This is a genomic window from Streptomyces sp. NPDC055400, assembly GCF_053644375.1.
Window position 1 is genome coordinate 316,173 of the sequence record NZ_JBSHLM010000008.1, and the last position, 56,478, is coordinate 372,650.

Here is a 56,478-nt window from a genome sequence, read left to right on the forward strand (position 1 = left end):
AACGTGGTGACCAGCTCGCTGCGGAACAGGCCGAGCGTCCAGATCCTCTTCCGCACCGGCGCCCCGTCCTTGGCGGTGGTGACGGTGGCGGCGGCCGTGGCCTCAGCCCGCGACATCGAATCCCTCTCCCGTCAGGGCCACGAACGCGTCCTCCAGCGAGGCCCGTTCGAGTCCGAAGCCGCGGACGCGGACGCCCGCGGTGACCAGTGCGGCGTTCAGCTCGGCGAGGTCGGTGCCGGGACCGGGCGGCTCGCCCGTCACCTGGTCGTCCGTCACGGTCAGGTCCGCGATGCCCCGCTCCTTCAGGACGCGCGCCGCGTCGCCGGGGTCGGGGGTCGTGACCACGAGCCGGCCGCGGGCGCCCGCCGCGAGCTCGGCGACCGGGCCCTGCGTGATGAGCCGGCCCCGCGCCATCACGGCCGCGTGCGTGCAGACCTGCTCGATCTCGTCGAGGAGGTGCGAGGAGAGGAAGACGGTCGTGCCGTCCGACGCCAGCTCCCGTACCAGGGAACGGATTTCACGCATGCCCTGCGGGTCGAGGCCGTTCGTCGGCTCGTCGAGCACGAGGAGCTTGCGGGGCTGGAGCAGCGCGGCCGCGAGCCCGAGGCGCTGCTTCATGCCGAGCGAGTACGCCTTCGCCTTCTTGCCCGCGGCGGCCGTCAGGCCCACCCGGTCGAGGGCGGTGGCGACGCGGGCGCGCCGGGTGCGGGGGTCGGCGGCCGGGTCGGCGGAGTCGTACCGGATCAGGTTGTCCCGGCCGGACAGGAACCCGTACAGGGCGGGGCCCTCGATGAGCGCGCCGACGTGCGGGAGGACCGTGCGGGTCGCGCGGGGCACGGGGTGGCCGAGGACGCTCGCCGCGCCGGACGTCGGCTCGATCAGGCCCATGAGCATGCGGATGGTGGTGGTCTTGCCCGAGCCGTTCGGCCCGAGGAAGCCGAAGACGCTGCCGGCGGGGACGGTGAGGTCGAGGCCGTCGACCGCCGGCTGGTCGCCGCCGTAGCGCTTGGTGAGGGCCCGCGTCTCGATCACGGACTCCTCGGCAGTGCTCGCCGCCATCTCGCTCCCGTCGTGCCCGTCGTGCCCGTCGGTTCTGGTGGAGTGCGGGAGTGGAGGCACCGGGACCGGCGCCTCCACTCCTGCCTGCCGACTCTCGTGCCGTGTACGGCTACTGCGCCGCGTTCGCCGCCTTCACGAGCGCGTCCTTGGTGACCGCGCCCGCGTAGACCTTGCCGTCGTCCGTGATCAGCGCGTTGACCAGGCGGGTCGAGAAGACCGTGCCCGAGCCGAACTTGCCCGTCACATGGTCGCCGAGCGCGTCCATGAACTTCTGCGCCTCCGGCGGGACGTCGCCCGAGCCCGAGCCGCCCGCCGGCAGGCCCTGCCCGCCGGGCAGCTTCAGCTCGGCGATGGACGTCCAGCCCTCACCGATGACCTTCATGTCGTTCATGCCGCCGCCCTGAGCGACCCTCAGCTCCTTGGGCATCCCCTTGGGCAGGTCCTTGGGCAGGCCCTTCGGCGCGTGGGACTTGTCCTGCGCCTTGAGGTCGTCGCCCTCGGTGACCTTGGTGCCCTTCGGCGGGGTGAAGTCGAACGTCGAAGCGGCCGGCTTGGCGAAGTCCACCTTGGTGAAGCCCGCGTCCACGACCGCCTTGCCGCCGCCCGCGGGCGTCAGCGTGAACTTCAGCGGCACACCGGTCTTCGCGTCCACCGAGACGGTGATCCCGCCGACCGTCGAACCCGCCTGCTTCGGCTTGACGAGCAGCTTGTACGCGTCACGCCCCGCGACCTGCGAGGTGCCCTCCACCGAGATCGACGTCGTCCTGCCGGACGCCTTCAGGACCTCGTCCGCGAGCTCCTTGGGCGTGGCCGGGACGCCCTTGGGCGCCTCGCCCTCGCGGTGCTTCTCGGCCCGGTCACCGCCGGCAGCGGCGTCCTTGGCGTGGTACGCCTCGTTCGACGCGCTGTCGTAGGCCCAGACCTCGTCGCCGTTGTGGATCACGCTGTACTCGGACGCGTTGTCCAGGACCGACAGCTTGTGGCGGTCGGGGCCGTCCGTCGCGACACGCAGCGTGTGCGTGCCGGAGGCGAGCTCCATCAGCTTGGACTGCGGGTCGGCGGACGAGCCCGCCTTGCCGTCCCCGCCGTCCGAGGAGCCGCCGGCGCCCGGAGTGAAGCCGCCCGCCATACCGCCCAGGGACGGGAGCCCGAGATCCGTGGAGATCTTCACCGTGCCGGACATCTGCTGTACGTCCGACTTGGCGATCTTCTCGATGAGCTGCTGTGCGCTGATCTTCGGCAGATCGGGATTGCCGGAGTCGGCCAGCGCGGGGACGAGCCCGATCGTCGCCGCGGCCACCCCCACCACCGCGACCGGGACCACATAGCGGGTCGCCTTGCGACGACCGGCGCTTTCGGATTCGTACGGTGCCATGTTGTTGCCCTACCTCCGTGTTGGGCGGCGGCCTACCGTCCTTGCTCGTCTGTCCACCCCAAGCCGCCATTCTCACCCGAACTGGTCGGGAGTGGTGCTATCAATCTGACCAAATCGGCCGGGCGGAAGCGTCAGACCCCAGGATCAACTCCGCGTACTCCCGCGGTATGACACAAGAGGGCGGCACGTCCCCCATCCCGTAGGGGACACGCCGCCGGTTCCGCGGGTCGGTCAGCGCGTGGACGGCACATGGTGCGCGGCGACACCCACCGGCGCCGAGGCACAGGGCCGCTCCGGGCCGAGCGGCAACGGCCACTGACCTCACCGGCCCGCGCGCGGCGGCCCGGTGAGGCGGGAGGGCGTCAGCCCGCCCGGTGCACCACCGCGTCGCACAGCTCCAGGAGAGCCGCCTTCGCGGCGCACTCGGGCAGCGGCGCGAGGGTCGCCCGCGCCTCCTCCGCGTACCGCACCGTGTCCTTGCGGGCCTGCTCCAGGGCGGGGTGGACGCGCAGGCGCGCGAGCGCCTCGGCGTGGCGCGCGTCGTCCGTCAGGTCGGAGTCGAGGAGCTCGCACAGGGCGCGGTCCTCGGGCAGGCCGAGCTGCTCGGCGCGCTCGCGCAGCCGGAGGACCGGCAGCGTGGGGATGCCCTCGCGCAGGTCGGTGCCGGGGGTCTTGCCGGACTCGTGCGAGTCGGAGGCGATGTCCAGGACGTCGTCGGCGAGCTGGAAGGCGACGCCGAGCCGCTCGCCGTACTGGGCGAGGACGTCCACGATGCGCTCGTCGGCGCCCGACATCATCGCGCCGAACCGCACGGCCACGGCGATCAGCGAGCCGGTCTTGCCGCCCAGCACGTCGAGGTAGTGGTCGACCGGGTCGCGGCCGTCGCGCGGTCCGGCCGTCTCCAGGATCTGCCCGGTGACGAGGCGTTCGAAGGCCTCCGCCTGGATGCGGACGGCCTCGGGCCCGAGGTCGGCCAGCATGTGCGAGGCGCGCGAGAAGAGGAAGTCGCCGGTCAGGACCGCGACGGAGTTGCCCCAGCGGGTGTTGGCGCTGTCGACGCCGCGGCGCACGTCGGCCTCGTCCATCACGTCGTCGTGGTAGAGCGTCGCCAGATGCGTGAGCTCGACGACGACGGCGGCGGGCACGACACCCGGCGCGTACGGATCGCCGAACTGCGCGGCGAGCATCGCGAGGAGGGGCCTGAAGCGCTTGCCGCCCGCACGGACGAGATGCTGCGCGGCCTCCGTGATGAAGGGGACCCCGCTCTTCGTCGCCTCGAGCAGACCCTCCTCGACAGCCGCCAACCCGGCCTGGACATCGGCTTCGAGAGCCTGGTCCCGCACGCTAAGACCGAAAGTCCCGACGACGGTCACGAGAGGTTCTCCTGTCTGCTGACGATCACATGGCGAACTCGGTCGATCATTTGGTCGATGACACGGTTTGTCGATGTGTCGCTGCCATCACTCAAGTCAGCGTATCCGGTCGCGTTTCGATCACAGTGGGGGCCTGCCCGCACAGACCAGGCCGAGCGGCCCACGAACACCCCCGGTATGTTCTTGATCAGCTCATACGACCGAGTAGACCGGGAGTCTCGCTTTTGTCCCGCACCACGGCCGAGGCCGAGCCGAACGAACCACTGACCGACCAGCCGCCGCCGGGCGACGACCACGCGTTCTTCGGCCAGCCGCGCGGCCTGCTCACCCTGTCGGGACTCGAGGTCTGGGAGCGTTTCTCGTTCCTCGGCATGCAGGCCATCCTCGTCCTCTACTTCGCGGACACGGTGGCACACGGTGGCCTGGGCATGTCCGCGGGGACGGCGGCCTCCGTATCGGCAGCGTACGGAACACTCGTCTACCTCGTCTCGGTGGGGGGCGGCTGGCTCGCCGACCGGATCCTCGGCTCGTACCGCGCGGTCCTGTACGGCGGCATCCTGATCGCCTGCGGCCACTACGCGATGGCGGTGCCGACGGCGGCCATGACCTGGGTCGGCCTCGGCCTGATCAGCGCGGGAACCGGCCTGGTCAAACCCAATGTCGCCACCATGGTCGGCAAGCTCTACCGCACCGACGACGACCGCCGCGACGCCGGCTTCGCGCTGTACTACATGGGCATCAACATCGGCGCCTTCGCGGGCCCCTTGGTCACCGGCTGGCTGGGCGACCACAAGGGCTGGCACTGGGGCTTCTCGGCCGCCGCGATCGGCATGACGTTCGGACTCATCCAGTACGTCGCCGGGCGACGTCACCTGGCCGGGCGCAAACACGCCGCCGAGTACGCGCTGCCGCCCGAAGGGATGCGACGCGCGGTCCGGATGATGATCACGGGCGCGGTCGTCGTCGCCGTACTCGCCGTGATCCTCGTCCGGGCCGGCCGGCTGACGATGGACCGCTTCGTGGACGTCCTCACGCTCGTCTCGGTCATCGCGCCGGTCGTGTACTTCGCGGTCATGTTCCGCAGCCCCCGCGTGAGCGCCGAGGAGCGCCGCAGGCTCAAGCCGTACGTCGTGCTCTTCCTGGCCTCCGTGGTCTTCAACTTCATCCTGTTCCAGGCGTACTCGACGATGATCCTGCTGGCCTCGACGAACGCCAGGACGGAGATCCTCGGCTTCCACTTCCCCGCCGGCTGGTACGCGTCCGCGCTCGGCGCCTTCGAGGTCGCGCTCGCCCCCGTGGTTGCCGGTCTGTGGGCCCGGATGGGGCCGCGTCAGCCGCATGCCTCCAACAAGATCGCGTTCGGCGTGATCCTGGGCGGTCTGTCGTTCCTTCTCATGGTCATCCCCACCTCGGGCCACAGCGGGGACACGTACAAGATGGCCGCCTGGTGGATCGTCGGCTCGTATCTGCTGCTCGGCCTCGGCGACATCCTCCTGGAGACCTCCGGCATGTCGGCGACGACGAAGCTCGCCCCGAAGGCATTCTCCAGCCAGACCATGTCGCTCTGGTTCCTGTCGCTCGCCCTCGCCAACGGCATCCAGGCACAGACCGTGAAGCTCTACGGCGAGGTCTCCAATCCCGCGTACTTCGGCGTCAACGGCGCCATCGCCGTCGTCATCGGTCTGGCCGTGATCGCGCTCGCGCCGTGGCTGCGCAGGACCATGCACCCCGTTCACTGAGGTAACCCCCATGTCAGAAACCCCGGCCATCACCATCCGCACCTCCTTCCCCTACGAGACGACCCGCGAGGACGTCCGTGTACCCCTGCCGGACGGCACCACACTGTTCGCGCGCATCTGGCGTCCGGTGACCGACGAGCCGGTGCCCGCCGTCCTCGAGTACCTTCCGTACCGCCTCAGCGACTGGACAGCGCCGCGCGACTGGCAGCGCCACCCCTGGTACGCGGGCCACGGCTATGCCTCCGTACGTGTCGACGTACGCGGGCACGGCAATTCGGAGGGCCTGCCCGGCGACGAGTACGACTCGACGGAGCTCGCGGACGGGGTCGCCGTCGTCAACTGGCTGGCCGCACAGCCCTGGTGCAGCGGCAAGGTCGGCATGTTCGGCATCTCCTGGGGCGGCTTCAACTCCCTCCAGATCGCGGCCCTCGCGCCCGAGCCGCTCAAGGCGGTCGTCACGGTCTGCTCGACGGACGACCGCTATGACAACGACGTGCACTACATGGGAGGTTCCGTCCTCGCGGTGGACATGCACGCGTGGGCGGCGACCATGCTCGCCTTCGTGTCGCGGCCGCCCGACCCCCAGTTCGTCGGCGAGGGCTGGCGCGACATGTGGCTGAAGCGCCTCGAAGCGGTCGACCCGTTCATCCACACCTGGCTCGGCCACCAGACACGCGACGCCTACTGGCAGCACGGCAGCGTCTGCGAGGACTACACCGCCGTACGCGCGGCCGTCCTCGCGGTGGGCGGCTGGCACGACCCGTACCGCGACACCGTCCTGCGCCTGGTCGAGAACCTTCCCGACCAGCAGGTACGCGGGATCATCGGCCCCTGGTCGCACCAGTACCCGGACCGCGGCCTGCCGCCGGGCCCCGCGATCGGCTTCCTCCAGGAGACCCTCCGCTGGTGGGACCACCACCTCAAGGGCGCCGACAACGGCGTCATGGAGGAGCCCAAACTGCGCTCCTGGATCAGCGACTCGCACCCGCCCGCCACCGTCTACCCGACGCTGCCCGGCCACTGGGCCGGCGATCCGTCCTGGCCCTCCCCGAACGTCGCGCCCCTCGCGTACGCCCTTCAGGGCCCGCCCGTGATCGTGAAGTCACCCCAGCAGACAGGCCTGGACGCGGGCCGCTTCTTCCCCTTCGGCAACGACGCGGATCTGCCGCCGGACCAGCGGGACGAGGACGCGAAGTCGGCGTGCTTCGAGTTCGAGGTGCCCTCGGAGCTGCACGTCCTCGGCCGGCCGCGGGTGTCGCTGCGGATCACCAGCGAGGTACCGCGCGGACAGGTCGCCGTCCGGGTGTGCGACGTGGCGCCCGACGGCGCGTCCACGCTGGTCACACGCGGCGTCCTGAACCTGTCCTCGCGCGAGGGCCGCGACAAGGCCGTCGACTGGACCCCCGGCACCACGGACGAGGTCGACTTCGAGCTGAACGGCATCGGCCACACCTTCGCGGCCGGGCACCGCATCCGCCTCGCGGTGTCGTCCGCGTACTGGCCGTGGATCTGGCCGCAGCCCGGGTCCGAGGCCGGCTTCACCCTCGACCCGACGGGCAGCACCCTCGAACTGCCGGTCAGGATGGTCGACGCCGAGAACGGCGCCGACATCGGCTTCGAACGGCCCGAACAATCCGAGCCGATGGGCGTCGTCCACCCGGCCACCCTGGACGAACAGCGCCCCGAGCGCCTCTGTGTCCGTGACGTCGCCAAGGGCGAATGGCGCCTCGAGGTCGACCCGCGCTACGGCGGCACCCGGGTCTACCCCGACGGCCTCGAATTCACCGAGGACGCCGTGGAGACGTACGTCATCCAGGAGGCGGACCCACTCAGCGCGCGCACCCGCTCCGACTGGTCGATCCGCCTGCACCGGCCCGAGCTGGCATGGGACGTGACGATCAAGACCCGCTCCGAAATCGCCTGCGACGCGACGGACTTCATCACCAGCAACGAGGTGGTGTGCCGGGACGGCGGCGAGGTGGTCTTCCACCGGACGTGGGAGCAGCGGATTCCGCGTACGGCGGGGTGAGGCGGCGGGGCGGGGCCGGCGGGCGCACGGCTAGCGTCGTGCGAAGTGGCGTTCGAGGATCACGGCGACGCCGTCCTCCTCGTTCGACAGGGTCACCTCGTCGGCCGCCGCCCTGAGTTCGGCGTGGGCGTTGGCCATGGCGACGCCGTGGCCGGCCCACGCGAACATCGGCAGGTCGTTCGGCATGTCGCCGAAGGCGATCGTGCGCTCCGGCGTCAGTCCGAGCCGTTCGGCAGCCAGCGCGAGCCCCGTCGCCTTGGTGACGCCGCACGGCTGGAGCTCCACGGTGCCGGGCCCCGACATGGTGACCGTCGCCAGATCGCCGACGACCGCCCGGGCCGCTGTCGCCAACTCGTCGTCGCTCAGGCGGGGATGACGGAGCAGCACCTTGCTGATGGGCTCGGCCCACAGCTCCTCGCGGCGCTCGATCCGCACGGCGGGGAGCGTGGGGTGCGGCATCACATAGCCCCGCTCGATGAGCGTCAGACCGTCCGTGCCGTCCTGATCGACCGCCGCGTCGACCTGGCCGACCTCGGCCTCGATCTTGCCGACGGCCTGCTCGGCGAGGTCACGGTCGAGGGTCAGGGACCACACGATGCGGTCCGTCGCCGCGTCGTACAACTGGGCGCCCTGGGCGCAGACCGCGAGGCCGGCGCCGCCGAGCTCGCCGAGCAGCGGCCGCACGCGCGGCGCGGGCCGTCCCGTCACCACGAGGTGCCGGGCCCCCGCGGCGGCCGCGGCCGCGAGGGCGTCGCGCGTCCGTTCGGAGACCGTGTCGTCGCCGCGCAGCAGCGTCCCGTCCAGGTCTGTGGCGATGAGTTGGAACGGAGCGGAGCGAAACGGAGCGGGCATGATCGAGAGAATACGGACCGCTCCGCCGGGTCACTCCGCCCGGTCACCCCCTCCGTCGGCCCGCCGTTCACCCCAGCGTCGGGGGCCTCACGCGTGGGCCGCCGCGAGATGCTTCACCAGCCGCGGCGACGCGAACTCGGTGCCGCACACGAACCTCATCACCGGCCCGAACGACGACCCGCCCAGCATGCCCGTGAAGTAGAGCCCCGGCACCGAGGACACATAGCCCGCCCCCAGCTTGGGGGTGCCCCGGCTGGCGGCGATCCGGGTCCGCAGACCCTCGCCGAGGAAGTCCATCGCGGCGAGGTCCACGCGGTAGCCGGTCGCGGCGATGACGTGGTCCGCGGTCAGCTCCTCGCGGCGCCCGCCGGGGGCCCGCACCGTGAGGGCCGCGCCCCCGTCCACCGCGGCGGACCCCACGATTCCTTCCACCTCGCGCACCCGCACCTTGTCCTCGAACCGCTCGCGCAGCCACCACGCCCCGAGCGGCCCGAGCACCCGCCGGACGAGGAAGTGCCGTGCCTGCGGCGGAAGATGGCGGTACGGGTGCGGGTAGTACGTCAGCGCGTACAGCGACCAGGCCCGGCCGAACGGCGTCTCGGGACGCAGCTTCGGCTGGCCCCACGGCGGCGCGCCGAATCGTACGGAGCCCTGGCCGCGCGCCACGATCCGCACGCTCGCCCCGGCCTCCGCGGCGAGCGCGGCGCTCTCCAGGGCGGACTGCCCGGCGCCGACGACGATGAGTTCCCTGCCGGAGAACCGGGACAGGTCGTGGTGCTGCGAGCTGTGGGAGACGGGTCCTGTGGGGGCGGGGCCGTCGGGCGCCGCCGCGGCGAGCTCGTGCGGCACGTGGTCGAGGCCCGAGAGACCGGTGGCGACGACGACCGCGCGGGCCGTGAACTGCTCGCCGGAATCCAGCTTGACCTCGAAGTTCTCGTGTCCGCGCCGGTCCACCGACACGACCCTGACCCGCTCCAGGTCGGGCACGAGCTGCTGCTGGAACCAGTCCCCGTAGGCGACGAACGTCTCGACCGGGACGATGTCCTCGTCCGTCACGAGTCGCGGGATCCCCGCGGCGTCGCAGTAGTCGACGAGGTCGTGGCCTCGCTGCGGGGCGTCGATGTTCGAGGCGGACGGCACGGACTTCAGGAGCATTCCCGCGGGCATGTGCGAGCGCCAGCTCACCATGGGGTCGCCGAAGACGCGTACCGGAATGCCGCGTGCCCTCAGATGGGCGGCGGTCGACAGGCCGTACGGGCCCGCTCCGATGACAGCTACCGGATGAATCACGAAGTCCCCTCCCCAGGGAAGAACATTTGCTTCCTACTTCGCGTTGCCACTTGGTACTTGGTACTCAGTGGTGGTCGTGCGCTATCTGGTCCTGGTCGTGCCGCTGCCCCGGCGGTTGGTCCGCCACAGCTGGTGGAGGTGGCGGGCTCCTGGGCCCACGAAGCGGGCGAGCATCGTGAACAGGGGCCGCAGGTCGTCGGTGGCGAACCAGGCGAGCTCCGTGCCCGTGGCGCGGGCGGGGGCGTGCGGGGTCGTGTAGCCGCTGCTGCGGTAGGCGATGAGAGCGGGCAGGTCGATGTTCTCCACCACGTACCGGTGGCCCGCGCGCTGTTCCCCCTCCGGGACGGCGCGGCCGGTCAGGTCGAGATGCATGGCACGGACGACGTCGATCCCGGACTCGCTCTCGAAGAGCCGGAACTGGGCGCCCATGCGCGGATTGAAGTCGAGGAGCTTGTACTGGCCGTCGCGCCGGTCGAAGCGCAGGTCGAGGTCGATGACGCCGGTGAAGCCGATCTGTTTGATGAAACGCGCGGCGAGGTCCGCGAGTTCCGGATTGTCGACGACGTACGCGTTCGCCGTCATGCCCGCGTGCGGCGGCCAGGAGCGCACCTTCACGCCGGTGAAGAGGGCCAGCGGCGTCGAGTCCGCGTCGAAGTACGCGTGCACGATCCAGTCCTCGGCCTGCTCCCTCGGCAGATACTCCTGGAGGATCACGCCGGGCTGCGGGCCCCAGTCGCGGGCGAGTTCGAGCAGGCCCTCGGGGGTCGTGATCTTCGTCGTGCCGTTCACCGCCGGCTGTTTGCGGCGGGTGAACGCCTCCCGGTTCTTGGCGACCACCGGGAAGCGGGCCGACGCGGCGAACGCCTCGATATCGGCGTACGACTCGGGGAACGAGGCCGCCGGCGACGCGACGCCGTGCTCCACGCACAGTTCGTGCAGCCCCTGCTTGCTGGCGAGGCGGCGCGGCAGGTCCCGCTCGGCGCGCGGGAACAGGAACTTCCCGCTGCCGGCCAGCTCCTCCTGGTGCTCCGCGATGAGGACAGCCGCCTCTTCGTCGGTCGGGATCAGGACCGTGGGCCTGCCGATCCGGCGCGCGATGCGCAGCAGGCCCTCGACGAGCCGCTCCGGTTCCTCGGCCCCGGTGGTCCGCCAGGGAAAGGCCCGGCGCAGATAGCGCGAGGACGCCGCGGGCGTGTAACGGTCCTCCGTGATCGCGTACATGGGCACGCCGAGGCGGCCCAGGCTGCGGATCGCTCCCACTCCTCCGTGATGCAGTGGATAGTCACCGAACTTGACGATCAGGCCCGGCACGTCCCGGTCGCATTCGAACGGCACGCTGCTGGCGCTCCTGGCCACGGGTCCCCCCACGTGTCCTGTCCCCCTTCGGACCCGGACCCACCCCGTCCGCGTCCCCCGATAGGACGCTAAGCCGGAATTGACCACTCCAGCAAGGCTTATCCGGACATTGCGAACTCTTTAGACACTGCCCCAACGCGCCGCTCCCACGTAACGTGTGGCCCACCCATATGGAAAGCGAGGCAGGTACGCATGTCCGAGCAGACCCCGCTCACCCCCCTCGACCTCCCCGAAGGCGACCCCTTCGGACCGCACAACCTCCCGTACGGGGTGTTCTCCCTGCCGGGGGAGGCCGTGGAAGCGCGCCGGGTCGGCGTGCGCCTCGGCTCGTACGTGCTGGACGCGGGCGCCGCGGCGGCCGCGCTCGGCTCGCCCTACGTCTCTCTGCTCGCCCGTCCCACCCTGAACCCGCTCATGGCGGCGGGCCGCACCGCCTGGTCGGACGTGCGCCGCGCGCTCACGGCCTGGGTCACGGTCCCGGCCCACCGCGAGACCGTGCGCCCCCTGCTGCACCCGCTCGCCGATGTCACCCTGCACCTCCCCTTCGAGGTCGCGGACTACGTCGACTTCTACGCCTCGGAGAACCATGCCCGGAACCTGGGCCGGATGTTCCGCCCGGACGAGGAGCCCCTGAAGCCCAACTGGAAGCATCTTCCGGTGGGTTACCACGGTCGCGCCGGGACCGTCGTGGTCTCGGGCACGGACGTGGTCCGCCCCTCGGGCCAGCGCAAGCCCCCGGCCGACCCGGCCCCGGTCTTCGGCCCGTCGGTGCGGCTCGACATCGAGACGGAGCTCGGCTTCGTCGTCGGGACGCCGTCCGCGCAGGGCACGCCGGTGCCGCTGTCCGCGTACCGCGACCACGTGTTCGGGCTGTGCCTCCTCAACGACTGGTCGGCGCGGGACATCCAGTCCTGGGAGACCGTGCCGCTCGGCCCGCACCTCGGCAAGTCGTTCGCCACATCGGTCTCGGCCTGGATCACCCCGCTGGACGCGCTGGACGAGGCGCGCGTGGCGCCCCCGGAGCGCACCTACCCGCTGCTGCCGTACCTGGACGACTCGGCGCCCTCCGCCGACGGCATCGCGGACGAGCCCGGCGGCTACGACCTGCACATCACCGTCACCCTCAACGGCCATGTCATCTCCGAGACCTCCTCCGCCTCCCTCTACTGGACGGCGGCGCAGATGCTGGCGCACATGACGGTGGCCGGCGCCTCCCTGCGCACGGGCGACCTGTACGGCTCCGGCACCATCAGCGGCGCCTCGGAGAACTCACGCGGCTCCCTCATCGAGATCACCTGGAACGGCCGCGACCCCATCGAACTCCCCGACGGCAAGCGGACGTTCCTCGAGAACGGCGACGTGGTCACGATGACGGCCTGGGCGCCCGGCCCGGACGACACCCGCGTGGGCCTCGGCGAGGTGACCGGGCGGATCGTGGCCGGCGCCGCGGTGTGAGAGGGCCGGGGGCGGCATCGTCAGTGGCCTGAGGGCGCCGTCACCACCGTCACCACCGTCACCACCGTCACCAGTCGATGTCCTCCGGCTCCGGCTCGCCCTCGGGCCAGCCGGGGTCCGGCTCCGGCGCCTCTCCGGCGGCGGAGTCGGCCGGGGCTGCCGGGCCGCTGGAACCGGCGCCGTCCAGGCCCGCCAGGACGCCGAGCACACCCTCGCCCCACGTGGCCAGCTTCTTCTCGCCGACGCCGCCGATCGTCCCCAACTGGGCGACGGACGTCGGGTGCTGGAGGGCGATCTCCTTGAGCGTCGCGTCGTGGAAGATGACGTACGCCGGGACCCCGTTCTCCTTCGCCTGCGCGCCGCGCCACGCGCGCAGCGCCTCGAACACGGGCTGCAGCTGCTCCGGCAGGTCCGCAGCGGGCGACTTCGCCTTGCGGTCCCGCGAGGCCGACCGGGACGTGGCGGGGCGCGGCGCCTCCTTGCGCAACCGCACCTCCCGCTGACGCCCGAGGACGCTCCCGCTCTCCTCGGTGAGCACCAGCGTCCCGTACTCGCCCTCGACCGCGATGAGCCCCTGTGCGAGCAACTGCCGTGCCACGCCCCGCCATTCGGCCTCGCTCAGGTCCTCGCCGATGCCGAAGACGGAGAGCTGGTCGTGGTCGAACTGGATGACCTTGGCCGTGCGCTTGCCCATCAGGATGTCGATGACCTGGCCCGCGCCGAACTTCTGCCTGCGCTCCCGGTCGAGACGCACCACCGTGGAGAGGATCTTCTGAGCGGCGACGGTCCCGTCCCAGGTCTCCGGCGGCGAAAGGCACGTGTCGCAGTTGCCGCAGCTTGCCGCCTGCGGCTCCTGGCCGAAGTACATGAGGAGCTGGGACCTGCGGCACTGCGCCGTCTCGCACAGCGCCAGCATCGCGTCGAGGTGGGACCCCGCCCGGCGCCGGAACGCCTCGTCCCCCTCCCCCATGTTGATCAGCTTCCGCTGCTGGACGACGTCCTGCAGCCCGTACGCCATCCAGGCCGTGGACGCGAGCCCGTCACGGCCGGCGCGGCCCGTCTCCTGGTAGTACCCCTCGACGGACTTCGGCAGGTCGAGGTGCGCGACGAACCGGACGTCGGGCTTGTCGATGCCCATGCCGAACGCGATGGTCGCGCAGACGACCAGTCCCTCCTCGCGCAGGAACCGGGACTGGTGCGCCGCGCGGGTGCCCGCGTCCAGGCCCGCGTGGTACGGGACCGCCTCGATGCCGTTGCGGCTGAGGAACTCGGCTGTCGCCTCCACCGACTTGCGCGACAGGCAGTACACGATGCCCGCGTCGCCCTCGTGCTCCTGCTTGAGGAAGCTGAGGAGCTGCTTCTTCGGGTCCGCCTTCGGCACGATCCGGTACTGGATGTTGGGCCGGTCGAAGCTCGCCACGAAGTGCTTCGCGTCCGGCATGCCAAGGCGCTGGGTGATCTCCTGGTGCGTGGCGTGCGTCGCCGTCGCCGTGAGCGCGATGCGCGGCACGTCAGGCCAGCGCCGGCCGAGGACGGAGAGCGCCAGGTAGTCGGGGCGGAAGTCGTGCCCCCACTGCGCCACACAGTGCGCCTCGTCGATCGCGAAGACGGAGATCCTGCCGCGGGAGAGCAGGTCGAGCGTGGAGTCGAGGCGCAGCCGCTCCGGCGCCAGATAGATGACGTCCAGCTCGCCCGCGAGGAACTCGGCCTCGACGGTGCGGCGCTCGTCGAAGTCCTGCGTCGAGTTCATGAACCCGGCGCGCACGCCCAGCGCGCGCAGCGCGTCCACCTGGTCCTGCATGAGGGCGATGAGGGGCGAGATCACGACGCCCGTGCCGGGCCTGACCAGGGCCGGGATCTGGTAGCACAGGGATTTCCCGCCGCCGGTCGGCATCAGGACGACGGCGTCCCCGCCGTCCACGACGTGGTCGATGATCGCTTCCTGCTCGCCGCGGAACGCGTCATATCCGAAGACGCGGTGCAGCGTCTCCAGCGCGCCGCCGCGCGTCGCCGTCGCCACGCCGGGCTCCGTCACCTCGCTCATGCCACCGATCCCATTCATCGCCCTGTCCCCCGTACGTCCATACTTTGTGGTTCGACCACTGCTGCCACGATAGGGCTCCGCACCGACAGCCCGAAAAGTTATCCACAGGCTGGGGGTGAAGTCACTTCCCGGCTGGGGGTCCGGGGGTCGTCCCCCGGGAAGCTGCAGCCCACAGGCTGGGGGTGAAGTCACCTCCCGGCCGGGGGTCCGGGGGTCGTCCCCCGGGAAGCCGCAGCCCACAGGCTGGGGGCGAAGTCACCTCCCGGCCGGGGGTCCCGGAACGCCTCCGCCCGGCATCCCCTCGCGGGGACACCGGGCGGTGACGACCGTGCGCCGCGCGGTTACCGCACGAACACGCTCGCCTGGTTCGCCAGGTCCAGGAAGTACTGCGGCGCGAGGCCCAGCACCACCGTGACCGCCACACCCACCGCGATCGTGGTCATGGTCAGCGGCGAGGGCACCGCGACCGTCGGACCGTCCGCCTTCGGCTCACTGAAGAACATGAGCACGATCACCCGGATGTAGAAGAAGGCCGCGATGGCCGACGAGATCACACCGACCACGACGAGCGCACCGGCCCCGCCCTCCGCCGCCGCCTTGAACACGGCGAACTTTCCGGCGAAACCCGACGTCAGCGGGATACCGGCGAAGGCGAGCAGGAACACCGCGAAGACGGCCGCGACCAGCGGCGAGCGGCGTCCGAGCCCCGCCCACTTCGACAGATGCGTGGCCTCGCCGCCCGCGTCCCTGACCAGCGTCACCACAGCGAACGCGCCGACGGTCACGAAGGAGTACGCGCCCAGGTAGAAGAGCACGGACGAGATGCCGTCGGGCGTGGTGGCGATGACACCGGCGAGGATGAATCCGGCGTGTGCGATCGACGAGTACGCGAGGAGCCGCTTGATGTCGGTCTGGGTGATCGCGACGATCGCGCCGCCCAGCATCGTGATGATCGCGATGGCCCACATGACCGGCCGCCAGTCCCAGCGCAGGCCGGGCAGGACGACGTAAAGGAGCCGCAGGAGGGCGCCGAAGGCGGCGACCTTCGTGGCGGCCGCCATGAAGCCGGTGACCGGTGTCGGCGCGCCCTGGTAGACGTCCGGGGTCCACATGTGGAACGGCACGGCGCCGACCTTGAACAGCAGGCCCATGACGACCATGGCGACGCCGATGAGCAGCAGCGCGTCGTTCCCCATGGTGTCGGCGAGCGCCGGGTCGATGTTCTGGATCGATCCGTCGACGACGTCGGCGATCGTGGCGTACGACACGGAGCCCGCGTACCCGTACAGGAGGGCGATGCCGAACAGGGTGAACGCCGAGGCGAACGCGCCGAGGAGGAAGTACTTGACCGCGGCCTCCTGCGACATGAGCCGCTTGCGGCGGGCCACGGCGCACAGGAGGTAGAGCGGCAGGGAGAAGACTTCCAGGGCGATGAACAGCGTCAGGAGGTCGTTCGCCGAGGGGAAGACCAGCATGCCGCCGATCGCGAAGAGCGCGAGCGGGAACACCTCGGTGGTGGTGAACCCGGCCTTCACGGCGGCCTTCTCGCTGTCGCTGCCGGGCACGGACGAGGCCTGCGCGGCGAACGAGTCGACGCGGTTGCCGTGCGCCTCCGGGTCCAGGCGGCGCTCGGCGAACGTGAAGATCGCGACGAGGCCGGTCAGCAGGATCACGCCCTGGAGGAACAGGGCCGGGCCGTCGACGGCGATCGCGCCCATGGCCGCGATGTGCGCCTTCGTGGTGCCGTACCCGCCGGCCGCGAGCCCGACCACCGCGGCGAACGCGGCGGCCAGGGCGACGACGGCGAGGAACACCTGGACGTAGTAGCGGGACTTGCGCGGCAGGAACGCCTCGACGAGGACCCCGATGACCGCCGCACCGATGACGATCAGGGTGGGCGACAATTGGCCGTACTCGATCTTCGGCGCGTCGATCTTCGAGATTTGTTCCTTGAGCGGCGACGTGGCCGCCGTTGTCCACAGGCTGTGGACGGCTGCTGCGCTCACTTGGCCGCCTCCACCGCTGGCTTCGGGTCCTTCTTGTGTACGTCGGACAGGGTCTGCTTGACCGCCGGGTTCACCAGGTCGGTGACCGGCTTCGGGTAGACGCCCAGGAAGATCAGCGCGGCGATCAGCGGGACGACCACCGCGAGTTCCCGCACGCGCAGGTCCGGCAGGGCTGAGACCTCCGGCTTCACCGGGCCCGTCATCGTCCGCTGGTAGAGGACGAGCGTGTAGAGCGCGGCGAGCACGATGCCGAAGGTCGCGATGATCCCGATCACCGGGTAGCGCGAGAACGTGCCGACCAGGACCAGGAACTCACTCACGAAGGGCGCGAGGCCCGGCAGCGAGAGGGTCGCGAGGCCGCCGATCAGGAACGTGCCGGCGAGCACCGGGGCGACCTTCTGCACGCCTCCGTAGTCCGCGATCAGGCGCGAGCCGCGCCGCGAGATCAGGAAGCCCGCCACCAGCATCAGGGCGGCCGTCGAGATCCCGTGGTTGACCATGTAGAGCGTCGCGCCCGACTGGCCCTGGCTCGTCATCGCGAAGATGCCGAGGACGATGAACCCGAAGTGCGAGATCGACGCGTACGCCACCAGGCGCTTGATGTCCCGCTGGCCGACCGCGAGCAGCGCCCCGTAGACGATGCTGATGAGGGCCAGTACGAGGATGACCGGCGTCGCCCATTTCGAGGCCTCCGGGAAGAGCTGGAGGCAGAAGCGGAGCATCGCGAACGTGCCGACCTTGTCGACCACCGCCGTGATGAGGACGGCGACCGGGGTGGTGGCCTCCCCCATCGCGTTCGGCAGCCAGGTGTGCAGCGGCCACAGCGGCGCCTTCACCGCGAAGGCGAAGAAGAAGCCGAGGAAGAGCCAGCGCTCGGTGCTGGTCGCCATGTGCAGCGAGCCGTCGGCCCGCGCGGCGGCGATCTCCTGGAGCGAGAAGTTCCCCGCCACCACGTAGAGACCGATCACGGCCGCCAGCATGATGAGGCCGCCGACGAGGTTGTAGAGCAGGAACTTCACGGCGGCGTACGAGCGTTGGGCCGCCGCGTTCTCGTCGCTGCCCGCGTGGGCACGGTCCCCGAAGCCGCCGATGAGGAAGTACATCGGGATGAGCATGGCTTCGAAGAAGATGTAGAAGAGGAAGACGTCGGTGGCCTCGAAGGAGATGATCACCATCGCCTCGACGCCGAGGATCAGGGCGAAGAAGCCCTGCGTCGGGCGCCACCTCGAACTTCCCGTCTCCTGCGGGTCGGCGTCGTGCCAGCCCGCGAGGATCACGAACGGGATCAGGAGGGCGGTGAGCGCGATGAGCGCCACCGCGATGCCGTCCACGCCCAGCTCGTACCGCACCCCGAAGTCCTTGATCCAGGAGTGGGATTCGGTGAGCTGGTAGCGGGCGCCACCGGGCTCGAAGCGCACGAGCACGACCGCGGCCAGCACCAGCGTGGCGAGCGAGACGAGCAGCGCCAGCCACTTCGCCGCCGTGCGCCGCGCGGCCGGTACGGCAGCCGTGGCGATGGCTCCCACGGCGGGGAGCACCGCCGTCGCTGTCAGCAGAGGAAAGGACATTGCTATCAGACCGCCCTCATCAGCAGGGTCGCGGCGACGATGAGTGCCGCACCGCCGAACATCGAGACGGCGTACGAGCGGGCGTAGCCGTTCTGGAGCTTGCGCAGCCGGCCGGAGAGCCCGCCGACCGAGGCCGCCGTCCCGTTGACCACGCCGTCGACCAGGGTGTGGTCGACGTAGACCAGGGAGCGGGTGAGGTGCTCGCCGCCGCGGACCAGGACCACGTGGTTGAAGTCGTCCTGGAGGAGGTCACGGCGGGCGGCCCGGGTGAGCAGCGAGCCGCGCGGGGCGGCGACGGGGACCGGGCGCCGGGCGTACTGGAGGTAGGCCAGGGCCACGCCGATCACCAGGACCACCATGGTGGCCGCGGTGACGGTCGTGGCGCTGATCGGCGCGTCCCCGTGGCTGTGCTCGGTGACCGGCTCCAGCCAGTGCAGGAAGCGGTCACCGATGCTGAAGAAGCCACCCGCGAAGACGGATCCGACTGCGAGCACGATCATCGGGATCGTCATGGACCTGGGCGACTCGTGCGGGTGCGGCTCGTGGCCCTCTGCGTCCGGCTGCCAGCGCTTCTCACCGAAGAACGTCATGATCATCACGCGCGTCATGTAGAACGCGGTGATGGCCGCGCCGAGCAGGGCCAGCGAGCCGAGGATCCAGCCCTCCGTGCCGCCCTTCGCGAACGCCGCCTCGATGATCTTGTCCTTGGAGAAGAAGCCGGACAGACCGGGGAAGCCGATGATCGCGAGGTAGCCGAGCCCGAACGTGACGAACGTGACCGGCATGTACTTCCTGAGGGCGCCGTACTTCCTCATGTCCACCTCGTCGTTCATGCCGTGCATGACCGAACCGGCGCCGAGGAAGAGGCCCGCCTTGAAGAAGCCGTGCGTCACCAGGTGCATGATCGCGAAGACGTAGCCGATGGGGCCGAGGCCCGCGGCCAGCACCATGTACCCGATCTGCGACATCGTCGAGCCGGCCAGCGCCTTCTTGATGTCGTCCTTCGCGCAACCGACGATCGCACCGAACAGGAGCGTGACCGCACCCACGATGACGACGACGAGCTGCGCGTCCGGCGACGCGTTGAACACCGCGCCGGAGCGGACGATCAGATAGACACCGGCGGTCACCATGGTCGCGGCGTGGATGAGGGCCGAGACCGGGGTCGGGCCCTCCATCGCGTCACCGAGCCAGGACTGCAGCGGCACCTGGGCGGACTTGCCGCACGCGGCGAGCAGCAGCATCAGGGCGATGCCCGTCAGCGTCGCGCCGCCGCCCTGGTGCTCCTCCGCCGCCTTCAGGACCGGCGCGAAGGCGAACGTCCCGAACGTCGTGAACATCAGCATGACGGCGATCGACAGGCCCATGTCGCCGACGCGGTTGACCAGGAAGGCCTTCTTCGCCGCGGTCGCCGCGCTGGGCTTGTGCTGCCAGAAGCCGATCAGGAGGTACGAGGCGAGGCCCACGCCCTCCCAGCCGACGTACAGGAGCAGGTAGTTGTCGGCGAGGACCAGGAGCAGCATCGCCGCGAGGAACAGGTTCAGGTAGCCGAAGAAGCGGCGGCGCCGCTCGTCGTGCTCCATGTACCCGATCGAGTAGATGTGGATCAGCGTGCCCACACCGGAGATCAGGAGCACGAACGTCATCGACAGCTGGTCCAGCTGGAAGGAGACGTCCGCCTGGAAGCCCTCGACCGGGATCCAGCTGAACAGGTGCTGGGTGAAGGTGCGGTCGTCGGCGCTCTTGCCGAGCATGTCGGTGAAGAGGACGACGCCGATGACGAAGGAGGCGGCCGAGAGCAGCGTGCCGAGCTGATGGCCCACACGGTCAAGCCGCCGTCCGCCGCACAGCAGTACGGCCGCTCCGAGCAGTGGCGCCGCTACCAGCAGCGCAATCAGGTTTTCCACTGTGCAGCGACCCCTTACAGCTTCATCAGGCTGGCGTCGTCGACCGAGGCCGAGTGGCGGGAACGGAACAGCGACACGATGATCGCGAGCCCGACCACGACCTCCGCGGCGGCGACGACCATCGTGAAGAAGGCGATGATCTGGCCGTCGAGATTGCCGTGCATCCGGGAGAACGCGACGAACGCGAGGTTGCACGCGTTGAGCATCAGCTCGACGCACATGAACAGGACGATCGCGTTCCGCCTGATGAGCACGCCGGTGGCGCCGATCGTGAACAACAGGGCGGCGAGATACAGGTAGTTGACCGGATTCACTTCGACGCCTCCTCGGTCCGCTCAAGGCGCTCGGCCGAGCGCTGCTCCAGGGCCTTCAGGTCACTGAGCGCCTCGTCCGACACGTCGCGGATCTGGCCGCGCTGGCGCAGCGTCTTGTTGACCGTGAGCTCGGACGGGGTGCCGTCGGGGAGCAGGCCCGCGATGTCGACCGCGTTGTGCCGGGCGTAGACACCCGGGGCGGGCAGCGGCGGCAGGTGCTTGCCCTCGCGCACACGCTGCTCGGCCATCTCCCGCTGCGTCCTGGCCCGTTCGGTGCGCTCGCGGTGCGTGAGCACCATGGCTCCGAGGGTGGCCGTGATCAGCAGGGCGCCGGTGATCTCGAAGGCGAAGACGTACTTCGTGAAGATGAGGGCGGCGAGCCCTTCCACGTTCCCCCCGGCGTTCGCCTTGCCCAGTCCGCTGAACTGGTGGAGCGAGGCGTTCCCGATGCCCGCGAGGAGCAGGATCCCGAAGCCGAGTCCGCAGATCGCGGCCAGCCAGCGCTGCCCCTTGATGGTCTCCTTCAAGGAGTCGGCCGCGGTGACACCGACGAGCATGACCACGAAGAGGAACAGCATCATGATCGCACCGGTGTAGACGATGATCTGGACGACGCCCAGGAAGTACGCGCCGTTGGCCAGGTAGAAGACCGCCAGGACGATCATGGTCCCGGCGAGGCACAGCGCGCTGTGCACCGCCTTCTTCATCAGGACCGTGCACAGGGCGCCGATGACGGCGACCGTGCCGAGGACCCAGAACTGGACGGCCTCACCGGTGGAGGTGCCCGCAGCAAGCGTGGCTGCGGCGGCGAGCTGGCTCATGCCTCCGCCCCCTCGGGTTCCGGCTTCTCGCCCTTGGAGACGGCGACCTGACGCACCGTGCCGGGCGCGGCCTCCGTCACCAGACCCCGGTAGTAGTCCTGCTCGTCCGTGCCGGGGAAGATCGAGTGGGGCGATTCGACCATGCCCTCCTCGAGCCCGGCGAGCAGCTGCTCCTTGGTGTAGATCAGGTTCTCGCGGCTGCTGTCGGCGAGTTCGAAGTCGTTCGTCATCGTCAGCGCGCGCGTGGGGCACGCCTCGATGCACAGGCCGCACAGGATGCAGCGGGCGTAGTTGATCTGGTAGACGCGGCCGTACCGCTCGCCCGGCGAGTAGCGCTCCTCGTCGGTGTTGTCCGCGCCCTCCACATAGATGGCGTCCGCGGGACAGGCCCACGCGCACAACTCGCAGCCGATGCACTTCTCCAGGCCGTCCGGATGACGGTTGAGCTGGTGCCGGCCGTGGAAGCGCGGGGCCGTGGTCTTGGGCTGCTCCGGGTACTGCTCCGTCAGCCGCTTCTTGAACATGGCCTTGAAGGTCACGCCGAAGCCGGCCACGGGATTCTGGAAGCCGGGCTTGGTCTGCCCGCCCTCCGTCGACTCCTCAGCCATGGGACGCCTCCTTTCCGTCACTGGGACCCTCACCGGTTCCGTCACCGGCAGTATCCGGTCCGCCACTGACAATCAACTCCCGCTCCCCGCGCGGGCGTCGGCGCGGCACGGCCGGCGGAGTCTGGCCGGGCAGCGGCGGCACCGGGAAGCCGCCTGCCATCGGGTCGAAGGCCGCGGCGCGTTCGGCCGCCTCCTGTGCCTCGCGTTCCTTGCCCCCGCGGTCCCTGAAGATGTCGACCAGGAACGAGAGCAGCAGCAGGGCGAGGACGCCCCCGCCCACGTACAGGGCGATGGAGGCGAAGTCGTAGTTCTCGTTCCGCAGGGTCCGCACGGTGGCGACGAGCATCAGCCAGACCACGGAGACCGGGATCAGGACCTTCCAGCCGAGCTTCATCAGCTGGTCGTAACGCACGCGCGGGAGCGTGCCGCGCAGCCAGATGAAGAAGAACAGCAGCAGCTGGACCTTGATGACGAACCAGAGCATCGGCCACCAGCCGTGGTTCGCGCCCTCCCAGAACGTGGACACCGGCCACGGGGCCCGCCAGCCGCCCAGGAAGAGCGTCACCGACACGGCCGAGACCGTCACCATGTTCACGTACTCGGCGAGCATGAACAGCGCGAACTTGATCGACGAGTACTCGGTGTTGAAGCCGCCGACGAGGTCGCCCTCGGACTCCGGCATGTCGAACGGCGCGCGGTTCGTCTCGCCGACCATCGTCACGATGTAGATGAGGAACGAGACCGGCAGGAGCACGATGTACCAGCGGTCGTGCTGCTGGGCCACGATCTCCGAGGTGGACATCGACCCGGAGTAGAGGAACACCGACGCGAAGGCCGCGCCCATCGCGATCTCGTACGAGATCATCTGGGCGCAGGACCGCAGACCACCCAGCAAGGGGTAGGTCGATCCGGAACTCCAACCCGCGAGCACGATCCCGTAGATGCCGACCGAGGCGACCGCGAGGATGTAGAGCAGCGCGATCGGCAGGTCGGTGAGCTGCATCGTGGTGCGGTGGCCGAAGATCGAGACCTCGTTGCCGGAGGGCCCGAAGGGGATCACGGCGATCGCCATGAACGCCGGGATGGCGGCGACGACCGGGGCCAGGATGTAGACCACCTTGTCGGCGCGCTTGACGACGACGTCTTCCTTCAGCATCAGCTTGATGCCGTCGGCGAGCGACTGGAGCATGCCCCAGGGGCCGTGCCGGTTGGGGCCGATGCGCAGCTGCATCCAGGCGACGACCTTGCGCTCCCACACGATGGAGAAGAGCACGGTCACCATCAGGAAGGCGAAGCAGAAGACCGCCTTGACCGCGACCAGCCACCAGGGATCGCGGCCGAACAGAGAGAGGTCTTCCAGAGCGAGCGGGATCATGACTGCACCTCCTTGGCCTCGTCGATGCCCGCGGGACCGATCCGGACGAGTGCGCCGGGCACGGCCCCCGTGTCGGAGGCCACGCCCCCGCCGGTGGAGTTCAGCGGAAGCCACACGACGCGGTCCGGCATCTCCGTGACCTGGAGCGGGAGTTGAGTCGTCCCCGCCGGTCCGGTGACGGCGAGTACGTCGCCGTCCTTGACGCCCGCCTCGGCGGCCGTGGCGGCCGACACACGCGCGCGTGCCGCGTGCCGCGTGCCGGCGAGCGCGTCGTCCCCCTCCTGGAGGCGGCCCTGGTCGAGCAGCAGCCGGTGGCCCGCGAGGACGGCCTCACCGGACGCGGGCCGCGGCAGCTGCGAGGCCGTCTCCAGCGAGTCCGTCGCGCGGATCCCGCTCCACCCGCCGAGGCGGTCGAGCTCCCCCCGCGCGGCCCGCAGGTCCGGCAGTCCCAGGTGTACGTCCATGGCGTCCGCGAGCATCTGGAGGACCCGCGCGTCGGCGGGCGCCACGGAGCGCGTCATCTGGTCGGGCTTGAGCGCGGCCTCGAAGAGGCGTGCCCGGCCTTCCCAGTTGAGGAACGTGCCCGCCTTCTCGGCGACCGCGGCGACCGGGAGCACAACGTCCGCGTGGTCGGTGACCTCGCTGGGACGCTGCTCCAGGGAGACGACGAACGCCACCTCGTGCAGTGCTTCACGCGCGCGTGCCGGGTCGGGCAGGTCCGCGACCTCGACACCGGCGACGACCAGGGCCCGCAGCTCGCCGCCGGCGGCGGCCTCGACGATCTGGCCCGTGTCGCGCCCGTAGCGGTGCGGGAGTTCGGACACTCCCCAGGCGGCTGCGACCTCTTCCCGTGCGCGCGGGTCGGTGGCCGGGCGTCCGCCCGGAAGCAGCGAGGGCAGCGCGCCCGCCTCGATCGCGCCGCGCTCCCCGGCCCGGCGCGGAATCCACACCAGCTGGGCGCCGGTCGCCGTGGCGGCCCGTACGACGGCGGTCAGGGCACCCGGCACGGACGCGAGCCGCTCGCCGACGACGATGACGGCACCCTCGGCACGCAGCGCCTGGGACGCCTCGGCGCCGCCGTCCTCCAGGCCGAAGCCGGAGGCGAGTGCGTCGAGCCACTCGGTCTCGGTGCCCGGAGCGGCCGGCAGCAGCGTGCCACCCGCCTTCTCCAGGCCCCTGGTCGCGAACGGGGCGAGCCCGAACGTCCGCTGGCCGTGCCCGCGCCACGCCTTGCGCAGCTTCAGGAAGACGCCGGGCGCCTCCTCCTCGGCCTCGATCCCGACGAGCAGGACGGCGGGCGCCTTCTCCAAAGACGTGTACGTGACCCCGACACCGTCGAGATCCCGCCCGCGTCCGGCGACCCGCGCCGCCAGGAAGTCGGCCTCCTCGCTGCTGTGCACGCGCGCGCGGAAGTCGATGTCGTTCGTGTCGAGCGCCACGCGCGCGAACTTGCTGTACGCGTACGCGTCCTCGACGGTGAGCCGGCCACCGGTCAGGACCCCGGCGCGTCCGCGGGCCGACGAAAGGCCCCGTGCCGCGACGTCCAGGGCCTCGGGCCAGGACGCGGGCTCCAGCACACCGTCCGCGTTCCGCACGAGCGGTGTGGTCAGCCGGTCGGGCTTCTGCGCGTAACGGAACCCGAAGCGGCCCTTGTCGCAGACCCACTCCTCGTTGACCTCGGGGTCGTTCGCGGCGAGGCGCCGCATGACCTTGCCGCGCCGGTGGTCGGTGCGGGTCGCACAGCCGCCCGCGCAGTGCTCGCACACGGACGGCGAGGACACGAGGTCGAACGGACGGGAGCGGAATCGGTACGCCGCCGAGGTCAGCGCCCCGACCGGGCAGATCTGGATCGTGTTCCCGGAGAAGTACGACTCGAAGGGGTCGCCCTCGCCGGTGCCGACCTGCTGGAGCGCGCCGCGCTCGAGCAGCTCGATCATCGGATCACCGGCGATCTGGTTGCTGAACCGCGTGCAGCGTGCGCAGAGCACACACCGCTCACGGTCGAGCAGGATCTGGGTCGAGATCGGCACCGGCTTCTCGAACGTCCGCTTCTTCCCGTCGAAACGGGAGTCCGACTGGCCGTGCGACATGGCCTGGTTCTGCAGCGGGCACTCGCCGCCCTTGTCGCAGACCGGGCAGTCCAGGGGGTGGTTGATGAGGAGCAGCTCCATCACGCCCCGCTGCGCCTTCTCGGCGACGGGCGAGCTGAGCTGGCTCTTGACCACCATGCCGTCGGTGCAGGTGATGGTGCAGGACGCCATCGGCTTGCGCTGGCCCTCGACCTCGACGATGCACTGGCGGCAGGCGCCGGCCGGGTCGAGCAGGGGGTGATCGCAGAAGCGGGGGATCTCGATGCCGAGCTGTTCGGCGGCGCGGATCACCAGCGTGCCCTTGGGCACGCTGATCCCGATGCCGTCGATCGTCAGCGAGACGAGATCTTCCGGCGGCACCGCCGCCTCACCGCCCCCGGAGGGAGCGCCTGTGGTTACCGTCATGCGTTCACCTCCGTGCGGTGGTCCGCCCAAGCGGTCGACTTGGCGGGGTCGAAGGGGCAGCCCTTGCCCGTGATGTGCTGCTCGTACTCCTCGCGGAAGTACTTGAGCGAGGAGAAGATCGGGGACGCGGCGCCGTCGCCGAGCGCGCAGAACGACTTGCCGTTGATGTTGTCGGCGATGTCGTTCAGCTTGTCGAGGTCGCTCATGGAACCGGCCCCACTTTCAATGTCCCGCAGCAACTGCACGAGCCAGTACGTCCCTTCACGGCACGGTGTGCACTTGCCGCAGGACTCGTGGGCGTAGAACTCGGTCCAGCGGGTGACCGCCCGCACGACGCAGGTCGTCTCGTCGAAGCACTGGAGCGCCTTCGTGCCGAGCATCGATCCCGCGGCGCCGACGCCCTCGTAGTCGAGGGGCACGTCGAGGTGCTCGTCGGTGAACATCGGGGTCGAACTGCCGCCGGGCGTCCAGAACTTGAGGCGGTGGCCCGGACGCATGCCGCCGCTCATGTCGAGGAGCTGGCGCAGCGTGATGCCGAGCGGCGCCTCGTACTGGCCGGGGTTGGTGACGTGCCCGCTGAGCGAGTACAGCGTGAAGCCCGGGGACTTCTCGCTGCCCATCGACTTGAACCAGTCCTTGCCGCGATTCAGGATCGCGGGAACCGACGCGATGGACTCGACGTTGTTGACAACAGTGGGGCACGCGTAGAGGCCCGCGACCGCGGGGAAGGGGGGACGGAGCCGCGGCTGGCCACGGCGGCCTTCGAGCGAGTCGAGCAGTGCGGTCTCCTCGCCACAGATGTACGCGCCCGCGCCCGCGTGCACCGTGACGTCGAGGTTCAGCCCGCTGCCCAGGACGTTCTCGCCCAGGTAGCCCGCCGCGTAGGCCTCCCGCACGGCCTCGTGAAGCCGTCGCAGTACGGGGACGACCTCGCCCCGCAGATAGATGAAGGCATGCGAAGAGCGGATCGCGTAGCACGCGATCACGATCCCCTCGATGAGGGAATGCGGGTTCGCGAAGAGGAGCGGGATATCCTTGCAGGTCCCCGGCTCCGACTCGTCGGCGTTGACAACCAGATAGTGCGGTTTGCCGTCGCCCTGCGGAATGAACTGCCACTTCATTCCGGTGGGGAAGCCCGCGCCGCCTCGGCCTCGCAGGCCCGAGTCCTTCACATAGGCGATCAGGTCGTCCGGCGACATGGCGAGCGCCTTGCGCAGACCCTCGTAGCCGTCGTGCCTCCGGTAGACGTCGAGGGACCAGGACTTGTCCTCGTCCCAGAACGCCGAAAGGACCGGCGAGAGCAGCTTCTCGGGGCTGGTGTCGTTGTTGATCTCGGCTGCCAAGGTCATCACTCCCCCTCCTCGGCGACAGGGCCCGCCGGGTGGGCCGGATCGGAGGACGACGTGTCCTGGGGCGCGTCGTGCGAGCTCAGGTGCTCGGCGGGCGACGCGTCGTGCGGTGGCGCGTCGCCGGCGTCCCGATGGGGACCTCCGTCGCGCGGATGGACCACGCGCGCGGGGGCGGCCTCGCCCCTGGCGAGACGCAGGCCGATCAGCGAGGCAGGTCCCGCGCTGCCGCTCGCCTCGACGGCGCCGGGCCGCTCGTCCGGGAAGCCGGCAAGGATCCGCTCGGTCTCCTTGTACGTGCACAGGGGGGCGCCTCGGGTGGGTTCGACGTCCGCGCCCGCGCGCAGGTCGTCGACCAGCCGCTTCGCGCTGCCCACGGTCTGGTTGTCGAAGAACTCCCAGTTGACCATCACGACGGGCGCGAAGTCGCAGGCCGCGTTGCACTCGATGTGCTCGAGGGTGACCTTGCCGTCCTCGGTCGTCCCGCCGTTGCCGACGCCCAGGTGCTCCTGGAGGGCCTCGAAGATGGCGTCGCCGCCCATCACGGCGCACAGCGTGTTCGTGCAGACCCCGACCTGGTAGTCACCGCCCGGCTTGCGCCGGTACATCGTGTAGAACGTCGCGACGGCGGTGACCTCGGCGGTCGTCAGGCCCAGCATGTCGGCGCAGAACTTCATGCCCGTGCGCGTGACATGGCCCTCCTGCGACTGCACGAGGTGCAGCAGCGGGAGGAGCGCGGAGCGGGAATCCGGGTAGCGGGCGATGATCTCGCGCGCGTCCGTCTCGAGCCGGGCTCGGACGTCGTCCGGGTAGTCGGGCGCGGGCAGTTGGGGCATGCCCAGGCTGACACCCTGGCCCTGCTCGGAAGGAGTGGTGGTCACCGGTCGACGCCTCCCATCACGGGGTCGATGGACGCGACGGCGACGATGACGTCGGCGACCTGGCCGCCCTCGCACATCGCCGCCATGGCCTGAAGGTTGGTGAAGGAGGGGTCTCGGTAGTGGACCCGGTAGGGGCGGGTGCCGCCGTCGGACACGACGTGCACCCCGAGCTCCCCCTTGGGGGATTCGACGGCGGAGTACGCCTGCCCGGCGGGGACCCGGAAGCCCTCGGTCACCAGCTTGAAGTGGTGGATCAGGGACTCCATGGAGGTGCCCATGATCTGCTTGATGTGGTCGAGCGAGTTGCCGAGGCCGTCCGGGCCGAGCGCGAGCTGCGCGGGCCAGGCGATCTTCTTGTCGCCGACCATGACCGGGCCCGGGGCGAGCCTGTCCAGGCACTGCTCGACGATGCGCAGCGACTGCCGCATCTCCTCCAGGCGGATCAGGAAGCGTCCGTAGGAGTCACAGGTGTCGGCGGTCGGGACCTCGAAGTCGTAGTTCTCGTAACCGCAGTACGGCTGCGACTTGCGCAGGTCGTGCGGGAGGCCCGCCGCGCGCAGGATCGGCCCGGTCGCGCCGAGGGCCATGCAGCCGGTGAGGTCGAGATAGCCGACGTCCTGCATACGGGCCTTGAAGATGGGGTTCCCGGTGGCGAGCTTGTCGTACTCGGGAAGGTTCTTCGACATCTTCTTCACGAACTCGCGGATCTGGTCCACCGCGCCGGGCGGCAGGTCCTGGGCGAGTCCGCCGGGCCGGATGTACGCGTGGTTCATGCGCAGGCCGGTGATGAGCTCGTAGATATCGAGAATGAGTTCACGATCACGGAAGCCGTAGATCATGATCGTCGTGGCGCCGAGCTCCATGCCGCCGGTGGCGATGGCGACCAGGTGCGAGGACATCCGGTTCAGCTCCATGAGGAGGACCCGGATGATGGTCGCGCGGTCGGGGATCTCGTCCTCGATGCCGAGGAGCTTCTCGACGGCCAGGCAGTACGCCGCCTCGTTGAAGAACGGCGTCAGATAGTCCATGCGCGTCACGAACGTGGTGCCCTGCGTCCACGTGCGGTACTCGAGGTTCTTCTCGATGCCCGTGTGCAGATAGCCGATGCCGCAGCGGGCCTCGGTGACCGTCTCGCCGTCGATCTCCAGGATCAGCCGGAGCACGCCGTGCGTGGACGGGTGCTGCGGGCCCATGTTGACGATGATGCGCTCGTCGTCGGCCTTGGCCGCGGACTGGACGACCTCGTCCCAGTCGCCGCCGGTGACCGTATATACGGTCCCCTCGGTCGTCTCGCGCGCCGAAGCGGCCGATGCCGCAGAAGAAGTAGACATCAGGAGTACGACCTCCGCTGGTCCGGAGCCGGGATCTGGGCGCCCTTGTACTCGACGGGGATGCCGCCGAGCGGGTAGTCCTTGCGCTGCGGGAAGCCCTGCCAGTCGTCCGGCATCATGATCCGCGTCAGGGCCGGGTGGCCGTCGAAGACCAGACCGAAGAAGTCGTACGTCTCGCGCTCGTGCCAGTCGTTCGTCGGATAGACGGCGACCAGCGAGGGGACGTGCGGATCCGCGTCGGGGGCGCTGACTTCGAGACGGATCAGCCGGTTGTGCGTGATCGAGCGCAGGTGGTAGACGGCGTGCAGCTCGCGGCCCTTGTCGTCCGGGTAGTGCACCCCGCTCACGCCCGTGCAGAGCTCGAAGCGCAGGGCCGGATCGTCGCGCAGCGTCTGGGCGACGCGCACCAGGTGCTCGCGTTCGATGTGGAACGTGAGCTCGTCGCGGTCGACGACGGTCTTGTCGATGGCGTTCTCGGGGACGAGGCCCTGTTCCTCCAGGGCCCCCTCCAGCTCGTCGGCCACCTCGTCGAACCAGCCGCCGTACGGCCGCGTGGCGGCGCCCGGCAGCCGTACGGAGCGGACGAGGCCGCCGTAGCCCGACGTGTCGCCGCCGTTGTTGGCGCCGAACATGCCGCGCTGGACGCGGATCTCCTCGCCCTGGTCGCCGCGCTGCCCCGGGAGGTTGGCCGCGCTGAGGTCCTTCTCGGGGTTGACCCCGTTGCTGTCCGCGTCGCTCACCGCAGCAGCCCCTTCATCTCGATCGTCGGGAGCGCCTTGAGCGCCGCTTCCTCCGCCTCGCGGGCCGCCTCCTCGGCGTTCACGCCGAGCTTGGAGGACTGGATCTTCTGATGGAGCTTGAGAATCGCGTCCATCAGCATCTCCGGCCGCGGCGGACAGCCGGGCAGGTAGATGTCCACAGGGACTACGTGATCGACGCCCTGCACGATCGCGTAGTTGTTGAACATCCCGCCCGACGAGGCGCACACGCCCATGGAAATGACCCACTTGGGGTTCGGCATCTGGTCGTAGACCTGCCGCAGGACGGGCGCCATCTTCTGGCTCACGCGCCCGGCCACGATCATCAGGTCCGCCTGCCGCGGCGAGCCGCGGAAGACCTCCATGCCGAAGCGCGCCAGGTCATAGCGGCCGGCGCCCGTCGTCATCATCTCGATGGCGCAGCACGCCAGGCCGAACGTGGCCGGGAAGACGGATGACTTGCGCACCCAGCCCGCGGCCTGCTCGACGGTGGTCAGCAGAAAGCCGCTCGGCAGCTTTTCTTCGAGTCCCATGGCTTAAGGCCCCTCAGTCCCATTCCAGGCCGCCGCGCCGCCATACGTACGCGTACGCGACGAAGACGGTGAGCACGAAGAGCAGCATCTCCACGAGCCCGAAAACACCCAGGGCGTCGAAGGTGACGGCCCAGGGGTACAGGAAGACGATCTCGATGTCGAAGACGATGAAGAGCATCGCCGTCAGGTAGTACTTGATGGGGAAGCGCCCGCCGCCGGCCGGCGTGGGGGTCGGCTCGATGCCGCACTCGTAGGCTTCAAGCTTCGCCCGGTTGTACCGCTTTGGACCGATAAGCGTGGCCATGACCACGGAGAAGATCGCAAAGCCTGCCCCGAGGGCTCCCAGTACGAGGATGGGCGCATACGCGTTCACCGCTCCTCGCTCCTCTCAGTCGGCGCTGACTGCTGGCGGATACGTGGGGCCCGCCTCCCGCCCCCCGCGAAGCCACCCCCGGTTGCACGAAGATCGCTCACATGTGAAGCAGGTCACAAGCCCAACTGCTCCGCATCCTATGCCTGCCGGTCTGTGATCTGCGACACGGGGTGCGCCAACAGCTTTGTGATCTCCACCACCTGACGAAGGATCATGAAGTCGGATGAGCGGTGATCTTCGCACGCGAAGCGCCTGAGTGATCACCAGACGTGACATCTTGGCTCGTCACCCCAGGTGACAGCGCTGGCGCACTACCAAGAGATGGCACAACCAAGCAAATTGGCGCTGGACAGAACTGGCTGATAGTGCGCGCCGTTCACACATCAGAGGGAGAGGTGTGGACGTAAGTGGACGCGGGCACGCGCTCACGAGGAGCGTCCGACCGCGAAGGCGGCCCATTTGTGACCTGCGTCACGGCGGCCGTTATCGATCGGAAACCGGGCTTGGCCATCGGTATCAACGAGTGGTAAGCCGAGGGCAATTCGGGCGTATTGCAGAAAGCCCATGATCACAGGCTTGATCAGCGCTGTCCGTATTGCCCGTTACGGCGTCAATAAAGGCCGCCACGCCCGGGATTCAAACGTTCTCACGACAACTGTGGCGCACCACACGTTTCTTGAAGGAACCATGGAGGCCCTGATAGCGGTTGTACTCATGTCCCACACCGCTCACATACCCAGCCACCGGAAGCCCCGTCGCAGCGCGTCGAAAATCGCCCTGCGCGCCGGAGTTGCCGGTGGCGTACTCAGCACCCTGGCAGTGGCCGGTGCGTCCGGCCCGGCGTTTGCCGCCGAGCCGGTGACCGAGACCATCGAGATGCCGACCATCACGGCGGACCTCTCCGCTCAGGTCGCCCAGTCCGCGGACGCCACCCAGCAGGCCGCGAACTCCTATGCGCTGCAGGCCGAGCAGGACCAGGCCGTCGCAAAGGCCGCGAAGCAGGCCAAGTCGGACCAGGCCCTCGCCGAGAAGAAGGCGGAGGCCAAGAAGAAGGCCGAGGCCGAGGCGAAGCGCAAGGCCGAGGAAGCGCGTGCGTCGCGCTCCGCCGAGCGCACGACCCTGTCCACCGCCTCCGCGAAGTCCGACGCCGTGGCCCCCGCCAGCGGCAGCGTCGCGTCCGTCATCGCCTTCCTGAAGGCGCAGCTCGGCGACGCGTACGTCATGGGCGGCACCGGCCCCAACTCCTGGGACTGCTCCGGCCTGACCCAGGCCGCGTTCGCGCAGGCCGGCATCAGCCTGCCGCGCGTCTCCCAGGACCAGTCGACGGCCGGCACCCCGGTCTCCCTCGACAACCTGCAGGTCGGCGACCTCCTCTACTGGGGCTCCGCGGGCTCGGCGTACCACGTGGGCGTCTACATCGGTAACGGCCAGTACCTGGACGCCGCGAACCCCTCCAAGGGCGTCGTCATCCAGGACCTGTCCGGCTACCCGGCGAGTGGTGCGGTCCGCCTCCTCTGAGGTTCCCCAGCCAACTCGGCCGAGGCCGCCGCTCCCCGCGTGGGAGCGGCGGCCTCAGTCGTACGCGGGTCCTTCTCACCCGCTCTCAGCCCAGATCGAAGGTGTTCGGCAGGCCCAGCCGGAAGCGGGTCTCGTCGACGCGCTTGAGCGGTTCGAGCTCGGGCGGCCGGTACAGCTCCCAGATCCGGCAGCGCTCGGCGTCCGAGCCATCCTGGTCCAGAAGGGCGTTGACGGCCCGCCGCGCGGACTCGTTTGCGCCCTCCATCGTCGCGAGGTCCACATCCGTACGGACGTAGTCACCCGCGAGGAAGAGATTCGGGACGGCCGTGCGCGCGGTGGGACGGTTGTGCCAGGTGCCGGTCGGGTGGATGAACAGCGGCTCGCGGTTGCGCGGGGACGGGCCGCCGAGACCGGTCACCGCCGGGTCCATGAACCAGGACAGCCGGTCGGAGTCCTCGACGAGGGCCCGCCCGCTGTCGTTGACTGCGTCCTTCAACTGCGCCCAGCACTCCTCCACGATCTCCTCACGTGTGCACTCCCTGGCGGTCTTCCCATACAGAATGCCGGGGACATCCCATTCTGAGACGATCGTGGAGATGCAGTCGGCTGCCCGCCCGTCGCCGTAGTCGGCGGCGAAGTCCCGGCCGTCCCAGAACTGCGCCTGCCCGATGGCGGTCACCGCCCAGGGCGAGTCGAGGCAGTTGACGTGCCCGCGCACCAGCGGGACCGGGCGTCGCACATAGAACATGATCCCGGTCATCCAGTCCGTGCGGAGCCTGTCGCAGCGGGCCAGTTGCGGATCGGCCGCCCGCAGCGCCGGGCCCCAGGTGGGGCGGGCGTGCTCGACGGGCATGGCCTGGACGTAGTGGTCGGCGGTCACGACGCGTTCGCCCCCGCCGCCGGGGTCGGTGACCCTGACACCGGTGACGCGGCCGGTCCCGTCGTCGTAGAGGATCTCCCGTACGTCGCTGGCGAACGCGAACTCGACCCCCAGGGAGGCAAGATGGGCCCGCCAGGGGTCGATCCAGGCCTCCGTCGTGGGGGCGTTCAGGACGCGGTCGATGTCGGCGTCGGGGCCGTCGAGGCCCCGGCCGAGCAGGCCCCACAGGATCAGTGCCTCGATGATGACGCGGCCGACCGTGCGGGTGGAGGCCTCCTGGGCGCGGGTGGCGACGAGGTTGCGGGTCTGGCCGATGCCGAGGAGCGTGCGGTACTCCTCGCTGAAGTCGCCGGCCCGGATGAAGTCCCACCACGGCACTGCCTCCCACTCGCCCTCGCGGCGGGCGTCGCAGCTGGTGAGATGGACGAGGAGGCGGTTCGCGAAGTAGGCGACCTCGTGCGCGGGAAGGCGGGTCCCGGTGTCCAGGGCCGCCGTGATCTCGTCGCGCAGCCAGGTCGTCGTCAGATCGCCCACACGCGGTGGGGTCGTGGCACGACGCAGGGGAAAGTGCAGGTCGGGGCGCCCCTCCTGGCGGGCGAAGAGTTCATCGGTGGCGTTGCGGAGGTTGGCACGGACACCACCGGGCTGATCCCCGTACGGGATGCGGCGCATCGTGTCGGGCAGGTTCCGGTAGAAGCCGGGGAAGAACCGGAACCCGTGCTCGCCGGGGAGCGGCGCCCGGCCGCCCGTCCCGGTCCCGGGTACGTCCATGGAGCGGGCCTTGCCGCCGAGGACGTCGTAGTACTCGTGGACCGTCACCGCGTAGCCCCGCTCAGCGAGTTCCTGGGCGGCGGAGAGGCCGGAGACACCGCCGCCGAGGACCGCCACACGGGTGCGTGCGGCGCCCTCGGCGAACGCGGGTGCGGGCCACAGGGCGGCGCCGGCCGCCGCTCCCGCGATGAGCCCTCGCCGGGTCGGTCCCTGGTGCCGTGCGGTCATCCCGTGCCCCCTGGGCTTGAGCGCCGTTCCTGACATGGATGCGTCAGACTAGGGATTCGGGGCAAAGACGTCATCGGCCGCGTACGGGCACGCACAGGACCTCTACAGGCTCCACCGGGCCTTCAGAGCCTGGGAAGGCTCTCAGCCCTGCGGCGCCAGCTCGCCCATCGGTCCCCAACCCTCGTTCGGGATATCGGCGTTGATGATCTCGGGGGTGGTGGCGATGAGCGGGCCGATGGCGTCGAGACCGGCCTTGAAGTGGTCGGAGCCCACGTGCGCGGCCCCTGCGTCCCCGTCCCGGAAGCCCTCCAGGAGGACGTACTGGTTCGGGTCCTCGACACTGCGGGACCAGTCGAAGAAGAGGTTGCCCTCCTCGGCGCGCGTGGCGCGGGTGAAATCGGCGGTGTGCTCCAGCCAGGAGTCGGCGTACTCGGGCCGGGCGGTGAACTTCACGGCGATGAAAATCATGGCTCCACCCTGCCGCAGCCCGGCGCTCCGGTCACATCAGACGTGCGGGCGACGACGTGCGTCGCCGCCCGCACACCCCGTCCCTACGCCTTCGGCGCCACCTTGCTCAGGCCGTTGATGATGCGGTCCATCGCGTCGCCGCCCGTCGGGTCGGTCAGGTTGGCGAGCATCTTCAGCGTGAACTTCATGAGCACCGGGTGCGACAGGCCGCGCTGCGTCGCGATCTTCATGACCTTCGGGTTGCCGATGAGCTTCACGAAGGCGCGGCCGAGCGTGTAGTAGCCGCCGTAGGTCTCCTTGAGGACCTTCGGGTAGCGGTGGAGGGCGAGTTCGCGCTGGGCGTCGGTCGCGCGGGCGTGCGCCTGCACGATGACGTCGGCCGCGATCTGGCCGGACTCCATGGCGTACGCGATGCCCTCGCCGTTGAACGGGTTCACCATGCCGCCCGCGTCGCCGACCAGGAGCAGACCCTTGGTGTAGTGCGGCTGGCGGTTGAAGGCCATGGGCAGGGCGGCGCCGCGGATCGGCATCGTCATGTTGTCCGGGGTGTAGCCCCAGTCCTCCGGCATCGAGGCGCACCAGGCCTTCAGTACCTCGCGCCAGTCGAGCTCCTTGAAGGCGGCGGAGGAGTCGAGGATGCCGAGGCCGACGTTCGACGTGCCGTCGCCCATTCCGAAGATCCAGCCGTAGCCGGGCAGCAGCCGGTCCTGGGCGCCACGGCGGTCCCACAGCTCCAGCCAGGACTCCAGGTAGTCGTCGTCGTGGCGCGGCGAGGTGAAGTACGTGCGGACCGCGACGCCCATCGGGCGGTCCTCCCGCCGGTGCAGGCCCATCGCGAGGGACAGGCGGGTCGAGTTGCCGTCCGCCGCGACGACGAGGGGCGCGTGGAAGGTGACTTCGCGCTTCTCCTCGCCGAGCTTGGCGTTGACGCCGGTGATGCGGCCCGTGCGGTCGTCGATGATCGGGGCGCCGACGTTGCAGCGCTCGTACAGGCGCGCGCCCGCCTTCTGTGCCTGCCGGGCGAGCTGCTCGTCGAAGTCGTCGCGCTTGCGGACAAGTCCGTAGTCCGGGTAGGAGGCGAGATCCGGCCAGTCCAGCTGGAGCCGGACGCCGCCGCCGATGATCCGCAGGCCCTTGTTGCGCAGCCAGCCCGCCTCTTCGGAGATGTCGATGCCCATCGACACGAGCTGCTTGGTGGCGCGCGGGGTGAGGCCGTCACCGCACACCTTTTCCCGGGGGAACGCGGTCTTCTCCAGAAGGAGGACGTCGAGTCCGGCCTTGGCCAGGTAGTACGCGGTCGTCGAACCGGCTGGCCCGGCCCCGACGACGATCACATCTGCGCTGTGCTCGGAGAGGGGCTCGGTCACGACGGGTTCTCCCGAAGACTCGAAATCTGCGTGCCGCGCGGCACCGGATGTGGGCAGTCTATGCAGCGGTACTGATCACCCAGCCGAAGGGCCGCCCTGTGAACCGAGCTCTGCCTGATGTACAGCTGCGCGTCCCCACCGACGAGGACGCCTTCGCCTGGCACCGCGTCTTCGACGACCCGGAGGTCATGGAGTTCCACGGCGGGGCCGCTGCGGAGCTGTCCGTGTACGAGGAGCTCACCGCCCGGCAGCGCCGGCACGACGCGGAGCACGGCTTCTGCCTGTGGACGATGACCGACCCGGACGGCGACGTCATCGGCTTCACGGGCGCGCAGCCCTGGCCGCATGCCTGGGGTCCGGCGGGCGAGATCGAGATCGGCTGGCGGCTGGGGAGGGCGCACTGGGGCCGCGGCTATGCGACGGCCGCCGCGCGGGCGACGCTGGAACGCGTACGGGCCGCGGGTGTACGGAGCGTGGTGGCGATGGTCGACTCGCGCAACGAGCGCTCGGTGGCGGTGACGCGGCGCCTGGGCATGGAACCCGCCGAAACGTTCACCGTCCCGGGTGACGCGCGCACGGGCCTCTGCTTCAGGCTCGCCTTGTAAGCCCTGCCGCTTCCGGTCGGGGGTCCGGCGGAGCTACCCTTCGGGTACCGCTGGGGGTGAAGTCTGTGCGCATTACACCCAAAACGCCCGAAGTGCGCGTACCGAAGTTCGTCGGTCTCATGGCCGTCGACGCGCGCGAGGCCGCGGCGGCGCGCGGCGTGCAGCTGGCCGCGCCCGACCGCCCCGACTTCCATCTCACCGTGGTCGACTACGTCGTACGCCAGTACCCACTGCCCGACACCGAGGTGCCCCGCGGCGCCGTCGTCACCGTCTGGTTCGACCTGGCGGAAGGCGAGGGCCACGGCGGCTCCGGGGTGAACGAGCCCCGTATGCCCGGACCGCGCGGCGGCGGACTGCAGCGCGAACTGGACGAACCGGGCGAGACGTACTCGGTGGTCGGCATGTAGCGCGCGGCACGCGGCGCCCGGCCGGGTTCAGTTCGTCAGGCGCCAGGACTCCAGACCGGTCCGGTACGTCTTCTTCAGGTCGGCCCACACGTCCTGCTGCCCCACGAGGAAGATCGTGTACTCGGTGCCGTCCTCGGCGACGTACGACTGGTCGATGCCGTGCATCGTCCGGCCGCCCTCGTCGCGGTAGGTGTACTCCCAGATCGCGCCCTGCCGCCCCTGGAAGGTGTTCCGGCGCAGGTCGATCCGCTGATAGTCCCGCTTCTTCTTGTCCTCCTTGGCGTGCTTCTCCATGTTGAGGATGTTGTCGTACGAGGTGTAGCCCGCGTTCGGGATGACGCCGATGAGGTAGTGCTCGGCGCCGGTGCTGCCCGCGTAGGTGATCTGGCTGCCGTTCTCGACGCCCTCGCGCGACCACACGTCGGGGATCACGAAGGAGAAGCCCATGGGGTCGGCGACCTTGCGGTAGCCGGACGGAACGGTGGCGTCGGGGGTCGCGTCCTGCGCGGGGTCCGTGGCCTGGTCCGGCGTCGCGCTCGGGGTGGGGCTCGGCGCCGGGGTCGGCTGCCGCGACGTGGCGGGCTGCTCGGTGCTGACGGCGGGCCGGTCGTCGTGGCCCGCCTTGTCGTCCTTGCCTCCGTCGTCCTGGAGCAGCAGCACGCCGGCCGCCACACCGCCCCCGATGACGAACGCGCCCGCGACGGTGGCGACCCAGATCCCGGCGCGGCGCGGGGACTTGGCGGGCGCGGCGGCCGGTTGGAGCCCCAGCTGGAAGGCGTGGGGGGCGTACAGGGGGGCGGGGGCCCTCGGAGGGGTGGGCGGGGGCGCAGGGGGCGGGGTAGGAGAGGGAACGGCCGTGGCCGTCGGCAGGGCGGCCGCCGCGGCGGGATCGGGCGGCTCGATGGAGGCGGGCGGAGGCGGCGCGGTGGGCGGGGCGCTCGGCGGAACCGGGGGCGACACGGGGGCCGCACCTGCCGGGGCGCCGGGCGGGGTGTCTGCGGGACCCTGGGCCACGGGCTCCCGCTCCGGGGTTCGTTCACGCCCGCATTTCATGCAGAAGCGGGCCTCGTCGGGAACCTGGGCTCCGCAGTGCGGGCAGAGCGACGCCATGGGAAATGCTCCGTCATCCGGGAAAGTCGTACCGCCACCAGAGGTGACTGGCCGTCACCACGTACTCATCGGACACATCTTTCCCGGTGGGCGGTTCCCCGCGGCGGGGATTCGGCACAACGGACGGGCGCGGAACGCTACTTGGCGACTACCAGGATTCATTCGCAGTGCACCGGGGTACACCGCGAACCTCGTGAACAGCGTCGCGGCGCCGTTCCGGCGGAGCCGGACGATGCGGCGGGAATGGTGACGGCTCGAACGAACGTTCCGTCGTGACGGCGCGTGTTCGACGTGTCTAGTGTGATCGTCATGCAGCGTCGGTACAGCTTCCGCCTGTACCCGGACACCAACCAGCGCAACGCGCTGGCAAGGGCGTTCGGGTGCGCCCGCGTCGTGTTCAACGACGCGGTGCGCGCCCGGGAGGATGCCCGCGCAGCGGGCGAGACGTTCCCGCTCGCCGGCGAGTTGTCGAAACGTCTGATCACGCGGGCGAAGCGGACCGTGGAGCGGGCCTGGCTGGGCGAGGTGTCCGCCGTCGTGCTCCAGCAGTCCTTGCGCGACGTTGAGGCGGCCTACCGTAACTTCTTCGCCTCCCTCAAGGGTGAGCGCAGGGGTGCGAGCGTGGGCGCGCCGCGGTTCAAGTCCCGCAAGGACAACCGGCAGTCGATCCGGTTCACCGCCAACGCCCGCTGGAACATCACCGACAACGGGCGGCTGAACCTGCCGAAGATCGGCGAAGTCAAGGTCAAGTGGTCCCGCCCCCTGCCCACCACACCGACCTCCGTCACCGTGATCAAGGATGCGGCCGGCCGGTACTACGCCTCGTTCGTCATCGACACCGACCCGGCCGCCGACGCCACGCGCATGCCCGACACCGACCGGATGGTCGGCATCGACCTGGGGCTGACACACTTCGCGGTCCTCTCGGACGGCACGAAGATCGACTCCCCCAGGTTTCTGCGCCGCGCGGAAGAGAAACTGAAGCGCGCCCAGCGGGATCTGTCCCGCAAACAGAAAGGCAGCAGGAACCGTGAGAAGGCCCGCCTGAAAGTGGCCCGCGCCCACGCACAGGTCGCCGACGCGCGCCGTGAGTTCCACCACCAACTCTCCACACGGCTGATCCGCGAAAACCAAGCGATCGGCGTGGAGGACCTGGCGGTCAAGGGACTGGCGCGCACCCGGCTGGCCAAATCCGTGCACGACGCGGGCTGGGCGCAGTTCGTGCACATGCTGGGGTACAAGGCGGGCCGGTACGGGCGGACCCTGGTGAAGATCAGCAGGTTCGAGCCGACCAGCCAGGTCTGCTCGGCGTGCGGTGCCAAGGACGGGCCCAAGCCCCTGCACGTGCGTGAGTGGACCTGTGCCGCCTGCGGCGCGGTCCATGACCGGGACCACAACGCCGCGAAGAACGTGAAAACGGCCGCCGGACTGGCGGTTGCGGCCTGCGGAGCGCCGGTAAGACCAGGATCCGTCCTGGCGCAGCGCGGCGAAGCAGGAAGCCACGGATTCTCTCCCGAACCCCGTGCCGCGTAGCGGCACCGCAACGGACGAGAAGGCCAGAATCCCCGGGCCTCAGCCCTAGGAGCAAGTCACTTGACGCCCCGGTGCAGCGCCACGACGCCACCGGTCAGGTTGCGCCACGCCACGTCCGACCAGCCGGCCTTCTGGAGGCGGGCCGCGAGCGCCGGCTGGTCGGGCCAGCTGCGGATCGACTCGGCGAGGTAGACGTACGCGTCCGGGTTCGAGGACACGGCGCGGGCCACCGGAGGCAGGGCGCGCATCAGGTACTCGGTGTAGACGGTGCGGAACGGCGCCCACGTCGGCTGCGAGAACTCGCAGATCACGACGCGCCCGCCGGGCTTCGTCACCCGGTACAGCTCGCGCAGCGCCGTGTCCGTGTCCTGCACGTTCCTGAGGCCGAAGGAGATGGTCACGGCGTCGAACGTGTCGTCCTTGAACGGCAGCTTCGTCGCGTCGCCCGCGGTGAACGGCATCCACGGGTGCCGCTTCTTGCCGACCTGGAGCATGCCGATCGAGAAGTCGCAGGGCACGACGTACGCGCCGGCCTGCGCGAACGGCTGCGAGGACGTCGCCGTACCGGCCGCGAGGTCGAGGACCTTCTGCGCGGGCCGCGCGTCGACGGCCTTCGCGACCTCCTTGCGCCACAGCCGGGCCTGGCCGAGCGAGAGCACGTCGTTGGTGAGGTCGTACCGGTCCGCCACGTCGTCGAACATCGAAGCGACTTCGTGCGGCTGCTTGTCCAGGGATGCGCGGGTCACGCGTCCATTGTGGCAGTACGCCCCCGGGCAGGCGTCAGCGGCGCCGGTACACCAGGCGCCCTTCGATGACCGTGGCCACACAGGTGGCCGGGCCGAGCCGGACGAGCGAGGCGCGGTCCGGCACGTCGAACACGGCGAACCTGGCCGGTCCGCCCACCGTCAGCGGCGGCAGCAGGACGAGTGGTGACGGCGAGAAGGACACCGGCCCCGGCTGGTTCGGCGGGCGCTGCCCGAGCGCGAGCCCGGCCCGGCGCACCGCGTCCACCACCGCGCGCGAGCGCAGCTCCCCGGCCACGGCGACCGTGCCGTGCGCGAACAGCTGCTGGATGCCGCGCCGCGCGCTGGCCCCGGCCCGGGACGGATCGGCGCGGAAGATCTCCCGCGCGCGCTCCCCGACGACCGGCCGCGTGCCGAACTCGTCGGCCTCGCGCGGGTCCGGGTGGTACGTGCCTTCGAGGATCTCGGGCCCGTACGGGTTGAGCAGGCCGGGCGTGAGGATGCCGGGCCACCGCCGCACCCGCGCCTGCGGGCGGACGGCGGCGAGGTCCTCGTACGGGCCGAGGGCGGCGACGGACGCGCCGTCGACCAGGACCGCGGCCTCGGGCGAGGCCTCGGCCACGTGAATCGTCAGCAAAAGGGCCTCAGTTGGTGGAGACGAGCTTCAGCTCGGGGTGCGCCGTGCCGCCCTCGATCGCGGTGGACGAGATGTGCGACTGGACGCGGTCGTCGACCGGGTCGTTCGCCGGGTCGTCGTGCACGACGAGGTGCTCGTACGTCGTGGCGCGCTGCGCCGGGACGCGGCCCGCCTTGCGGATGAGGTCGATGATCTCCAGGCGGTTCGAGCGGTGCCTGGCACCGGCCGAGGAGACGACGTTCTCCTCCAGCATGATCGAACCGAGGTCGTCGGCGCCGTAGTGCAGCGACAGCTGGCCGACCTCCTTGCCGGTGGTCAGCCAGGAGCCCTGGATGTGGGCCACGTTGTCGAGGAAGATCCGCGCGATGGCGATCATCCGCAGGTACTCGAAGAGCGTGGCCTGCGTACGGCCCTTCAGGTGGTTGTTCTCCGGCTGGTACGTGTACGGGATGAACGCGCGGAAGCCGCCCGTGCGGTCCTGTACGTCGCGGATCATGCTCAGGTGCTCGATGCGCTCGGCGTTGGTCTCGCCGGTGCCCATCAGCATCGTGGACGTCGACTCGACGCCGAGGCCGTGGGCCGCCTCCATGATCTCCAGCCAGCGCTCGCCGGACTCCTTCAGCGGGGCGATCGCCTTGCGGGGGCGGGCCGGGAGGAGCTCGGCGCCCGCGCCCGCGAAGGAGTCGAGGCCGGCCGCGTGGATCCGCTCGATGGCCTCCTCGACGGAGACCTTGGAGATGCGGGCCATGTGCTCGACCTCGGACGCGCCGAGGGAGTGGATGACCAGCTGCGGGTACGCCTGCTTGATGGCGGAGAAGTGCTTCTCGTAGTACTCGACGCCGTAGTCCGGGTGGTGGCCGCCCTGGAACATGATCTGGGTGCCGCCGAGTTCGACGGTCTCGGCGCAGCGGCGCAGGATGTCGTCGAGGTCGCGCGTCCAGCCCTTGGCGGTGTCCTTGGGCGCGGCGTAGAAGGCGCAGAACTTGCACGCCGTCACGCAGACGTTCGTGTAGTTGATGTTCCGCTCGATGATGTACGTCGCGATGTGCTCGGTGCCGGCGTAGCGGCGGCGCCTGATGGCGTCGGCGGCCGCGCCGAGTGCGTGCAGGGGAGCGTCGCGGTAGAGGTCGAGCGCCTCTTCGGGGGTGATGCGTCCACCCGCGGCGGCACGGTCGAGGACGGTCTGAAGGTCGGCCTTCTCGGTCACCGGGCGTCCCTTTCGTTGTGTTCGTAAGGGTTAAGGCAAAAGGCGCGAAGCGCGGCGAAATAAGGGTGGTGGTGGGAGACGGGTGGGCGGACCGTCTCAGCGTACGCCAGCAGGTCCTGACGCCCGACGTCAGGCGGCGTAGGCGCCCATCAGGACGCCGGCCAGCGCGCCCGCGAGCAGGAACGGCCCGAACGGGATCGCCGTCCTGCGCCCGGCCCGCCGTGCGATCACGAGACCCGTGCCGTACAGCGCGGCGAACAGGAACCCGGCGAACGTGCCGATGAACAGGAGCCCCCACCCGTACCAGCCGAGCACCGCCCCCAGGCCGACCGCCAGTTTCACGTCGCCGAACCCCATCCCCTGGGGGTGGATGAGGAAGAGCACGAGGTAGCCGCCGCCGAGCGCGAGCGCGCCGAGCAGCGCCGTCGGCCAGTCGCCACCCGGCTCGGGCAGCAGTGCGGCCAGGCCGAGCAGGACGGGGGCGGCCGCGGCGAGGGGCAGGGTGAGGACGTCGGGCAGGCGCTTCACCCGGGCGTCGACCACCGCGAGGAGCACTGCGGGCGGGACGAGGAGGAGCCAGGCGCCCAGTTCGGGGCGGATGCCGGTGGCGGCGGCGAGGGCGGCGCAGACGGCGGCGGTGAGCAGTACGGGCATCAGGGCGCCCGGGCCGAGCGCCCTGCCGCACTCCCCGCACCGCCCGCGCCCCAGCCATCCGCGCACACCGCCCGGCAGCGGATGCCCGTCCAGGCAACTGGCCCGCCAGGTCTCGTCCGGCTCCACGGACAGCCGGTACGCGGCCCGCGGCACGAACAGCCCGGCCACGGCACCCCAGACCGTCCCGGCCACGACCAGCAACAGATCCACCATCCCCGCCCCTTCCCCCGCGCCAGTTGGCGTCGTCTACCGGCCGGGCACCGCCGGCGCGAACGCGAGCCGCGGGTCGGACCAACCGGCCTGCGGCACATACGGCTTGACGCCGTCGACGTACCCCTGCGTCTCGGCCACGTCAGCCGGCGCGCCGCATCGTGGCGACGGGGTCGCCCGCGCGCGGGTTGTCCGTCTCGTAGGTGAGACGGTCGCCCGACTTCGACTTGATCAGGCGGACTTCGTGGCGGCCGGTGGTGCACTGCCCGCCGTTCGACTTCTTGGCGATGCCCGTGGCGACGATCCGGTCCTTCTCGACCCGCTTGAGGACGAGGACGTCCTCGCAGACCGCGCCGATCGGGTCGGTCTGGTGGAACGTGCCGAACTCCTTGCCGATCCGGCCCTGTTCGACGGTGACGCGGAACGTTCCCATCGGCAGCGTGCCGCCTAGGCCGGTGCCGGGTCCTTCCCAAGTGCCCACGAAGGAGGCGGGGACGGTGTTCTTCGGGGCGGAGGCGGAGGCCGTCGCAGCGGGCGGACGGCCGCCCGCGGTGTCGCTCCCGCCCTTCGACGAGCCGGGCAGCAGGTCGAAGAGGAACACCGAGCCGAGGGTGACGGCGGCGAGCGCGCCCGCGGCACCGAGCGCGACCGTGCAGCTGATCCTCCGCCCGCGACCGCCGGCGCCCGGCACGGACGTCGCGGCCACACTGACGGAGAGCTTCCCGGCACCCGGAACCTCGGTGCGCGGCGCGGGAACGGCGGCGTCGGCGGGGGCGGGGGCAGAGTCGGCGGGCGCGTGGACGGGCGGGACGAGCGGTCCGTACGCGGGATCGGGCGGCCCGAACACCCCGGCGGGCGCCCCCGCCGCCTCCGAGGGCCAGTCGACCGACGGCTCGCTGAATCCGACCGGCCCCGAACGCCCCGCGGCACCCGCCGGCGCCGCGCCCTCCAGGTCCAATAGCGCCACCGCGCTGCGCCCCACCTGCTCCATCAGCGCGCCCGGCAGCCACCCCGCCGCGACGAGCCGGGCCGCACCCTGCGGGGCGAGAGCGCTCGCCACATCTTCGGGCGTGGGCCGCGCGGCCGGGTCCTTCGCCAGGCACGCGGCGGCGACCTCGCGCAGTTCCCCGCGCGCCAGGCCGAGTTCGGGTTCCTCGTGCACCACCTTGTAGAGGAGCGCGGCTGACGAGTCGCCGGGGAACGGGGAGGTGCCGGTCACCGCGTAGACGAGGACCGCGCCGAGGGAGAAGACATCGGCGGCGCCCGTGACGCCCTTGCCGAGGATCTGCTCGGGGGCCATGTATCCGGGCGACCCGATCGAGATGCCGGTGGAGGTGAGGGAGGCGGTGCCGTCGGTGGCGCGGGCGATACCGAAGTCGATCAGGCGCGGGCCGTCCACGGTGAGCAGCACGTTCGACGGCTTCACGTCGCGGTGGACGAGCCCGAGGCCGTGCACCGCCGCCAGCGCCTCGGCGAGGCCCGCGCCCAGGACCCGTACACAGTGGTCGGGCAGCGCGCGCTCCTTCACGGCCTGCGCGAGGGAGGGGCCGGCCACGTAACCGGTCGCCACCCACGGCACGGACGCCTCCGGGTCGGCGTCCAGGACCGGCGCGGTCCAGGCGCCCCCGACCCGCCGCGCGGCGTCCACCTCGCGCCGGAAGCGCGCCCGGAACTCCTCGTCGAGCGCGAAGTGCGGATGGACGACCTTCACCGCGACGGTGCGGCCTCCGGCGCTGCGCCCCAGATAGACGCGGCCCATTCCGCCGGAACCGAGCCTTCCGAGCAGCCGGTAGGGCCCGATCGTGGCCGGCTCTCCGGCTTCGAGCGACTGCATGGCCTGGCCTCCCCCTGTGCCCACGCTCCCGTCGGGCCAGGGTAGTCCTCCCCTGTCACGCCTTCCCGTAGTCGCCGCCTCGCGGAACGCATCCCTCCGATATCCGCGCGCCCCGTGTATTCAAAACGTTCACCGGTGAAATTCCATACGTTCACACTCGATCGTCACCGAACAGCCCGTTGTTTCCGGATAGCCGGAATTGCCCCGCACGCGAGAGGGACGGCGCGCAGAAGGCGTACGGGAATTCCCGCGGGGGAATTCCCGTACGCCTTCCGGGGACGGCGGAGCTACCGCGTCACGGCTGCAGCAGATCGACCCGGACATCGGCCGCGAAGCCGGTTGTCGGACCCACCCGGCGGGCGAACTCCGTGACGCCCTCCAGCTGCCGTGCGCCGAAGCGGAAGTCGAGCGTCGTGAAATAGCGCTCGAGGATCTGCTCGTCGAAGACCTCCCAGCGGGCGGCCTGCTCGGCGACCTTGGTGACCTCTTCCAGGGACACGTCCCGGGAGGCGAGGAACGCCTCGTGCACCTTGCGCGTGATGAGGGGCTCGCGCTCCGCGTAGTCCTTGCGGGCGGCCCACACGGCGAAGACGAACGGCAGTCCCGTCCACTCCTTCCACAGGGCGCCCAGGTCGTGGACCTGGAGCCCGAGGCGCGGCGCGTCATGGAGGTTGGCGCGCAGGGCCGCGTCCCCGATGAGCACGGCCGCATCGGCGTCCTGCATCATCAGGCCCAGGTCGGGCGGGCACGTGTAGTAGTCGGGCTGCACGCCGAAACGGTCGGCGAGCAGCAGCTGCGCGAGGCGCACGGACGTGCGCGAGGTGGAGCCGAGCGCGACCCGCCGCCCGTCGAGCTGGTCGAGAGGTACCTGCGAGACGATCACGCACGACATCACCGGGCCGTCGCAGCCGACCGCGAGGTCGGGAAAGGCGACGAGCTGGTCGGCGGCCTTCAGGAACTCGACGAGGGTGATGGGCGCGATGTCGAGGTCGCCCTGGACGAGGCTCTCGCTGAGCTTCTCCGGGGTGTCCTTCGTGAGCTCGAGGTCGAGGAGCGTTCCCGTCCTGGCAAGTCCCCAGTACAGGGGCATGCAGTTGAGGAACTGGATGTGGCCGACTCGTGGCCGGTTGCGCTGCGGGGTCTCGGGAGAATTGTCCACATCGCGAGGCTAGACCCCATGCGGTACGGTGCAGGCTTCAGGGTCCCCGAGTCGGCCCTGTCAACCCTTTGACGCCCCGTGTCAAACCTCCGGGTGACGTGATCTTTCCCTCTATTGCATTCCGGTGCCTGCGTGCTAGGCTCGCCGCAAGTTGCAGTTTGGTTTCCCTTGCAGTACAGAGCCTGCGGAGCATGTGACCGCGGGCTCTCGTCGTATTCAGACTTTTGCAGTTGTTCGCAAGTGCATTTGCAGGTTCTGGAGCAGGGCGACCCTTTGGCCCAAGGAGGGCTTATGGCTACCGGAACCGTGAAGTGGTTCAACGCTGAAAAGGGCTTTGGCTTCATCGCCCAGGAAGGCGGCGGCCCGGACGTCTTCGTCCACTACTCCGCGATCAACGCAAACGGCTTCCGCTCCCTCGAGGAGAACCAGGCCGTGAGCTTCGACGTCACGCAGGGCCCCAAGGGCCCGCAGGCGGAGAACGTCACCCCCATGTAAGTGGGGCGTCCCCAGGTCTACCCTTGGGACGTCGTGACTCCGGAACGGATGCAGTACCCAAGGAGCCCCGCTCCGCCAAGTGCCCCGGCACGAGGCGGAGACGGGGCTCCTGCCTTTTTGCTCACGGGTACTGCATGACCAGGACGCACGTCGTACCCGGCTCCAGGGCGCGGCAGGTGTGCGGGACGTCGCCGGGGTACGACATGTAGTCGCCCGGGCCGAGTTCGACCGGTTCGTCCTGTGGTCCCGCGAGGACCCGGCCGGTGCCCACCACGATGTGCTCGACGGCCCCCGGCATGTGGGGCTCCGAGTCGCGGGGCGCGCCGGGTTCGACCTGAAGGAAGTAGAGGTCGCGCCGGGAGCCCGGCGGGTTCGGTGAGAGCAGCGTCGCCGCGTAGTCGGCCTGCTCCGACGGGACCGCGACCCCCTCGCCCGCCCTGATGACCTGGACGACGGGGCGGGGCGCGTCGAGCAGCAGACTCGGCGGCACGTCGAGCGCGACGCTCAGCGCCCAGAGGGTCTCCAGGCTCGGGTTCCCGCTCGCCGACTCCAGTTGCGAGAGCGTGGACTTGGCGATCCCCGCGCGCTTGGCCAGCTCGGACAGGGAGATCCCGGCCCGGCCGCGCTCCCGGCGCAGGGCCGCGGCGATGCGGTCGAGGGGGAGGCGGGGGGTCTGACCTGCCATGCTGCTCCTTCTCACCGTTCGTTCGCCAGGGCGGACCGAATCGTTCGCCTTGACGAACAGACGGCCCTGTGCTCATTCTACGAGTATGCGTTCGCCACACCGAACAGACGATCCACCTGAGCGAACGGCCGAGGGCCGGGCCGTACCCCCGGCCCCCTCCGCCGCTGCCGCCCACGCCGGCCGGCGGCTCCTGCGCGACATCGCGCTCGTCTGCCTCGCCGACGCCGTCGTGGGGGTCTCCTTCGGCGCGATCGCGGTCACCGGCGGGCTGCCCGTCTGGGTTCCCGTACTGATGTCGCTGATCGTCTTCGCCGGGTCGGCGCAGTTCAGCACCGTCGCCGTACTCGCGGCGGGCGGCGGTCCCGTGGCCGCCGCGGCGACCGGGCTGCTGCTCAACACCCGCACGGCGGCGTTCAGTCTGGCCGTCGCCGACGCGCTCGGCCGGTCCTGGCCCGCGCGTCTCGTCGGCGCACACCTCGTCACCGACGAGACGGCGGCGTTCGTCCTCGCCCAGCGGGATCCCCGGCGGCGCAGGGCGGCGTTCTGGATATCGGGCCTCGGACTCTTCGCGGCCTGGAACCTCAGCGTGCTCGCCGGGGCGCTCGCGGGCTCCGCGCTCGGGGACACGGCCAGGTTCGGTCTGGACGCGGCGTTCCCGGCTGTGCTCCTTGCCCTCGTGCTGCCCGCGCTGCGCGACGGGGCCGGGGTGCGGCGGGCCGCGGCGGCCGGTGCGGTGATCGCGGTCGCCGCGACGCCGGTGCTGCCCGCGGGGATGCCGGTCCTGCTGGCGCTGACGGGCCTGCTCGTGGCCCGCACTCCCCGCCGGGGAACCCTGTCTTTTACGACCGGCCGGGGATCGCCCTCGCGTACGACCGGCCCGGAAGCCCCTACCCGTACGGCCTCCCCGGGAGCCTCCTCGTGAACGCCACGCTCGTCGCCGTCCTCGTCCTGGCCGCCGGGACCTATGCCTTCCGGCTCGCCGGGCCCCTGTTGCACGGGCGGGTCGAACTGCCCGCGCGGGTGCAGGAGCTGCTGACCGCCGGGGCGACCGTGCTGCTGGTGGCCCTGCTCGCGACGGGGGCGCTGACCGAGGGACACGGGTTCGCCGGGTGGGCCCGGCCCGCCGGGGTGCTGGCCGGCGGGCTGCTCGCGTGGCGGAAGGCGCCCTTCGCCGTCGTCGTCGTGGTGGCCGCCGCGACGACGGGCCTCCTGCGGCTCGCGGGCGTGTCGTAACGACCCCCGCGTGTACGGGAATCCGCTCCCGATCGGGCGAGTAACGCCTCCGACCCGCTCCCGGACGGGCCGATTCGGCAACGTACGGACGGATAGCGGACCCGAGCGGTCGCACGGACCGGCCTCGCGGGAACCGCCGCTACTCTGATCGGCCCCGCGTCACCGACCGGACCCGGCGCAGAGGTCAGGCATACCGATTTCTGCGCCCGCACCGATGCCGGAGACCGCCCGCCCGACACACGCCTGCCGCGTCCGGCCGGCACCCAGCACGACGGAGGCACCAGAACATGCCGGAGCTCCTGCACACCCGGGCCGCGGGACTCGTCGGCAGGGACGGCGCCGCGGCCGCGCTCGAAGGGCTGCTGCGCGAGAAGCGCCTGGTGAGCGTCGTGGGGCCGGGCGGCGTCGGCAAGAGCGCGCTCGCCGCCCGGGTCGTACGGCACCTGCGCCGCGAGCCCTGGTCCGCGACGGGCACCGCCGACCTGGCCACGCTCGACATCCCCGGGCTCGTGCCGCACGCGCTCGCCGGCGCCCTGCGCCTCGACGGCGATCCCGCGATGCCGCAGCTCCCCGCGCTGGCCGCCGCGATCGGACGGCGCCCCGTGCTTCTCGTCGTCGACACCTGCGAGCGGCAGGCCGCTGAGTGCGCCGCCACGCTGCTGCACCTCGTACAGGCGTGCCCGGAGCTGCGCGTCCTCGCCACCAGCAGGGTCCCGCTGGACACCCCGGTCACGTTCCCGCTGCCCCCGCTCACCCCGGGCGGCGCCGCCCGTCTGCTCACGACGGCCGCGCGGGCGCTCGGCGCGCCGCGGGACCCGGACCCCGAGCCGGCCCGCCGCATCTGCGCGGCGCTCGGCGGTCTGCCGCTGGCCCTGCGCATCGCCGCGGGCCAGCTCGAGCGCCACGACGCCGACGATCTGCTGTCGCTGATCGGCCGGCCCGAGCGCCTGCTCGACCTGCCCGCCCCGATGCCCGGACTGCCGCACCGGCTGCGCACGCTGCGCGCCTCGCTGCGCTGGAGCCAGCGGCTCTGCCCGCCCGGCGAGCGGCTGCTGTGGGCGCGGGCCTCCGTCTTCACCGGTCCCTTCACCCTGTCCGACACGGTGACGGTGTGCGCGGACGACCGGCTGCCGCCCGGCGAACTCGCCCGCGCCTTCGAGGGGCTCGCGGCCCACTGCCTGATCACACCCGAACCGTCGGGACCCGGTGCCTTCCGCATGACGGCGGCCACGCGCGCGTACGGCAAGCATCTGCTGGAACGGCTCGGCGAGGACGCCGAGTTCCGGCGGCGCTGCCTGGCGCACTGCCTGCACAACGCCCCCGCCCTGCCGTCCTAGGGCCTGTCTTCACATTCCCGCCTGCCCACGGGAATGTGAAGACAGGCCCTAGCCCCGCTTCCCGGGCAGGGCCCAGGCCGCCAGCGCCGCCGTCGCGCACAGGAGCCCGCCCGCGACGATCAGGCTCGTCCGCATGCCCCCGAGGGAGAAACCGTCGCTCGCGCCGCCCGCGATGAGGGAGCCGAAGAGGGCGACGGCGAGGGCGCCGCCCGTCTGGCGGAACGCGTTCAGGAGACCGGAGGCCGTGCCCGCGCGGGCCGCCGGGACGCTGTCCATGAGCAGGGCGGTGAGCGCGGGGACCGCGAACGCGCCGCCCATGCCCGTCGGGACGAGCAGCAGCAGGATCAGCCAGACCGGGGTGTCCGCGGCCAGCGGCAGGAGGCAGAACATGCCGAGGGCGAGGACGGCCTGTCCGGTCACGATGACGGGACGGCGGCCGAAGCGTTCGGCCATCGGCGGGGAGATCAGGTTGGTCGACGTGATGATCGCCGCCAGCGGTACGAACATGAGGCCGGCCTCGGTTCCGGACATGCCGCGCAGCTGCTGGTAGTAGAGGCCGAGCAGGAAGATCGCGCCGTAGAAGGCCACGTTGACCGCGAAGCCGATGGCGAGGGACACGCTCACCTCGCGCCGCCGCAGCAGGGGCAGCGGGACCATGGGCGCGCGGTGGCGCTTCTCGGCGGCGAGGAAGGCGAGCGCCCCGGCGACGGCCACGGCGAGTGCCGCGAGGACCGACGGGTCGGTCCAGCCGGCGTGGCCGCCCTCGATGACCGCGAAGGCGAGCCCGGCGAGCGCGAGGACCGCGGTGGCCTGACCGGCCAGGTCGAGCGGGGCGGGACGGCGCGGGGAGCGCGGGACGCGGACGAGGAGGGCCAGGATCAGGGCGCCCACGGGCAGGTTCAGGAAGAAGACGGCGCGCCAGCCGGCGGCCTCGGTGAGTATGCCGCCGAGGACAGGGCCCACGGCCATCGCGACCGAACCGCCCACCGTCCACAGCGCGATGGCCCGAGCGCGGTGTCGCGCGTCGTCGTAGGCCTGGCGGATCAGCGCGAGCGAGGCCGGCATCACGATGGCAGCGGCGCCGCCCTGGACGACACGGGCCGCGACGAGCGTGCCGATGCCGGGCGCGAGGGCGCAGGCGAGCGAGGCAAGGGTGAACAGTCCGACGCCCCAGGCGTAGGCCCGCCGCGCACCGGCCCGGTCGGCGAGCGCGCCGGCGGAGAGCATGAGCGCGGCGAACATCAGGGTGTACGCGTCGACGATCCACTGAAGCCCGGTGATGCCGCCGTGCAGCGACGTACGGATGGCGGGCAGGGCGATGTTCACGGCGGACACGTCGATGGAGATGACGGTGAAGCCGAGGAGCGCGGCGACTAGGGCGTAACCGGACGCCTGCACGGGTGCCGGCGCGCCGGCCGCCGGGCTGGGGGCACGGGTCGGGTTCCGCTGGTCGGGGCGGGTGGCGGCGGACGGCATGTTCGGGGCTCCTCGGGTGGAGAAACGGGTGGGCGACGTGGTCCGTCGTTCCTCCCCGGTAAGGCTTCGTGCGGGCGGCTCCGGCCACCGCGTCCGCGGCCCGGTGCCGTGCACCCCCTGGGTCCGCGGTGGCCTGGCCGCCCGCAACGGGATCAACTCTGCGCGGAGTTGGCGCGAGGTGGCAGGGCGCCGTTCACCGGGGCGCACTGTTCCTGGTCCTGACACGGCCCCCCACAGACGTCGCCGAGCAGGGAGAATGGGGGTATGGCTGGTGGAGCGACGCAGGACGGCACGGAACTGGGCAGGTACCTCAAGGCGCGGCGCGCGCTCGTGAGCCCGGCGGACGCGGGGCTGCCCGCGGGCGCGGGGATCCGGCGGACGCCCGGCCTGCGCCGCGAGGAGCTGGCGACGCTCTCCGGCGTCAGCGTCGACTACTACACGCGGCTGGAGCGCGGCCGCGAGACGAACCCCTCCACGGCCGTGATCGACGCCATCAGCCGGGCCCTGCGGCTGTGCGGCGACGCGCACGAGCGCCTCCACGACCTGGCCGAGCTGGCCTCGGGCCGCCTCACCGAGCCCCACCCCACGACCGACCGCACGGTGCGCGACTCGGTCCTGCGGGTCCTGGAGGCGCTCAGCCCGCTGCCCTCGTACGTGGTGAGCCCGCACAACTACGTGCTGGCGGCGAACCCGGCGGGCCGCCGCCTCCTGCCCGGCCTGTGGGACTGGCCGGACGAGGAGCGCAACATCACGCGGTATCTGTTCCTGCACCCCGTGGGCCGCAAGCTCTACGTCCCCTGGGAGGAGACGGTCGCGCAGTCGGTGGCGCACCTGCGCGCGGTGGGCGGCAAGGACCCCAACTCGCCGGAGCTGGCCGCCCTCGTCGGTGAACTCGTCCTGAAGTCACCGGAGTTCGCGAGGCTCTGGGACCGTTACGAGGTTCTGGAGCGCGGCGGCGGCACCAAGACGTTCGCGCACCCCAAGGTCGGCGCGATGACCCTCACGTTCGAGGTCATGCAGCTGGCGCGCACGGGCGGGCAGCGCCTCGTCACCTATCAGGCCGAGCCCGGCAGCCCGGACGAGACGGCGATGCTGCGCCTGGACCCGGCGGCCCGCCCGGACCACCGGGAGTCCTGAACTCCCTGACGCCTCAGTCCCGTTCGAGCCTGCCCGCACCGGGCACGCAGGGCATCGCGCCTCGACCAATTTCTGACCGTTAAGTAACCTTACTCAGAAGTAAATTACTGGCCGAGCAGGGAGCTGGACCATGGCCGACCGCTGCCCGAACGTCACCGGCACGGCCCCGGGCCGCTTCCCGGCCCGCCGCCCGGGCCTCCCGCAGCCCGCGCAGCTGCACCGCTGGACGCCCGAACGGCCCGCGCTGGAGGGCCCATTGCTCCATCTCACGGCCGGCGATGTGCGAGCGGCGGCCGGGCTCGGGGCGTGACGACCATGACGACCGTCACGCTCACCGCAGCCCCGTCCCTGCCGCCCCTCCTCGCCCGCGGCGCCCTCCTCTCCGCCCTCAAGCGCCCACGCCCCGGCGCCGAGGCCCCCGCGACCCGCCTGGTCCTGCCCGCCGCACGCACCGACCGCACCCGCCTGGCCGCGTACCGCGAGGTGTGCGGCTTCGACCGGGACTCCGCCGTGCTCCCGGTCACGTATCCGCACGTCCTCGGCTTCCCCCTGGCGATGCGGATCATGGCGGAGCGGCGCTTCCCGCTCCCCCTGCTCGGCCTCGTCCACACCTCCCTCACCGTCACCCAGGGGCACGACCTGCCGGTCGACGAGGCGTACGAACTCTCCGTATACGTCAAAGAGTTGGCGCCCCACCGGCGCGGCACGGAGGTCACCGTCGTCACCGGGCTGCGGTCGGGCGACACGCGCGCGTGGACCTCGACCAGCACCTATCTGGCGCGCCACCGCACCGACACACACCCCAGGGACAACGCGGCGGCCGAGGAGCGTCCCGAGCCGCTGCCCGCGGTGGCCGAGTGGAAACTGCCCGGCGACCTGGGCCGCCGCTACGGCGCCGCGTCCGGCGACCGCAACCCCATCCATCTGCACCCGCTCACGGCCCGCCTCTTCGGCTTCCCGCGCGCCATCGCGCACGGCATGTGGACCGTCGCCCGCTGCCTCGCCGCACACGGCGCGGAGGGCGAGGTGCAGGTGCGCGCCGCGTTCAAGGCACCCGTACTCCTGCCGGCGAGCGTGACGTACGCGTCCCGGGGGCCCGCCTTCGAGCTCCGCTCGGCGACGCGCACCCATGTCACGGGCGAGGTGCTACGCGCCGGGGGCGGGTGACCAGCGCCGGCCCTCCATCAGGTTCCCCAGGCCCGACCAGGCGAAGTTCATCAGCGTGGCCGCGGCCTCCTTGGCCGTGACCGACGGGTCCGTGTTGGCCCAGCCGGCCAGCGACTCCGCGGCCCCGACCAGCGCCTGCGCGAGCCCGGCGACCTCGCGGTCGGGCAGCGCGGGATCGTCGTGCGCCTCCCTGGCCGCCGCGGCGATCAGCCCGGTCACGAACGCGACGATCTCCTCGCGCATGGCCGTGACCTCGACGGCGAACGGCTCACCGCCCGCCGGCGCATGACTGTGCAGGACGGCCCAGCCGTCGGGGTTCTGCGCCGTGTGCGTGAAGAAGGCCCGCAGCCCGTCCCACAGCTGCCGGTCGGCTCCCTCACCGCCGGACACACCCGCGCGCACCGCCGCGATCAGGGCCGCCGACTCGCGCTGGATGCACGCCGAGAAGAGCTCCTCCTTGGAGTTCAGGTAGAGGTACACCAGCGGTTTCGACACTCCGGCGAGCTCCGCGATGTCATCCATCGACGCGGCCCGGTAGCCACGCTCCCCGAACACCCGCACCGCCGCGTCGAGCATCTGACGCTCCCGCACGGCCCGCGGCATCCGCTTGACCCTCACTTCGCCCACCCCGGCCGCCCGCCTCTCTCCACACCGCGTCCGCCCGCAAGCGTAGCCACCACCACGCACACACCCCGCACCACGACCGGAGGGAACCGGCGGGGTGCGGGGTGCGGACGGGTACGAGCCTGGGGACTCAGGCGGCGGCACCCACCACCTGAGGCTCGTCCTCGTGCTGGCTCTCGGCCACGGGCTCCTCGACGGGAGACGCGGTGGCGTTGTCGTACTTCACGCGGTCCAGGATGTTCTCGCGGGCGGCCACGATGACCGGAATGAGCGCCTGGCCTGCAACATTCGTGGCGGTGCGCATCATGTCCAGGATCGGGTCGATGGCGAGGAGCAGGCCCACGCCCTCCATCGGGAGGCCCAGCGTCGACAGGGTCAGCGTCAGCATGACCGTGGCGCCGGTCAGTCCGGCGGTCGCGGCGGAGCCGATCACCGAGACGAACGCGATGAGCAGGTACTCCTTGATGCCGAGCTGTACGTCGAAGATCTGCGCGACGAAGATCGCGGAGATCGCCGGGTAGATCGCGGCGCAGCCGTCCATCTTGGTCGTCGCGCCGAACGGCACGGCGAAGGAGGCGTAGTTGCGCGGGACGCCGAGGCGCTCGGCGGACTGCTGGGTGACGGGCATCGTGCCGACGGAGGAGCGGGACACGAAGGCCAGCTGGATCGCGGGCCAGGCGCCCTTGAAGAACTGGAGCGGGTTCAGCTTGGCGACGACTGCGAGGAGCAGCGGGTAGACGCCGAAGAGGACCAGGGCGCAGCCGACGTAGATGTCGATCGTGAACGTCGCGTAGTTGCCGAGGAGGTCCCAGCCGTACTGGACGATGGCGCGGCCGATGAGGCCGGCGGAGCCGATCGGGGCGAGCAGGATGACCCACCACAGGGCCTTCTGCAGCAGCTCGAGCACCGACTCGGACAGGGAGAGGATCGGCTGCGCCTTCGGGCCGATCTTCAGGATGGCGACACCGGCGACGACCGCCATGAAGACGATCTGCAGGACGTTGAGCTGGGTGAACGGCGTGACGACATCGGTCGGGACGATGCCGGTCAGGAAGTCCAGCCAGGAGCCGGCGTGGTCGGGCTTGGAGCCGTCGGCCGGGGTGAGGTCCGAGCCGTTGCCCGGGTTGGTGATCAGGCCGATCGCGAGGCCGATGACGACCGCGATCAGCGAGGTGATCATGAACCACAGGAGGGTGCGGCCGGCGAGCCGCGCGGCGTTGTTGACCTTCCGCAGATTGGTGATGGACACCAGGATCGCGAAGAAGACCAGCGGGGCCACGGCCAGCTTCAGGAGCTGGATGAAGATGCCGCCGACCTTGTCGAGGGTCGTGGCGAGCCAGGACACGTCGTAGGTGCGGGCGACGTAGCCGAGCACGAGGCCGACGACGAGGCCGAGCAGGACCTGGGCCCAGAAGGGGATGGGTATCCGGAAGCGGGGCTTCTGCTTCTCGGACGCGGACGCGGTGTTCGCGGACACGGACACACTCCAGTGATGACGCGCGGGTGGGGTCGGACGTAAGGAAGCGGCCACCGCGGGAGGGAGAACCAGGGGCGCCGCTGCATCGGGGGGCGTCGCTTCAGAGGCGACAGGCAGCGGACATGGTGGGGGTCCCCCCTGCTCGAGCGAAGCCGAGAACTTGGGGGAGGCAGAGGTCGACATGCAGGCGCGCCACGAGCGGAACGCCCATGGGCATGCGGGCTGCGGATGTCTTCATGTCAATCACGTTAACACTCATGCTTTGAGAACATCAAAGGGGTTCTTTGGGGAAGAAATGACCCGCTCCATGGCCCTTGAGCCTGGAAAACGCAGGTGGCCCCGACATCGGGGGATGCCGGGGCCAGCTGCGTTGTGACGAAGCTTACGAGTCCCTTACACGGGACTTCGGGGACGAGTCGCGTTACGAGGCGCTCTGCGCGCGGGCCGTGTCGTCCGCGACGTCTTCCTGCGTGCGGTTGCGCTCGTAGTTGGCCTTCGTGCGGTCGACACGCTCGACGATCTTGACCGAGGCCCGGTCGCGCTCCTTGCGCAGCACGACGTAGCTGATCGGCGCGGAGATGACGAGACCGAGCAGGGCGATCCACAGGAAGTACGAGCCGCCGGCGCC

51 protein-coding genes and 1 pseudogene (2 of these 52 running past the window's edge) are annotated in these 56,478 nt (G+C 70.8%); 14 read left to right on the plus strand and 38 right to left on the minus strand.

The window, feature by feature from the left end:
• From ACWIGU_RS22970 to ACWIGU_RS22985, 4 genes are all read right to left on the minus strand, one after another.
• Positions 1–116: the 5' end (the start) of an ABC transporter permease gene (locus ACWIGU_RS22970; RefSeq protein ID WP_454403507.1), read on the minus strand. 790 nt of this gene lie to the left of the window's left edge; the window shows 116 of its 906 coding nt (coding positions 1–116); its start codon is at positions 114–116; its stop codon lies beyond the left edge, outside the window.
• Positions 103–1,059, minus strand: a complete 957-nt coding sequence (locus tag ACWIGU_RS22975; protein ID WP_454403509.1) for an ABC transporter ATP-binding protein — start codon at positions 1,057–1,059, stop codon at positions 103–105. The genes ACWIGU_RS22970 and ACWIGU_RS22975 overlap by 14 nt, the downstream gene beginning before the upstream one ends.
• Before the next feature lie 109 nt (positions 1,060–1,168).
• Entirely contained in the window at positions 1,169–2,434 is a 1,266-nt protein-coding gene (locus tag ACWIGU_RS22980) for a LolA family protein (protein WP_454403511.1), read from the minus strand.
• Between the two features lie 362 nt (positions 2,435–2,796).
• Positions 2,797–3,807, minus strand: coding sequence for a polyprenyl synthetase family protein (locus ACWIGU_RS22985; RefSeq protein ID WP_356279068.1), 1,011 nt, complete (start codon positions 3,805–3,807; stop codon positions 2,797–2,799).
• 224 nt (positions 3,808–4,031) lie between these two features.
• On the opposite strand from ACWIGU_RS22985, the gene ACWIGU_RS22990 reads away from it, so the two are divergent.
• Together ACWIGU_RS22990 and ACWIGU_RS22995 are read left to right on the plus strand one after the other, a co-directional pair.
• A complete protein-coding gene (locus ACWIGU_RS22990) occupies positions 4,032–5,546 on the plus strand; it encodes a peptide MFS transporter (RefSeq protein WP_454403514.1) in 1,515 nt (504 codons plus the stop codon).
• A 28-nt stretch (positions 5,547–5,574) separates the two neighbouring features.
• Positions 5,575–7,575, plus strand: a complete 2,001-nt coding sequence (locus tag ACWIGU_RS22995; protein WP_454403666.1) for a CocE/NonD family hydrolase — start codon at positions 5,575–5,577, stop codon at positions 7,573–7,575.
• 30 nt (positions 7,576–7,605) lie between these two features.
• Here the strand turns inward: ACWIGU_RS22995 and ACWIGU_RS23000 are convergent, their stop codons facing one another.
• The 3 genes from ACWIGU_RS23000 to ACWIGU_RS23010 form a co-directional block, all read right to left on the minus strand.
• Positions 7,606–8,427: an HAD family hydrolase gene (locus ACWIGU_RS23000; RefSeq protein ID WP_454403516.1), complete on the minus strand. Its 822-nt coding sequence runs from the start codon at positions 8,425–8,427 to the stop codon at positions 7,606–7,608.
• A gap of 87 nt (positions 8,428–8,514) precedes the next feature.
• A complete protein-coding gene (locus ACWIGU_RS23005) occupies positions 8,515–9,717 on the minus strand; it encodes an FAD-dependent oxidoreductase (RefSeq protein WP_454403518.1) in 1,203 nt (400 codons plus the stop codon).
• Positions 9,718–9,798: 81 nt separating this feature from the next.
• Complete coding sequence (locus ACWIGU_RS23010; RefSeq protein WP_454403520.1) at positions 9,799–11,052, minus strand: carboxylate--amine ligase; 1,254 nt, start codon at positions 11,050–11,052, stop codon at positions 9,799–9,801.
• 213 nt (positions 11,053–11,265) lie between these two features.
• On the opposite strand from ACWIGU_RS23010, the gene fahA reads away from it, so the two are divergent.
• A complete protein-coding gene (gene fahA, locus ACWIGU_RS23015; protein ID WP_454403522.1) occupies positions 11,266–12,528 on the plus strand; it encodes a fumarylacetoacetase in 1,263 nt (420 codons plus the stop codon).
• A 67-nt stretch (positions 12,529–12,595) separates the two neighbouring features.
• On the opposite strand, the gene recQ is transcribed toward fahA, so the two are convergent.
• The 15 genes from recQ to ACWIGU_RS23090 form a co-directional block, all read right to left on the minus strand.
• Positions 12,596–14,572, minus strand: a complete 1,977-nt coding sequence (gene recQ / locus ACWIGU_RS23020; protein ID WP_454403524.1) for a DNA helicase RecQ — start codon at positions 14,570–14,572, stop codon at positions 12,596–12,598.
• A gap of 341 nt (positions 14,573–14,913) precedes the next feature.
• Positions 14,914–16,578, minus strand: a complete 1,665-nt coding sequence (nuoN, locus tag ACWIGU_RS23025) for an NADH-quinone oxidoreductase subunit NuoN (RefSeq protein WP_454403526.1) — start codon at positions 16,576–16,578, stop codon at positions 14,914–14,916.
• Positions 16,575–18,146: an NADH-quinone oxidoreductase subunit M gene (locus ACWIGU_RS23030; RefSeq protein WP_356279044.1), complete on the minus strand. Its 1,572-nt coding sequence runs from the start codon at positions 18,144–18,146 to the stop codon at positions 16,575–16,577. The genes nuoN and ACWIGU_RS23030 overlap by 4 nt, the downstream gene beginning before the upstream one ends.
• A gap of 5 nt (positions 18,147–18,151) precedes the next feature.
• On the minus strand, positions 18,152–20,053 hold the full coding sequence (nuoL, locus tag ACWIGU_RS23035) for an NADH-quinone oxidoreductase subunit L (protein ID WP_454403528.1): 1,902 nt from the start codon (positions 20,051–20,053) through the stop codon (positions 18,152–18,154).
• A 14-nt stretch (positions 20,054–20,067) separates the two neighbouring features.
• Positions 20,068–20,367: an NADH-quinone oxidoreductase subunit NuoK gene (nuoK, locus tag ACWIGU_RS23040; RefSeq protein WP_100598032.1), complete on the minus strand. Its 300-nt coding sequence runs from the start codon at positions 20,365–20,367 to the stop codon at positions 20,068–20,070.
• The gene (locus tag ACWIGU_RS23045) at positions 20,364–21,188 is read right to left on the minus strand and encodes an NADH-quinone oxidoreductase subunit J (RefSeq protein WP_454403530.1); all 825 of its coding nucleotides are present in this window, start codon (positions 21,186–21,188) and stop codon (positions 20,364–20,366) included. The genes nuoK and ACWIGU_RS23045 overlap by 4 nt, the downstream gene beginning before the upstream one ends.
• Positions 21,185–21,796 (minus strand): NADH-quinone oxidoreductase subunit NuoI, encoded by a 612-nt coding sequence (gene nuoI / locus ACWIGU_RS23050; RefSeq protein ID WP_356279035.1) that lies wholly within the window; start codon positions 21,794–21,796, stop codon positions 21,185–21,187. Before nuoI ends, ACWIGU_RS23045 begins: the two co-directional genes overlap by 4 nt.
• Positions 21,789–23,171 carry an NADH-quinone oxidoreductase subunit NuoH gene (gene nuoH / locus ACWIGU_RS23055; RefSeq protein WP_454403532.1) on the minus strand — a complete coding sequence of 461 codons (1,383 nt, stop codon included), beginning with the start codon at positions 23,169–23,171 and terminating at the stop codon, positions 21,789–21,791. Before nuoH ends, nuoI begins: the two co-directional genes overlap by 8 nt.
• On the minus strand, positions 23,168–25,666 hold the full coding sequence (locus ACWIGU_RS23060) for an NADH-quinone oxidoreductase subunit G (RefSeq protein WP_454403534.1): 2,499 nt from the start codon (positions 25,664–25,666) through the stop codon (positions 23,168–23,170). Before ACWIGU_RS23060 ends, nuoH begins: the two co-directional genes overlap by 4 nt.
• A complete protein-coding gene (gene nuoF / locus ACWIGU_RS23065; protein ID WP_454403536.1) occupies positions 25,663–27,018 on the minus strand; it encodes an NADH-quinone oxidoreductase subunit NuoF in 1,356 nt (451 codons plus the stop codon). Before nuoF ends, ACWIGU_RS23060 begins: the two co-directional genes overlap by 4 nt.
• Positions 27,015–27,893: an NADH-quinone oxidoreductase subunit NuoE gene (gene nuoE / locus ACWIGU_RS23070; RefSeq protein ID WP_454403538.1), complete on the minus strand. Its 879-nt coding sequence runs from the start codon at positions 27,891–27,893 to the stop codon at positions 27,015–27,017. Before nuoE ends, nuoF begins: the two co-directional genes overlap by 4 nt.
• Positions 27,890–29,224 carry an NADH-quinone oxidoreductase subunit D gene (locus ACWIGU_RS23075; RefSeq protein WP_454403540.1) on the minus strand — a complete coding sequence of 445 codons (1,335 nt, stop codon included), beginning with the start codon at positions 29,222–29,224 and terminating at the stop codon, positions 27,890–27,892. The genes nuoE and ACWIGU_RS23075 overlap by 4 nt, the downstream gene beginning before the upstream one ends.
• A complete protein-coding gene (locus tag ACWIGU_RS23080; protein ID WP_356279018.1) occupies positions 29,224–29,964 on the minus strand; it encodes an NADH-quinone oxidoreductase subunit C in 741 nt (246 codons plus the stop codon). The genes ACWIGU_RS23075 and ACWIGU_RS23080 overlap by 1 nt, the downstream gene beginning before the upstream one ends.
• Positions 29,961–30,515 (minus strand): NuoB/complex I 20 kDa subunit family protein, encoded by a 555-nt coding sequence (locus ACWIGU_RS23085; RefSeq protein WP_006133126.1) that lies wholly within the window; start codon positions 30,513–30,515, stop codon positions 29,961–29,963. The genes ACWIGU_RS23080 and ACWIGU_RS23085 overlap by 4 nt, the downstream gene beginning before the upstream one ends.
• Before the next feature lie 13 nt (positions 30,516–30,528).
• On the minus strand, positions 30,529–30,888 hold the full coding sequence (locus tag ACWIGU_RS23090) for an NADH-quinone oxidoreductase subunit A (RefSeq protein WP_007383963.1): 360 nt from the start codon (positions 30,886–30,888) through the stop codon (positions 30,529–30,531).
• Between the two features lie 714 nt (positions 30,889–31,602).
• Between ACWIGU_RS23090 and ACWIGU_RS23095 the strand changes: the two genes are divergently transcribed.
• Complete coding sequence (locus ACWIGU_RS23095; protein ID WP_454403543.1) at positions 31,603–32,406, plus strand: C40 family peptidase; 804 nt, start codon at positions 31,603–31,605, stop codon at positions 32,404–32,406.
• A gap of 85 nt (positions 32,407–32,491) precedes the next feature.
• Here ACWIGU_RS23095 and ACWIGU_RS23100 read toward each other — a convergent pair whose 3' ends face one another.
• The 3 genes from ACWIGU_RS23100 to ACWIGU_RS23110 all read right to left on the minus strand — a co-directional run bounded on the left by ACWIGU_RS23100 (position 32,492) and on the right by ACWIGU_RS23110 (position 36,120).
• Positions 32,492–34,285 carry a hydroxysqualene dehydroxylase gene (locus ACWIGU_RS23100; protein ID WP_454403545.1) on the minus strand — a complete coding sequence of 598 codons (1,794 nt, stop codon included), beginning with the start codon at positions 34,283–34,285 and terminating at the stop codon, positions 32,492–32,494.
• 141 nt (positions 34,286–34,426) lie between these two features.
• Positions 34,427–34,753, minus strand: coding sequence for a putative quinol monooxygenase (locus ACWIGU_RS23105; protein WP_454403547.1), 327 nt, complete (start codon positions 34,751–34,753; stop codon positions 34,427–34,429).
• 83 nt (positions 34,754–34,836) lie between these two features.
• Positions 34,837–36,120, minus strand: a complete 1,284-nt coding sequence (locus ACWIGU_RS23110) for a geranylgeranyl reductase family protein (RefSeq protein WP_356279011.1) — start codon at positions 36,118–36,120, stop codon at positions 34,837–34,839.
• A 98-nt stretch (positions 36,121–36,218) separates the two neighbouring features.
• Between ACWIGU_RS23110 and ACWIGU_RS23115 the strand changes: the two genes are divergently transcribed.
• Positions 36,219–36,725, plus strand: coding sequence for a GNAT family N-acetyltransferase (locus tag ACWIGU_RS23115; RefSeq protein WP_454403549.1), 507 nt, complete (start codon positions 36,219–36,221; stop codon positions 36,723–36,725).
• A 65-nt stretch (positions 36,726–36,790) separates the two neighbouring features.
• Positions 36,791–37,132: a PASTA domain-containing protein gene (locus tag ACWIGU_RS23120; RefSeq protein WP_356279005.1), complete on the plus strand. Its 342-nt coding sequence runs from the start codon at positions 36,791–36,793 to the stop codon at positions 37,130–37,132.
• A 27-nt stretch (positions 37,133–37,159) separates the two neighbouring features.
• On the opposite strand, the gene ACWIGU_RS23125 is transcribed toward ACWIGU_RS23120, so the two are convergent.
• A complete protein-coding gene (locus ACWIGU_RS23125; protein WP_454403670.1) occupies positions 37,160–38,092 on the minus strand; it encodes a hypothetical protein in 933 nt (310 codons plus the stop codon).
• A gap of 81 nt (positions 38,093–38,173) precedes the next feature.
• Positions 38,174–38,242, minus strand: a pseudogene (locus ACWIGU_RS23130) (zinc-ribbon domain-containing protein); the annotation flags it as partial.
• 309 nt (positions 38,243–38,551) lie between these two features.
• On the opposite strand from ACWIGU_RS23130, the gene ACWIGU_RS23135 reads away from it, so the two are divergent.
• The gene (locus ACWIGU_RS23135; RefSeq protein ID WP_454403552.1) at positions 38,552–39,775 is read left to right on the plus strand and encodes an RNA-guided endonuclease InsQ/TnpB family protein; all 1,224 of its coding nucleotides are present in this window, start codon (positions 38,552–38,554) and stop codon (positions 39,773–39,775) included.
• A 56-nt stretch (positions 39,776–39,831) separates the two neighbouring features.
• Here ACWIGU_RS23135 and ACWIGU_RS23140 read toward each other — a convergent pair whose 3' ends face one another.
• The 6 genes from ACWIGU_RS23140 to ACWIGU_RS23165 all read right to left on the minus strand — a co-directional run bounded on the left by ACWIGU_RS23140 (position 39,832) and on the right by ACWIGU_RS23165 (position 46,219).
• A complete protein-coding gene (locus ACWIGU_RS23140; RefSeq protein WP_266673174.1) occupies positions 39,832–40,521 on the minus strand; it encodes a demethylmenaquinone methyltransferase in 690 nt (229 codons plus the stop codon).
• Positions 40,522–40,555: 34 nt separating this feature from the next.
• Positions 40,556–41,155: a hypothetical protein gene (locus ACWIGU_RS23145; RefSeq protein ID WP_454403554.1), complete on the minus strand. Its 600-nt coding sequence runs from the start codon at positions 41,153–41,155 to the stop codon at positions 40,556–40,558.
• 7 nt (positions 41,156–41,162) lie between these two features.
• Positions 41,163–42,362, minus strand: coding sequence for a cyclic dehypoxanthinyl futalosine synthase (gene mqnC, locus ACWIGU_RS23150; RefSeq protein ID WP_454403556.1), 1,200 nt, complete (start codon positions 42,360–42,362; stop codon positions 41,163–41,165).
• A 129-nt stretch (positions 42,363–42,491) separates the two neighbouring features.
• Positions 42,492–43,229 carry a prepilin peptidase gene (locus ACWIGU_RS23155; RefSeq protein WP_454403558.1) on the minus strand — a complete coding sequence of 246 codons (738 nt, stop codon included), beginning with the start codon at positions 43,227–43,229 and terminating at the stop codon, positions 42,492–42,494.
• Positions 43,230–43,368: 139 nt separating this feature from the next.
• Positions 43,369–45,060, minus strand: a complete 1,692-nt coding sequence (locus tag ACWIGU_RS23160; RefSeq protein WP_454403560.1) for a serine/threonine-protein kinase — start codon at positions 45,058–45,060, stop codon at positions 43,369–43,371.
• Positions 45,061–45,355: 295 nt separating this feature from the next.
• The gene (locus ACWIGU_RS23165) at positions 45,356–46,219 is read right to left on the minus strand and encodes a menaquinone biosynthetic enzyme MqnA/MqnD family protein (RefSeq protein WP_454403562.1); all 864 of its coding nucleotides are present in this window, start codon (positions 46,217–46,219) and stop codon (positions 45,356–45,358) included.
• A gap of 291 nt (positions 46,220–46,510) precedes the next feature.
• Here ACWIGU_RS23165 and ACWIGU_RS23170 point away from each other — a divergent pair, with 291 nt between their 5' ends.
• Positions 46,511–46,714: a cold-shock protein gene (locus ACWIGU_RS23170; protein ID WP_006138897.1), complete on the plus strand. Its 204-nt coding sequence runs from the start codon at positions 46,511–46,513 to the stop codon at positions 46,712–46,714.
• Positions 46,715–46,835: 121 nt separating this feature from the next.
• On the opposite strand, the gene ACWIGU_RS23175 is transcribed toward ACWIGU_RS23170, so the two are convergent.
• A complete protein-coding gene (locus tag ACWIGU_RS23175; protein ID WP_454403565.1) occupies positions 46,836–47,399 on the minus strand; it encodes a helix-turn-helix domain-containing protein in 564 nt (187 codons plus the stop codon).
• A gap of 85 nt (positions 47,400–47,484) precedes the next feature.
• Here ACWIGU_RS23175 and ACWIGU_RS23180 point away from each other — a divergent pair, with 85 nt between their 5' ends.
• The 3 genes from ACWIGU_RS23180 (at position 47,485) to ACWIGU_RS23190 (ending at position 49,969) form a co-directional block, all read left to right on the plus strand.
• Positions 47,485–48,321 carry an AzlC family ABC transporter permease gene (locus ACWIGU_RS23180; protein WP_454403567.1) on the plus strand — a complete coding sequence of 279 codons (837 nt, stop codon included), beginning with the start codon at positions 47,485–47,487 and terminating at the stop codon, positions 48,319–48,321.
• The gene (locus ACWIGU_RS23185) at positions 48,318–48,632 is read left to right on the plus strand and encodes an AzlD domain-containing protein (protein ID WP_454403569.1); all 315 of its coding nucleotides are present in this window, start codon (positions 48,318–48,320) and stop codon (positions 48,630–48,632) included. Before ACWIGU_RS23180 ends, ACWIGU_RS23185 begins: the two co-directional genes overlap by 4 nt.
• Before the next feature lie 287 nt (positions 48,633–48,919).
• Positions 48,920–49,969 carry an ATP-binding protein gene (locus ACWIGU_RS23190; protein ID WP_454403571.1) on the plus strand — a complete coding sequence of 350 codons (1,050 nt, stop codon included), beginning with the start codon at positions 48,920–48,922 and terminating at the stop codon, positions 49,967–49,969.
• A 48-nt stretch (positions 49,970–50,017) separates the two neighbouring features.
• Here ACWIGU_RS23190 and ACWIGU_RS23195 read toward each other — a convergent pair whose 3' ends face one another.
• Positions 50,018–51,445 carry an MFS transporter gene (locus ACWIGU_RS23195; RefSeq protein ID WP_454403573.1) on the minus strand — a complete coding sequence of 476 codons (1,428 nt, stop codon included), beginning with the start codon at positions 51,443–51,445 and terminating at the stop codon, positions 50,018–50,020.
• A gap of 264 nt (positions 51,446–51,709) precedes the next feature.
• Here ACWIGU_RS23195 and ACWIGU_RS23200 point away from each other — a divergent pair, with 264 nt between their 5' ends.
• The 3 genes from ACWIGU_RS23200 (at position 51,710) to ACWIGU_RS23210 (ending at position 53,749) form a co-directional block, all read left to right on the plus strand.
• Positions 51,710–52,582 (plus strand): helix-turn-helix domain-containing protein, encoded by an 873-nt coding sequence (locus ACWIGU_RS23200; RefSeq protein WP_454403575.1) that lies wholly within the window; start codon positions 51,710–51,712, stop codon positions 52,580–52,582.
• Positions 52,583–52,712: 130 nt separating this feature from the next.
• Positions 52,713–52,892, plus strand: a complete 180-nt coding sequence (locus tag ACWIGU_RS23205) for a hypothetical protein (RefSeq protein WP_454403577.1) — start codon at positions 52,713–52,715, stop codon at positions 52,890–52,892.
• A 5-nt stretch (positions 52,893–52,897) separates the two neighbouring features.
• Complete coding sequence (locus ACWIGU_RS23210) at positions 52,898–53,749, plus strand: MaoC family dehydratase (RefSeq protein ID WP_454403667.1); 852 nt, start codon at positions 52,898–52,900, stop codon at positions 53,747–53,749.
• Here ACWIGU_RS23210 and ACWIGU_RS23215 read toward each other — a convergent pair.
• From ACWIGU_RS23215 to ACWIGU_RS23225, 3 genes are all read right to left on the minus strand, one after another.
• Positions 53,729–54,376 carry a TetR/AcrR family transcriptional regulator gene (locus tag ACWIGU_RS23215; RefSeq protein WP_454403579.1) on the minus strand — a complete coding sequence of 216 codons (648 nt, stop codon included), beginning with the start codon at positions 54,374–54,376 and terminating at the stop codon, positions 53,729–53,731. The genes ACWIGU_RS23210 and ACWIGU_RS23215 overlap by 21 nt on opposite strands.
• Positions 54,377–54,503: 127 nt before the next feature.
• Positions 54,504–55,850, minus strand: coding sequence for a dicarboxylate/amino acid:cation symporter (locus ACWIGU_RS23220; protein WP_454403581.1), 1,347 nt, complete (start codon positions 55,848–55,850; stop codon positions 54,504–54,506).
• Between the two features lie 421 nt (positions 55,851–56,271).
• Positions 56,272–56,478 carry the 3' portion of a DUF4229 domain-containing protein gene (locus tag ACWIGU_RS23225; protein WP_329571391.1) on the minus strand. It continues 90 nt past the right edge of the window, so only the last 207 of its 297 coding nucleotides appear in the window; the start codon falls outside the window, past its right edge; it ends in the stop codon at positions 56,272–56,274.

What these genes read in the sequence shown, in the direction of transcription:
- ACWIGU_RS22975 (WP_454403509.1), bottom strand. Translation starts at nt 1,059, where the DNA reads ATGGCGGCGAGCACTGCCGAGGAGTCCGTGATCGAGACGCGGGCCCTC.
- ACWIGU_RS22980 (WP_454403511.1), bottom strand. Translation starts at nt 2,434, where the DNA reads ATGGCACCGTACGAATCCGAAAGCGCCGGTCGTCGCAAGGCGACCCGC.
- ACWIGU_RS23000 (WP_454403516.1), bottom strand. Translation starts at nt 8,427, where the DNA reads ATGCCCGCTCCGTTTCGCTCCGCTCCGTTCCAACTCATCGCCACAGAC.
- fahA (WP_454403522.1), top strand. Translation starts at nt 11,266, where the DNA reads ATGTCCGAGCAGACCCCGCTCACCCCCCTCGACCTCCCCGAAGGCGAC.
- recQ (WP_454403524.1), bottom strand. Translation starts at nt 14,572, where the DNA reads ATGAGCGAGGTGACGGAGCCCGGCGTGGCGACGGCGACGCGCGGCGGC.
- ACWIGU_RS23030 (WP_356279044.1), bottom strand. Translation starts at nt 18,146, where the DNA reads ATGTCCTTTCCTCTGCTGACAGCGACGGCGGTGCTCCCCGCCGTGGGA.
- ACWIGU_RS23045 (WP_454403530.1), bottom strand. Translation starts at nt 21,188, where the DNA reads ATGAGCCAGCTCGCCGCCGCAGCCACGCTTGCTGCGGGCACCTCCACC.
- nuoI (WP_356279035.1), bottom strand. Translation starts at nt 21,796, where the DNA reads ATGGCTGAGGAGTCGACGGAGGGCGGGCAGACCAAGCCCGGCTTCCAG.
- nuoH (WP_454403532.1), bottom strand. Translation starts at nt 23,171, where the DNA reads ATGATCCCGCTCGCTCTGGAAGACCTCTCTCTGTTCGGCCGCGATCCC.
- ACWIGU_RS23060 (WP_454403534.1), bottom strand. Translation starts at nt 25,666, where the DNA reads ATGACGGTAACCACAGGCGCTCCCTCCGGGGGCGGTGAGGCGGCGGTG.
- ACWIGU_RS23075 (WP_454403540.1), bottom strand. Translation starts at nt 29,224, where the DNA reads ATGTCTACTTCTTCTGCGGCATCGGCCGCTTCGGCGCGCGAGACGACC.
- ACWIGU_RS23085 (WP_006133126.1), bottom strand. Translation starts at nt 30,515, where the DNA reads ATGGGACTCGAAGAAAAGCTGCCGAGCGGCTTTCTGCTGACCACCGTC.
- ACWIGU_RS23095 (WP_454403543.1), top strand. Translation starts at nt 31,603, where the DNA reads ATGTCCCACACCGCTCACATACCCAGCCACCGGAAGCCCCGTCGCAGC.
- ACWIGU_RS23100 (WP_454403545.1), bottom strand. Translation starts at nt 34,285, where the DNA reads ATGACCGCACGGCACCAGGGACCGACCCGGCGAGGGCTCATCGCGGGA.
- ACWIGU_RS23105 (WP_454403547.1), bottom strand. Translation starts at nt 34,753, where the DNA reads ATGATTTTCATCGCCGTGAAGTTCACCGCCCGGCCCGAGTACGCCGAC.
- ACWIGU_RS23135 (WP_454403552.1), top strand. Translation starts at nt 38,552, where the DNA reads ATGCAGCGTCGGTACAGCTTCCGCCTGTACCCGGACACCAACCAGCGC.
- ACWIGU_RS23155 (WP_454403558.1), bottom strand. Translation starts at nt 43,229, where the DNA reads ATGGTGGATCTGTTGCTGGTCGTGGCCGGGACGGTCTGGGGTGCCGTG.
- ACWIGU_RS23160 (WP_454403560.1), bottom strand. Translation starts at nt 45,060, where the DNA reads ATGCAGTCGCTCGAAGCCGGAGAGCCGGCCACGATCGGGCCCTACCGG.
- ACWIGU_RS23170 (WP_006138897.1), top strand. Translation starts at nt 46,511, where the DNA reads ATGGCTACCGGAACCGTGAAGTGGTTCAACGCTGAAAAGGGCTTTGGC.
- ACWIGU_RS23175 (WP_454403565.1), bottom strand. Translation starts at nt 47,399, where the DNA reads ATGGCAGGTCAGACCCCCCGCCTCCCCCTCGACCGCATCGCCGCGGCC.
- ACWIGU_RS23180 (WP_454403567.1), top strand. Translation starts at nt 47,485, where the DNA reads ATGCGTTCGCCACACCGAACAGACGATCCACCTGAGCGAACGGCCGAG.
- ACWIGU_RS23190 (WP_454403571.1), top strand. Translation starts at nt 48,920, where the DNA reads ATGCCGGAGCTCCTGCACACCCGGGCCGCGGGACTCGTCGGCAGGGAC.
- ACWIGU_RS23195 (WP_454403573.1), bottom strand. Translation starts at nt 51,445, where the DNA reads ATGCCGTCCGCCGCCACCCGCCCCGACCAGCGGAACCCGACCCGTGCC.
- ACWIGU_RS23200 (WP_454403575.1), top strand. Translation starts at nt 51,710, where the DNA reads ATGGCTGGTGGAGCGACGCAGGACGGCACGGAACTGGGCAGGTACCTC.
- ACWIGU_RS23205 (WP_454403577.1), top strand. Translation starts at nt 52,713, where the DNA reads ATGGCCGACCGCTGCCCGAACGTCACCGGCACGGCCCCGGGCCGCTTC.
- ACWIGU_RS23210 (WP_454403667.1), top strand. Translation starts at nt 52,898, where the DNA reads ATGACGACCGTCACGCTCACCGCAGCCCCGTCCCTGCCGCCCCTCCTC.